The organism is Afifella sp. YEN Y35 (assembly GCF_047553465.1).
GTDB classification, from domain to species: domain Bacteria; phylum Pseudomonadota; class Alphaproteobacteria; order Rhizobiales; family Afifellaceae; genus Afifella; species Afifella aestuarii.
Genome location: NZ_CP180203.1, coordinates 3500966 through 3555728, shown reverse-complemented (window position 1 = coordinate 3555728; position 54763 = coordinate 3500966). Strand labels below are relative to the sequence as shown.

Sequence of the window (54763 nt, the reverse complement as noted above, 5' to 3'; positions counted from 1 at the left end):
CGGATTGAGATGCACATGCTCGAACGGGCGGTGGCCGATCCAATTGGCGATGACGCTGAGCGACAGGACGGCCTGTGCCGCGGCCCCCGCGATCCACACCGGCCTTGCGACCTCAGGCCAGACCGGCGCGGCGGCCGTCGCCATCAAGAGGAGCGAGATCGAGATCGTCGGAAAGAAGGCGATGCGCACCGGATGCGCCCATTCCTCCACCACGTCACGCGGATAAAAGCTGAGTTTCAGCGCGTATTGCAGCGCGATCACGGCAAACACCGCGACCGTCCCATAAAGCGCCCAGGAGGAAATCCGCCCGTCGAGGGCAAGCGCATGCTCGCAGGCACGCAACGTCAGTGTGAGGCCCGAAAGCCCCATCACGATGGCAAAGAAACTGATCGGAAACTGGCCGAGCCTCGAATGCTCAGGCAAAGAGATATCGCTCATCGAATGCCACCCCCCGCGGCATTGGAAGTGATGACCTCAGTCCCGACCCCGGCAAAAGTCGCCGCAGAGCTCTGCTGGATCAATCGCTTCTAAGCTGCTGTGACAATTTGCACCGCCGTCCCGGAGCCGTTGCCGACCTCGCCGCAACGCCCGCTCAGCGCAGCTTCACGACGATATATTTGAGATATTCGCGAAACAGGATGACGAAGATCTCCTTGCGCTGCGCCCAGTCGCCAAGATCGAGGCCCGGCCGGCGCACCGGATAGGGAATGAGCCGCACATCCGGGATTTCGCGCCGCAATTCCGCGATCGAACGCGGCATATGGTAGGCGCTGGTGACGACGATCAGCGAATGATAGCCGTGATGGCGCACCCATTCGCGCGTCTCCTCCGCATTGCCGCGCGTGTCGCGGGCCGCCTTGCCGAGATCGACGCAGCAGCGAAAGAGATCGGAGCTTTCCGACGCCACGGCATTGGCGATCGATTGCTTGCTGTTGTCCGCATAGACGCCTGAAATCAGAAGCCGCTGGCCGGCGCCCGCACGCAGAAGCTCCACGCCCCCCTCCACGCGCGCCGAACCGCCGGTGAGCGCCACGATCGCGTCGGCCTGGGGCGCGGCCGGCGGGCGCGCGGAGGCGACCTGCTGCGCGAAGATGAGGAAGCCGCCGACGAAGAACAGGCCGATCAGGAACACCGCAAAGACGACGACGCGCACCAGCCGCCGCCCGATCGAGGGGCGCGGGCGGGGAGATTTCGCCTCGACTTTCTCAGCCAGCGTCTCGCGGGACATCAACGACCTTTGCTGCCGGAACGTGATCGGGGCTTCCTGATCTGCTTCGCGCGCATTGGCAACGTCTATCCGATCTGTGACAGCGTTCGCCGCACGGTCGAGCGTGCGGTGGCTGCGATGATCACGGCGATCGCCACCACCGTGATCACGGAGCCGATATAGGCCGGCGGCCCGATCGTGAGCCCGCCGAGAAGGCTTCTGAGCTGCGCCTCTTCCGGCGTCGGCCCTTCGACGCCGCCGATCAGCGACAGCAGCGCAAAGAGCGCGATGGCGGCGATACCGCCGAGGCCGGCCCCTTTCAGTCCGAGCACCAGAAAATGCCGCTGGAACTCACCCGCCACATAGGAATCCTCGGCGCCGACGAAATGCAGCACCTCGATCACATCTTTGTTGCCGGCCATGGCGCCGCGCGTCGCGAAGACGACGCAGAGCGCCGTCGCGGTCATCACCAGCGCGACGATGCCGAGCCCGGCGAAGGTGATCGCCTGCGCCATGCGCGCCAGACGTTTGAGCCAGACGCCGTGATCGTCGAGGCTCGCCCCCGGCACTTCGTCGCGCAATTGCCGCGCCAGGCTCGAAAGATCGACATTGCCGTCGAGCCGCACCGCAATGAGCCGCGGCACCGGCAGTTCGACCGGATCGAAATCGCTGCCGAGCCACGGCTCCAGAAGCGCCTTCGAATCGTTTTCGCTGACCGGCTCGGCCGAGAGGACGCCCGGCGTCGCCTCGGCGATCTCCTCCGCGCGCGCCATCGATTGCGCCACGTCGTGACCGCCCGTGACGCTCACCTGGATGGTGACTTCGGCGGCGATCTGGCGCTGCCAGCCGCGCGCCCGGTCGGAGACGACGGAGACGGAGGCGACCGACAGGCACGACAGAAAGCTCATGATCGCCACGAGTACCAGAAGCGCACGCCCGGCGACGGAGCGCGGCGGCACGATCGGGTTTTCTTCGCGCGGCTGCTCGATCGGGCCGGAGCTGACCGAAACGCCCGGACGACGAAGATTCGCATCGATATCGTCGACAGGCGCCGCCGCCTGCGGCGCCCGGCGGCGGGAAAGTCGTGGCCGCTTCAAGCGGCGTTTCTGCCGGCCGGGCTCAGACGACATCGTGAATTTCCATCAAGCCTGAATTGAGGATGAGCCGGCGCGCATCGTACTGGTCCATCAAAGCGAGATCGTGGGTGGCGATCACGATCGAGGTGCCGAGCCGGTTGAGCTCGATGAAGAGCCGCAACAGGCGCCGCGCCAGCGGCGGATCGACATTGCCGGTCGGCTCGTCGGCGAGAAGGATTTCGGGGCGTGTGATGACGGCGCGGGCAATCGCGGCGCGCTGCTTCTCACCGCCCGAAAGAACCGGCGGATGCACCCACATCTTGTCGCCGAGTCCCACCCATTCGAGAAGCTCGGTGACGTCGTGGCGGTAGCTCGAATCCGGATGTCCGAGCACGCGCAAGGGCAGAGCGACGTTCTCATAGGTGGTGAGATGTTCCAGAAGCCGGAAATCCTGGAAGACGATCCCGATCCGCCGCCGCAGCACCGGCACGGTCGTCCGGCTCGCCGTCGCCGCGTCCTGGCCAAAGATCTCCACCATCCCGCGCGTCGGCTTCAAGGACAGGAAGAGAAGCCGCAGAAGCGAGCTCTTGCCGGCACCCGACGGCCCGGTGACATATTGGAAAGAGCCGGGCTCGATCGCAAAGGTCACGTCGCGCAGGATCTCCGGCCCGAGCCCGTAGCGCAGCCCGACATTGTCGAAGCGAATCAGGGGCTGATACCCGTGCGCCGATCGTTCTTCCATGCGTCCTTTCACAAGCCAGGCTGTGGCCGCCGAAGCACACCACCCTCGTCGTCCCATCTGCCTCGCCGCCCGTTAAGCCGACGTTAACGATGTTCGGCAACAACTCGTCGGGCATGGTAAACGGAGTCCTGCATGCCCGAATGCCACGCGGGCGACAAGCGACCCGCCAGGGAACTCGAAATGGAATGCCCTGGCTGCGGCGCACGCGAGCACCTGCAGACGGCATCGCTCGATGCCGAAACGAAGCTCATCGTCTGCGGCCATTGCGGCGAGACTTGGAAGGCGCACACCGACCTGCATCGGGCCCTCCTTCCCGCCTTCCCGGCCGCCTTCCCGGCCTTCGCCGGACAACCGATCGCGGCCTCCCCGCTGCCGTCGGCCGGAACCGCGAAGATCTGGGAAGAAGAGCCGCAGCCGACACCGGGCCGTTCGCGCTTCGTCGACGATGAGACGCCGGTGCAGAAGTCCGAATGGAAAGGCATGGCCCTTCCCGTTCTCAGCGCCCTGTCGCTCGCCTTCCTCGTCCTCTTCGTCCTTGCACGACCTGCAATCGTCAAGGCGGCACCCGATCTCGCCAGCCTCTACGGCCTCGCCGGGCTACAGGTGAGCGCCGATCCCGTCGCCTTTGAGGCGGTCAACGTCTATCGCGCAGAAATGGCGGGACAAAACGCCCTTCTCGTCACCGGCCGGCTCGTCAGTCTTGACCACCGCCCGCAGCCGTTGCAACCGGTCTCCATGGAGATCTACAGCGCCTCAGGCGAGAAACTGGCAAATCGCGCCATGGAAGCCCCCGCCCCGGAAATCGCACCGCGCGAGCGGCTGTCCTTCGCCTACACCCTGACCGATACCCCGCCCAATGCCGCGAGGATCGAGCTTCGCTTCGCCGACCCCTTCATCCAGACCGCCGTTGCCGGTTCATGACGAAAGTGACGACGGCGCATATCCGCCCGCTCTTTTCCGCCGAAGAGATCGACCGCCGCATCAACGAGCTGGCCGAAGCGATCTGCACGACGAAGCCGGAAGAGCTTCTCGCCATCGTCGTCCTGAAAGGCGGCTTCGTCTTCGGCGCCGATCTCGTCCGCGCCATGTCGCGCCGCGGCGTGACGATGGAGATCGAGTTCATTTCGCTCTCTTCCTATGGCGCCAGCCTGAAGACGAGCGGCGAAGTGCGCATCCTACGCGACATCGGCTGCCCGGTTGCCGGACGCGACGTCCTCATCATCGACGACGTCCTCGATTCCGGCCTCACCGTCCGTTTTGCGCGCGAATTGATGGCGACACGCGGCGCCCGCCGCGTCCAGGTCGCGGTCATGATCGACAAACCCGAAGGCCGGAAGGCAGAAATCGAAGCTGATTACGTTGGGTTTACCTGTCCCGACTATTTTGTAGTCGGTTACGGCATGGATGCAGGCCATGCCCATCGCGAACTCCCTTTTGTCGGCGTGGTCGAAAGCGACGAGGAGGGAGCCAATTAGCGGGGAAGGGTAATGCGTATTCTCCTGACGGAAGACGATGATTCCGTCCGAGCTTTCGTCAGCCGCGCGCTGGAACTGGATGGCCACAGCGTCGAGACGGCGTGTGATGGCCTGGAAGCCATGGACCGACTTCTCGCCAGCGATGGCGAATTCGATCTGCTCGTCAGCGACGTGAAGATGCCGCTCATGGACGGCATCGATCTCGCCCACAGCGCCGCGCGCAAATGGCCGGGCCTCCCGATCCTTCTGATGACCGGCTTCGCCGATCAGCGCGAGCGCGCCGATGACCTTCAGAAGGTCATTCGCGACGTCCTCACCAAGCCCTTCACGCTTCAGGAAATCCGCACCGCGGTCAGCGTCGCGGGTGCAGAAAAGCAGCAGGTCGCCTGATCTGCCACGGCGAAGACCGCCGACCTTCCTTCATTCTCCGACGACGCGCGGCTTTTCCGGTTCGCTCCCGGCTTCGATTCATGAGGCCGCGCGTTCTCAGCTGGGCTTTCTCAGCCGGCGCGCTCAATCGCGCTGCAGGAGCCGCTCCAGGTAATCGAGCTCGTAGCTCGGCCGAAAGCGCTCGCCGAGGCGTTCGCGGATGGCGTTGAGAATGCGCCTCGCGCGCTCCACGTCGAATTCGTCGGGAATGCGCACATCCTCGCCGAGCTGCGGCCCTTGCGCCCGCTGCGGCCGGCCGAGCGGATCCGTCTGGCCCTGCGGGTTGCCGCCGCGGCCGACCCGCTGCTGCCCGCCCTGGCCCTGCTGGCCCATCATCTCGCTCATCATCTGCTGCATGCCCTCGCGCATCGCCTGCAGCGCCTCGCCCTGCGGACCGATGGCCTGACCGGGTTCGCCGTCTCCGAGTGAGCCGGTGGCTTCGCCCATCGCCCGTCCGGCGCGGTCGAGGGCGCGCTCGCCCTGCCCCATCTGGCCTTCGCCGCCCTGCCCCGGCTCGTCCCCGGGTTGCTGGCCCTGGCCCTGCTGCTGGCGCAGCTTGTCGAGGAGCGCCTGCAGCTGCTCCTGCAGATTGCCCTGGTTCTGTTGCAGCTGGCGCATCATTTCCGCCATTTCCGAAGGCGACATCTCGCCGTCGCCGGGTCTCTGCCCCGGCCGCTGCCCTTGATCGAGACTGAACGTATCGTCCATCAACCGCTGCTGCTCGCGCATCAGCCGGCCGAGTTCCTCCATCTGCTGCATCATCTGGCCCATTTCGCCGCTCTGCATCTGCTGCTGCATGCGCTGGGCCATCTGCATGTTGTCGAGCATCTCCTGGAGCTGGCTCAAGAGCTCCTGCGCCGCCTCCTTGTCGCCGAGCCGCGCCAGATCTTCGATACGGTCGAGCATGCGTTCGAGATCCTGCTGCGAGAGAACCTGCGCGTTCGGATCGATCGGCATCAATTTCTGCGGATCGGAGCGCGCCATCTGTTCGGCCATGCTGCGCATGACGTCGTTCATGGCCTGCCGCAGCTCCTCGGTGAGACGCGAAATCTCTTCCTCCGAGGCGCCCTCGGCGAGCGCCTGTTCGAGCGCCTCGCGCGCCTCCGCGAGCCGCTCCTGCGCCTCCGACAATTCTCCGTCCTCGATGAGAACCGCCATCTCCCAGAGATAATCGAGCATCGCGCGCAGCTCGTCGTCGCTCTCGGCCGCCCGCATTCTCTGATAGGCGACGGTGAGGCCGAGATAGATGCCGGAATCCTTGACGAAATCGCCCGGCCGGATGGTCATCGCATCGAGCACCTGCACGACGCGGTCCTTGCTGCGGGCATCGAGAGCGAGCTCACGCCTCTGCTCGATGAGCGCCTTGGCGATCGGGTTGCGGAACGGCCGCGCCGGAAGCGTCATGGCGCCGTCATCGGCCGGCCGGCCTTCCTGGCCGGCGGCATCGCGCACCACGGCGTCGGCGACGACCGGCATGCCGGCATAAGGATGCTCTTCCAGGCGCCCCGACGCCTTGGCACCGTTCTCCTCCTTGCGCCCGCGACCCGTGCGGATCGCGATCGACGGCGCCTCGACCAGAGGATGCGCACCTTTTTCGGGCGGCGTCTGCGGCCGGAACGTGACGTTGCCGTCGGTCACCCCGTAATCGTCCTCCACCGTGAAGGCCATGGTGAAGGAGCCGGACCGATTGACCGTCACCTCGCCGCGCCGGATCGTCGGCGGCCGGTCTGGAATGATGCGGAAGGCGTAATGTTCGCTGGCCCGCCCAGCCTCGACCGAGACGGAGCCGTCGCTTTCGAGCGTCGTCGTGTAACTGCGGATCGTCTGGTCGTCGCGCGAGCCCGCTTTGTTTGCGCCGGGTGCCTTGTTTGCAGCCGGTGCCGGAGCCGCCGTCTTCGCCGCATCATCGGCCGCTTGCGGCTCCGCACCGGATTTCGAAGTCGCGCCGTCCTCGTCGGCCGCGAGCGCCGTCGGGCCGCCGGGTCCGTCGAGCGTGACGACGGCCGGTTCGCTCGAGGCGACGCGCACGGTGAGGCGGCTTCCCTGCGGCACCCGCACCTCCGTCACCTCCCCGGCGTTCTCGCCCTGTCTTTCACCACGGCGCGACAGATAGACGGGCGCCGCGCCGGTATAGGTCGGCGGATCGACCCAGGCGTCGATGCGGGCCGGCACGCCGGTCGAAAGATGCGCCGAGACGGGCCGGAAGGCATCGGCAAGCCGCGGCCAGTGCTCGCCCCAGCCGACCAGAAACGCCACGAAAACGAGAACGGGGACGACAAAGCGCAGCGCATTCGGATCGCGCCGCACCATGTCGGGACGCGGCGGCCCGGCGCGCATCGCGGCCAGAGACGCCATCAATCGCCGGCGATGCGCCGCCCACAGAGCTTCCGCCGCCGGCCCTTCGGAAACGGTGGAGAGCGTGTCCCGCAAGCCGCTCGCCGGGCGATGGGAGACCGGCGAATTCCGCTCCACCCGCTTCAGGGCGGCGGCCTGGCTCGGAAAGGGCGTGCGCAGGATCCAGACGGCCGCGACGATCGCGGCAAGGCCCAGGCCGAGGAGAATGCCGCCGCGCACCCAATCGCCGACAAAGCTCCAGATCCCGAGCCACGAGAGCGCGAAGAACAGGGCGACGATCGACAGAAGCGGAACGAGCCGCGGCCAGGCCGCCTCCCAGAAGAGCGCGAGCCGGGCGCGGCGTGTGAGGCGGGCAAGGCGCTCTTCGGCGACTTGCGCCCGCGCCTCGTCGGGCGTCCTCTCGCGGGCGCTCAGGTCGTCGCCAGGGACATCCTCGCCTGGCCCCGTGAAATCTCTGCCTGGCATCGTCTTCGGCGCATCGCTCACGGCCAGTTCCTTATCTTGCCGGCCCCGCCATTCTGCCGGCCTCGGCAGCGACCTCGCCCGCCGCGCATCCGACCGGGTTCAGAGGCCGCCTCGCAAGGACAGATTGCGTCCGATCGTCACAAGTATAGCGGACAACGAATGAGCGGAAAGGACAAGGGCGAAGCATGGCCACATCAAGGCCTTGCGCGAGATTTGACGTCTTCGTGATCTCGCTCAGGCGTCGTCCGGCATGAGCCACGACGGCACACGGTCGAGACCGATGAGCTCCTCGTAGCTGTGCCGCGCCCGCACCAGCGCATATTCATGTCCGTGCACCAGCACTTCCGGCACCAGCCGGCGCGTATTGTAGGTGCCGGCCTGCACCGCGCCATAGGCGCCGGCGGAGAAGACGGCGACGAGATCGCCCGCTTCCGGCCGCGGCATGCGCACATTCTTACCGAGGAAATCGCCGGTCTCGCAGACCGGACCGACGACGTCGCAGACGATCGTCTCGGCATCGCTTTCTTGCACCGGCGCGATCCGATGATAGGCCTCGTAGAGGGTCGGGCGGATGAGATCGTTCATCGCCGCATCGACGATGACGAAATTCTTCCCCTCTCCCTCCTTCACGTAAATGACTTCGCTCACCAGAATTCCAGCATTGCCGGCGATGAGGCGGCCGGGCTCGAAGATGACGGTGGCACCGAGCGCATTCATATGGCGGCGCACGATCTCGGCATAGTTCGACGGCAGCGGCGGAGCCGCCTTGTCCTCGTCATAGGGAATGCCGAGCCCGCCACCGAGATCGACATGCTCGATCTCGTGACCGTCCTCGCGGAGCATCACGACGAGTTCGGCGAGCCGCCGGAAGGCCGCGTCGAAAGGCTGAAGCTCGGTGATCTGGCTGCCGATATGCATGTCGATGCCGATGACCTTGAGCCCCGGCATCTTGGCCGCTTCCGCATAGACGGCCCGCGCCCGGTCCGCCGGAATGCCGAACTTGTTCTCCTTGCGCCCGGTCGCGATCTTGTCGTGCGTGCCGGCATCGACGTCGGGATTGATGCGCAGGCTGACCGGCGCCACCTGCCCGGCTTCGACGGCAAGCCGGGAGAGGAGGGCAAGCTCCGGCTCCGATTCCACGTTGAAGCAATGGATGCCCGCCTGAAGCGCGAAACGCAGCTCGTGGGCGGTCTTGCCGACGCCGGAGAACATGATCTTTTCAGCCGGCACGCCGGCCGCAAGCGCCCGCCGCAATTCGCCTTCCGAGACCACGTCGGCCCCGGCGCCGAGCCGCGCCAACGTTGCGATCACCGCCTGATTGGAATTGGCCTTGAGGGCGTAACAGACGCGGTGCGGCAGGTCCGCAAACGCTTCCTCGAAGACCTGATAATGCCGGGTCAGGGTCGCCGTCGAATAGCAATAGAACGGCGTGCCGACCGCCGCGGCGATTTCCGGGATCGGCACGTCTTCGGCGTGGAGCACGCCGCCGCGATAGGAAAAATGATGCAAAGCTTCGCCCTTCCCTGGCGCCCTGCTTAGATCAGCGGATCGAGGATGAAGCGGCGCCCGCCATGGGTCTTCTCCGCTTCCTTGGCACGACGCGTGGCGATATCGCCATCCTTGTCGTTCGCCGCCGGCTCGTCCAGCCTGGTGAGATCGTCGAAATTGCGGTCGGTCGAGCCCGGATTGCCGATGTCGCCGCGCGGCGTCACCGCTTCGGGCGCACCGGGAGGCGGCTGCAGCGCGCCGCGGCGCCCGCAACCGGCAACCACCGTCGCCGTCATCATCAAAACCACAGCTAAGCGCAGCCAGGCCATCGCGAACCTCTTCCTTGGGCGGACTATAGCGAGGCCTTAGGCGAAAGCGGAGTGGCTTTTGCAAGAGCCTCCTCCTCGGCGAGCCGGGCCTGCCATTCTTTGGCGCGCTGGCGCACATTGTCGGGGGCGGTGCCGCCTTCGCTCACGCGGCTCGCGACCGAGGCATCGACGGACAAGACGTCGAACACGCTCGCATCGAGCTTCGGATAGACCTTGCGCAGGGCCTCGATCGGCATCTCGCCGAGATCGACCTCGAGCGCTTCCGCCTCGGCGACGATCCGGCCGGTGATGTGATGCGCCTCGCGGAACGGCAGCCCCGCCTCGCGCACCAGCCAATCGGCGAGATCGGTCGCCGTCGAAAAGCCGATGCCGGCGGCCTCGCGCAAGCGGGCTTCGTTCGGCTGAAGATCGGCGACCATGCCGGCCATCGCCGCAAGCGACAGGGACAGCGACGGCAGGGCGTCAAAGACCTGCTCTTTGTCTTCCTGCATGTCCTTGGAATAGGCGAGCGGCAGACCCTTCATCACCACCATCAGCGCATTGAGCGCCCCGATGATGCGCCCGGCCTTGGCCCGCACCAGCTCCGCCGCGTCCGGATTGCGCTTCTGCGGCATGATCGAGGAGCCGGTGGTGAACTTGTCGGAGAGCTTGACGAAGCGGAACTGCGCCGACGACCAGATGACGATCTCTTCGGCAAAGCGCGACAGATGCACCGCGCAGATCGAGGCGGCCGCAAGCGCCTCCATGGCGAAATCGCGATCGGAGACGGCATCGAGCGAATTGGCGGCGGGCCGGTCGAAGCCGAGCGCGGCCGCCGTCATCTTCCGGTCGATCGGAAAGGCGGTGCCGGCAAGGGCTGCGGCACCGAGCGGACATTCGTTGAGGCGCGCCCGGCAATCGCGGAAGCGGCTCCGGTCGCGCGCGAACATCTCCACATAGGCGAGCATGTGATGGCCGAAGGTGACCGGCTGCGCGCTTTGCAGATGCGTGAAGCCCGGCATCACGGTGCCGGCATGCTTTGCGGCCTTCGTCACCAGTGCGTTCATCAAGGCGAGGATCTGGCGATCGAGATCGTCGAGCGCATCGCGCACCCAAAGCCGGAAATCGGTCGCCACCTGATCGTTGCGCGAGCGCGCCGTATGCAGGCGCCCTGCCGCATCGCCGATCAATTCCGCGAGACGTGCCTCGACATTCATATGAATGTCTTCCAGGTTCCGCGAGAAGGTGAAGCGGCCTTCCTCGATCTCGGCCGCGATCTGGTCGAGACCGTCTATGATCTTGCGGGCATCCTCCGTCGAAATAATGCCGGCTTTCGCCAGCATCTCGGCATGGGCTTTGGAGCCGGCAATATCCTGGCTCGCCAGAGCCCGGTCGAAATCGATGGAAGCGTTGATCTCTTCCATGATGGCGTCCGGGCTTTCGGAAAAGCGGCCGCCCCACATGCGGTTGGACATCAGCTGATCGCAGTCTTTGAAGATGAAGATTCGGAGCAGATTACGGTGAAACGCACTTATCTGGCCTTCGGTACGTTCGCAGTGATCGTCCTCGGCTTTGGACTCGCCCTATACGGGATTCCCGGCGATGGCAATGATGCGGCCGGCGAACTGGGCGCCAATTGCCAGGCGGCCGTTGAGGCAGGCGCACGCCTCGACCCGGTGATCGGCGGCGAAGTGGCGGCTTTCATCCCGGCAAGCCAGCCGCAGGATCTGAGCGCCCTCACCTTCACCGGCGCGGACGGAAGGGAGCAGAGCCTCGCCGATCTCTCCGGCCGTTTGAAGCTCGTCAATCTCTGGGCCACCTGGTGCGCCCCCTGCCGCGAGGAAATGCCGGCACTCGACGCCCTCGAGGGCGATCTCGGCAGCGACGACTTCTCCGTCGTGCCGATCAACATCGACACCTCCGGGCCGGAGCGACCGCGCCAGTTCCTCGATGAGATCGGCGTCGAGCATCTGCCGCTTCTCACCGACAAATCCATGGACATCTTCAACAAGATGAAGGCGATGGGGCTCGCCGTCGGCCTGCCGGTGACGGCGCTCGTCGACGGCAATGGCTGCCTCGTCGGCCATATGAACGGCCCGGCGGAATGGAATTCGGCCGATGGCACGAAGCTGATCAAGGCGGCGCTCGACGGCACAGCCCAAACGACCCGTGAAGCGCCTTCGGCGGCAGCTCCCGCAGGTTCCTGAGCCCACCTGAGCCCCTCGCGGGCTCCCTGACCGTTTCCTCAGCGCCAGGCGGTGAAAACCCTACGCCGCCTTGCCGAGGCTCATGCCGGTGGCGGGAACGCTCGCCGGTGCGAAACTCTCCGCCACATGGTCGGACAGCGCCATGACGAGAGGATCGCTTTCGTCGCGCGCGATGAAGGAGATCGCATAGGTGCCGAGATCCGGCAGCCCCGTATCGGCACCGAGAAGCACGAGATCGCCGCGCGCCAGCGACGCCGGCAGCGGTGCAATGGCGAGGTCGCCGGCAACGGCTGCGATCTGACCGGCGGCCGAGGCGCTTTGATAGGCGACGCGATGCCGGAAGCCCGCCTTGTTCAAGGCCGCCACGGAGCGTTTGCGCCAGCAACAATCGGGATTGGCGACGGCGACCGGCAGGGGCTCGCGCCGATAGGCGGTGCCTCCGCGCGCCCCGAGCCAGACGAGCTGTTCCTCATGCACCTGCCGGCGGAGGAACTGCGCATCCGAAATGTCCGCATTGGTGACGAGCCCGCTGTCGATGTCGCCGCGTTCCAGATAGACGCGCACCTTCGCCGAGATGTCGCAGATGACGTTGACTTGCACGCGTGGATGCGTGCGGGCGAAACTTCTGAGAACGCGCGGCAGGAAGGCGCTCGCATATTCGTCCGGCGTGCCGACGGTGATCGAGCCTTCGAGATCGGGCTGCTTCAGACGGCCCCAGAGCTCGGCATGCATCTGCAGGATCCGGCGCGCATCCGGCAGCATCGATTCCCCGAAGGCGGTGAGCGCGACGCGCCGGGAATCGCGGTCGAAAAGCCGCCGTCCGACGAGGTCTTCGAGCTTCTTCACCTGCATGGAGACGGCCGAGGGCGTACGCCCGGCCCGTTCGGCGGCGACGGAGAAACTTCCGGTGTCGGCGATCGCGACAAATGTACGCAGGAGATCGGCATCGAGGATCGGCTGCATGACGCGCCTCATGATTCAATGAAACTGAACCGAAATGTAAAACCTTTTCGTTTGATTGATCAATAGGGAAAGACGAAATGAGGCTCATGGACGGTACGACACGGTGTCCCGCCGCCATTCCCTGAACCGGGTTTCGGAAGACCCGATTTTTCGTTTGGAGGCAGCAATGCTCGACAATCTTTCCCACAATCCAGCGGTCCGAACCGCCGGATCAGGCGATCTCGCCGCCCGCGCCGGCGCCTTCCTGCAGCCGGTCGCCAACACGCTCCTGCGCCTCGCGCGTGCCATCAAGGGACGCCGCGCCGCCTACCGGCTTGCCACCCTCGACGATCAGATGCTGCAGGATATCGGCCTGACGCGTTTCGAGGTCGAGAGCGCGCTCGCCATGCCGCTGACTTCTGATCCGAACGCGGAATTGGTTCGCCGTCGCGCCGATCGGATTGCAAGCCAGCGTCGCCGCGGTGTTCGTACGCGCTGACCTGAGGCGATCGCCTCAACCGCAAAAAGCCCCGTTTGATCTCTAGGAGCCCGTCGCATTGCGGCGGGCTTCTTGCTCTTCTGGGCCGCCTTGGTTCAGATGGCCCTGATTCTCCCTGCCTCATTTTGAAGGAATGCAATGGCTTCCTCCGGCCGGATTATTTTGATTTCCAGCCATGTCGCTGCCGGCGCCGTCGGCAACCGCATCATGGGTTTCACGTTGGAGCGGCTCGGCATGGAGACGGTCGACATCCCGACCGTGCTTCTGCCGCATCATCCGGGCTTCGGCCTCGGCCGTCCGATCCTGGCGAGCGCCGCCGATTTCGCAGCTCTTCTCGCCGGCGTCGCCACGCGCTTTTCCGAGCGCCCGCCGCTCGCCGTCGCCACCGGCTATTTCGGCCGCGCCGAACACGTGGCCGAGACGGCCCGCTTCATCGCCGGCTTGAAGGATCGGTTTCCGGGGCTCGTCTATCTCTGCGATCCGGTGATGGGCGATTCCGACCGCCTCTACGTACCGGAGCCCGTGGCGGAGGCGATCCGCGACCATCTCCTGCCGCTCGCCGACATCGCCACTCCGAACGTCTTCGAATTCGGCTGGCTGACGGGCACGAAGCCCGAGCCCGACCCGACCGCCCTCGTCGCCGACGCACGCCGCCTAGGCCCGGCCGAAGTCATCGTCACCTCGGCCCCGGCCCTGATGCGCGGCCGCATGGCGGCCGTGCTCGTCAAACCGAACGAGACGATCCTCGCCGAACATCCCGTCGTCGAAAATCCGGCGAAGGGCGCGGGCGATCTTTTTTCGGCACTTTATCTCGGTCGCAAGATCCTCGGCGCGTCCTCTGAAGAAGCGCTCGCCTTCGCGGCGGCCGGCACGGCCGACCTCTTCGTCGTCACCGAACAGCTCGGCCGCGATGAACTTGCCTTTGCCGAAGGACAGGACGTGATGCTCCGGCCAAATCTCGGCCGCATCGCGTTGCGGCGCATCGCCGAAGCGAAAGGCCCAATAAGCCTGACGTAAAACCTGTTCATAACTGCGAAGACTTCCGCAACGGCAGCTCTGCCGGACGCGAAAATCGCGGTTTTCTTTGTCTCAACTCCTCCCCATAGTGGCAAAAAACTTGGGAGGAGACCTCATGAACACCAAAACCATCGCACTCATCGCGGCCCTTGTCGCATGGCCGGCCCTCGCCGCAGCCGATCCTCTGGAAGGCAATTGGGTCGCCGCCACCGGCAACACGGTGCGCATCAGCTCCTGCGGCAACGCCTTTTGCATGAAGGTGACGAGCGGCCCCAACAAGGGCAAGGAGATCGGCCGCATGCAGGGCTCGGACGGCAAATACAAGGGAACGGTCGTCAATCCGGAAGACGACAAGACCTATTCCGGCTCCGCCACCCTCACCTCGGCGAACAGCCTGAAACTCAAGGGCTGCGCGCTCGGCATCTTCTGCAAGACGCAGAACTGGCAGCGGCGCTAGTCGCGATCGAAGCTTGTGCCGGCGCGCTCTCGCCACGCCGCAATGGCGCTGAGAAGAACGAGGCGCGCGCCGCCGAGCATCACCTCGTCGGCAAGGCAGGCTGGACCAGCCTCGCCGTCGCCTTCGAAGCCGCCAGGCAGCGCCGAAGCCGGCGCCGAGGTGCAGAACGGCAGATGGATGAAACCCGCCATGACGAGGCGGCCGGCTTCGGCTGCATAGCGGCCGGAGCGATAGAAGATGGCATTGCAGAGATAATCGCCCGCATCGTCGGAGAAATCCGCGGGAATGCCGGCGCCCGACAGCGCCGCATGGGTGCGGCGCAACGGCAGCGAGCCGCGCCACGAGGCCGGCCCCGCCTCTTCCAGCTCCGCCGATGGCGGCAGGGCGCCCTGCACGTCGGGACGCGCGAGCCGCCTGTTGCGGGCGACACGTTCGAGCCGAAAGCCCCGCGCCGCCGACGCCACACCGAAATGCACGGCGACATCCGGACGATGCGCCTGCCAGAGGAGGTCGAGTGTGTTCGGCCCCTCCTGCCAGTCGGTCGCGAGAATGGCGGTCCGCACATCGGCGTGAGAAGCGAACCCGCCCGCCTCTTCGGCGAGCCGCTCCACCACCCAGGCGCTCGGATTGACCGCAACGCCCGGAAACGGGCCGAAGCCCGTCACCAGAAGACGCGGCCGGCCGGCTTTGTCGCCGCCGCTCGCCTCTCGCCCCGTCGCGCCCGACATCAGGCGGCCTTGCGGTTCTCCAGGAGCTTGCGGTTCACCAGAAGCTCGGCGATCTGCACCGTGTTGAGCGCCGCGCCTTTGCGAAGATTGTCGGCCACGACCCACATGGAAAGACCGGAATCGACCGTCGGATCCTCGCGGATGCGGGAGATGTAGGTGGCGTCCTCGCCGGCGCTCTCATAGGGCGTGATGTAGCCGCCCGGCTCGTGCTTATCGATGACGAGGCAGCCCGGCGCCTCGCGCAGGATCTCGCGCGCCTCGTCGGCGGACAACTCTTCCTCGAACTCGATGTTGACGGCTTCAGAATGGCTGACGAAGACCGGCACGCGCACGCAGGTGGCCGAAAGCTTGATCTTCGGATCGAGGATCTTCTTCGTCTCCGCCACCATCTTCCATTCCTCCTTGGTCGTGCCGTCTTCCATGAAGACGTCGATATGGGGAATGCAGTTGAAGGCGATGCGCTTCGGGAATTTCTTCGCCTCGATCGGATCGGCGACGAAGACGGCGCGCGTCTGGTCGAAGAGCTCGTCCATCGCGTCCTTGCCGGCGCCCGACACCGATTGATAGGTGGCAACGACGACGCGCTTGATCTTGGCGCGCTCATGCAACGGCTTCAGCGCCACGACGAGCTGGATGGTGGAACAGTTCGGATTGGCGATGATGTTCTTCTTGGCGAAGCCGGCAACGGCATCGGCATTCACTTCCGGCACGATCAGCGGCACGTCCGGATCGGTGCGCCAGGCCGAGGAATTGTCGATGACGACGCAGCCCTTCGCGGCGATCTTGGGCGCCCATTCCAGGGACACCGAGCCGCCCGCCGACATCAGCGCGATATCGGCATTGGCGAAATCGAAATGTTCGAGCGCCTGCACCTTCAGCGTCTTGTCGCCGAAGGAGACTTCCGTGCCCTGGCTGCGCCGGGAGGCGAGCGCTACGACTTCGTCTGCGGGGAAACCGCGTTCATCGAGAATGTCGAGCATTTCCCGCCCGACATTGCCGGTCGCACCTACGACAGCGATCCTGTAACCCATGTCTAGCTCCTCTCTCCCCGAAAACAAAGCATCTCTCCCCCGCCCCGGGGAGAGATCGGGGCGGAGCGATTAGCCGGTCGTCTTCGTCTTGGCTGTGCTCATCATGGTGGCGGAGGTTTTATCGCAGGTGCACACAATGTCAATTGTGTGTCGCAGCCAGCCGGTCCCGCCGCGCCTGGGCCGGCAGGCGTTTCAGCCGCACATAAAGCCTGCGCAGATCGCGCCGCCTGGCCCGATACGTCTTCTCCAGCCACACCGCACTCTTCAGCCATTTGCGCGCGGGGCCGGCGGCGACGACGATGTCGCTCATCACCCGCTCTTGCGGCCAAAGACCCGGAACGAGCGTCGCGGCATCGATGCTGCACGTGTCGACAAAGGCGAGTTCGCCCTGTGCCTGAAGGGCTGCGACGCTCTCGGCCTCCAGAACGAAACCGGGAGAACAGCGCGCGAGATCGCCGGCATAGGCTTTCTTGAAGCCCCAGGCGACGTCGCCGGCCCGCAGATAAAGCGTCATCGAAATGCGCCGCCCGTCGAGCTCCAGGGCGTGGACGATCAGGTTGCCGTTGGCGCTTCCCGCTTTCACCATCTTGTCGAAGAAGGCGCGCTCCTGCGGACGGCAGGCGATCGCCGTTCCCATCTGGCCTTTCCAGCCGCTCGCTTCGAGCCTCAGAAAATCGTCCGCCCAGACTGAGACCGGCTGCGCGCTCAAATCGACGAAGGCAAGCTCTCCGAGTTCCTCGAGCCGGCGTCTGCGCCGCTGCATGCTGCGCCGCTTCTTGCCCGATTGCTGAGCCTCCAGCCCGTCTCCGAGATCGCGAGCCGCGCGCACCAGCCGGGCGACGACGGCAGCCCGAAGCGTCCCATCCTCTCCGTGGAGAAGTCCGTCGATGGCGGGGCTCGCCTCCTCCACGTCGCGGAAACGCAGGAAGGCGATCCCTTCGCGCGTCAGCCAGGCGCCGAGTTTCGCGCGAAACAGAGCCTCGCTGCCGCGGCGCACCAGCGGCGTGCCGTCGAAATCGTGAATGTGCATAAAGCGATTGGCCACACGGCCGATGCCCGGGATCGGCGGCGAAACGGTCAGGGGCAGAAGACCGATGAGCCCATGATCGTCGGCAAACGCGACGAGCTTGACCCTGCCCGGTCGGAAGAGGCGCTGAAGTGCCGCTTCGACGAAGAAAGGCTCCGCGAAGGCGTTGGGCGTCCCGGCCTCGGCGGCGAGTTTCCGCCAGTCGCGGCGGAATTCCGCCGTCACCGCCTGGCGGACGTCGCCCACAACCTCGACGGCCGCGGAAGCACTTTCGGCAGTAAACATCTGCAATGTGTCCGGCCCGGCCAGTTCCGCGGTCGGCCCGCGGGAAGACATTTCGGCGCTGCTCATGCCGCGCGACCCCACGGGCAATCACCTTTGCGTCGGATTATCTGACCGATCGGCATCTTATCCCCCAGCTTAGCCAGACTTACAGTGTCGGACGGGAAAAGCCGATGCAATTTCCCCGTCCGATTGCAGTTAACTGAGGGGTAACCCAAAAAGACTTCTAGCGAAGGTCTATCGCTCAGGCGCCGTGCATCAGCTTCAGGAAACGCTCGCGGATCGCCTGGCCCATACCCTTGGTGCCGACCTCGGTCAGCCCGTTGCCGCCGCCGCGCGGCAGGATATCCCGCGTCCTCAAGCCTTCGTCGAGCACGTCGGCGATCGCCTGATCGAGCTTGTCGGCCTCGCTGATCATGCCGAAGGAATACCGAAGTGCCATGCCGAAAGATGCGAACATGGCGATCGGATTGGCGACCTCGCCGCCGGCGATGTCCGGGGCGGAGCCGTGCACCGGCTCGTACATGGCCTTGCGGCGTCCGGTCTCCTGATCGGGCGCGCCGAGCGAAGCCGACGGCAGCATCCCGAGCGAGCCGGTCAGCATGGCGGCGACATCCGACAGCATGTCGCCGAAGAGATTGTCGGTGACGATCACGTCGAACTGCTTCGGCCAGCGCACGAGCTGCATGCCGCCGGCATCGGCGAGCACATGATCCAGAGTGATATCCGGATATTCGCCGGCGATCCGGGTCGCGACCTCGTTCCACAACAGGCCGGACTTCATGACGTTGCGCTTTTCCATCGAGGTGACGCGCTTCTGCCGCGTGCGGGCGAGGTCGCAGGCGACGCGCACGATGCGCTCGATCTCGTAGGTGTCGTAGATCTGCGTATCGATCGCCCGCTTCTGGCCGTTGCCGAGATCCTTGATCTCTTTCGGCTCGCCGAAATAGACGCCGCCGGTGAGCTCGCGCACGATGAGGACGTCGAGGCCCTCCACCACCTCGCGCTTCAGCGAGGAAGCGTCGGCGAGTGCCGGATAGCAGATGGCCGGGCGCAGATTGGCGAAGAGGCCGAGATCCTTGCGCAGGCGCAGAAGCCCCGCTTCCGGCCGCACCTCATAGGGCACCCCGTCCCATTTCGGCCCGCCGACCGCGCCGAAGAGAACCGCGTCGCTGGCGAGCGCCTTCTCCATGGTGGCGTCGCTGACCGCCACGCCTTCGGCGTCGTAGGCTGCACCGCCCACCAGGCCATCCTCGCATTCGAAAGAGCCGATGCCTTCGGCGTTCATCCAATCGATGAGAGCTTTCACCTCGGCCATGATTTCCGGGCCGATGCCGTCACCGGCGAGAAGCAGGAGCTTGTGCGTCATTTGAAGATCCGTCGTGATGAGGTCTGTCAGCTAGCCGCTCACCGGCCGCGGCGCAAGCCATGCCGGCTCACGCAACGTCATCTGCCGGCTCGTCGGCGGGAAGGACCATGTTGAGCGTCACCACCACACCTTCGGTGCGCCAGTCGATGTGATAGGTCGCATGATACTGGGCGATGATCTGTTCCACCATCTTGGTGCCGAAGCCGCGCTTGTCCTCCGCCGGCTTCTGCGGCACCGGCCCGCCGGTTTCCCGCCAGACGAGATGCAGCACTTTTGGCCCCTCCTCGTCGAGCGTCCAGCTCAGCTCGACGCGCCCGGCCTCCGCGCTGAGCGCGCCGTATTTGGCGGCATTGGTGGCGAGTTCGTGGAGGATGAGACCGAGCGCGGTGGCGACTTCGCCGCCCAACCGCACCCGGACGCCCGAGACGTCGATCCGGCCCGCACCGTCGCCCGCATAAGGCGCCAGGACCAGTTCGGCGAGGCGCGTGAGATCGGCGATGCTGCCGGCCCGGCCAGGATGCCCCTGCGTCGCCGAATGCGCCTTCGACAGGGCGTCGATGCGGCGGCGCGTCGTGCTCGCGAGATCCTCCACCGACCGCGCCGAGCGGGCACCGAGCGACAGGACGGCGGAAACGACGGCGAAGACGTTCTTGACCCGGTGATTGAGCTCCCGCGTCAAAAGCTCCGCCTGCTGGTTCGCGCGTTCAAGCTTCTCCGCCTGCTGGGCCCTGAGCTCCGCCTCCTCGCGCAATTGCGCATTGGCATGGTTGAGCTCCCGGGTGCGTTCGTCCACCCGCACCTCGAGCTCGCGCGAGGCCGCGCGCAGTTCATCGGTCAGCGCCAGGTTTTCCGCATTGCGCCGGTTCAGCCATTCCGTCATGCGCCCGAAGGCGAAACCGGTTCGCTGCAGCTCGCGATAATGCGTACGCAACGGCGGCATCGGCGAAATGTCGCCGCCGCTGATCAGATCCGCCTGCCGCGCCAGCGCACCGACGGGCCGCGTGATGGAGCGGGCGATGACAAGACCGATCATCGCCGTCACCGCGGCGACGAGCGCCGCAAGCAGGACGCCGTTGCGGCGGCTGTCCTTGATCGCCCCGAGAAAGTCGTTCTCCGGCACATAGGTGATCACCGTCCAGGGCCAGCGCGTGCCCGGCAGAGACGATGCGACGGTATGATAGGTCTCCCCGCCGAAGGTGAAGCTCGCCGCGCGTTCCTTCAGGCCGTCTCTTCCCGCCTGCGCCGTATTGAACGAGGCGGCGGCCGCCTTCGCCAGCGGGTCGTCGAGTTCGTCGATGCGGGTGAAGCGCAACGTGTCGCCGGACGTGCCGCGCGTCTTGATCTTTGCAGGCTCCGGATGGGCGATCACGTCGCCACTGTCGCTGAGGATGAAGGCGCTGCCATGCTGGCCGATCTGAAGATCGGCGAGAAAGGTCGACAGGGCCGAAATCTCGATGTCGATGCCGACGACGCCCTGGAGTTCGCCCGCCGCCCCGATCACCGGCGTCGCCACCGTGATGCCGGGCTCCTGCGAGGAAAAGAAGATATAGGGGTCGGTCCAGGTGACCCCACCGGCCTCGACCGCGCGGCCGTACCAGGGCCGCGTGCGCGGATCATACCCGTCGGCCGGATCGCTGCGATGGGCGGCGACGGCATAATCCCCGTCGCGCCAATAGAGCTCCACGTCGCGGCGCTGCGGCCGGTTGGCGATGGTCTTGACGCGAAAGGGCGCGCCCGCAACGCTCGCGTCGCGGTTCACATAGACGAAATCGCCGTTGGTGTTGCCGTAGAAGATGCCGGCGAACTGGCTGTGCGATCGCAGCTGCTCGAAAAAATAGCGCTCCATGGCGCCTTCGTTTTCGCTGCTGACGACCTCCTGGCGCGCCAGGCGCTGCGACAGGTCGGCGGCCGCCTCCGCCGGAGCGAGAAAGGCGACCGTGTGATTGATGGTGCTGCGCGCGACATCGCCCATGAGATCGCGCGCATGCTGCAGCAGCACCCTCTCCGAGGTGACGTAGGAAAGGAGGAGAACGGCGACGACTGCAATGAATTGCAGGCCCGCAAGCGACAGCGCCAGAACACTGCGGATGGAAAACATGGCCTCTCCCCTTGGCCGGGCTATCCGCCTAGCATCGAAGAGGCGCAGTGACAATTCCGGAGGTCACCCGACGGTAACCGCCCGACCTCATCGGGGAGAAGGCGCGTGGGCCTGAGAGCGTAAAACGCCCTCAGCGCCCCCCGAGCTTGCGGTAGATCTTGCCGCCCGGCCGCCCGGTCGGCTCCATGCCGAAACGCTGCTCCGCCTTCTTGATGGCATCGCGCGTCATCGGCCCGACCTTCCCGTCGACTTCGCCGACATCGTAACCCTGCGCGAGCAGCATCCGCTGCAACTCGAAGCGTTCGGCACGCGACAGGGGCGGATCGTCCGTCGGCCAGGCCGTGCGCAGCCCCGGATAGCCGGCCATGCGGTCGGCGAGATGGGAGATGGCGAGCGCGTAGGATTCCGCCTGGTTGTAGGAATAGATCGCATCGAAGTTGCGGAAGACGAGAAAGCCCGGCCCGCGCGGCCCCGACGGCAGAAGCAGGCCCGCCTGGCTGCCGCCCGAAAGATGCGCGCCATCGGCCCGCACCACGCCGCGTTTCGCCCAGGTCGACAGGGGCGCCTTGCGGCTGCGGCCCGTCGGCCCCTTATAGCTCGCCGGCACCTTCACCTCGATCATATAGGCCTCGCCCGGCCGCCAGCCGGCCCGGCGCAGGTAATTCGCCGTCGAGCCCAGAGCGTCGGGCACCGATTTCACGAGGTCGCGCCGCCCGTCGCCGTCGAAATCGACGGCGAGCCGCTCATAGGTCGAAGGAATGAACTGCGTCTGCCCGAAGGCGCCGGCCCAGGACCCATAAAGCTCGTCGAGGTCGAGATCGCCCCGCTGCACGAGCTTCAAGGCGGCGATGAGCTCACCGCGGAAGAATTTCGTCCGGCTGCCGTGGCAGGCGACGTTGGCGAGCGCATGCGGCAGGAAGTCTTTGCCCGCATCCTGGCCGAAATTGCTCTCCACGCCCCAGATCGCGGCAATGACATAGCGGTTGACGCCGTAGCGTTCCTCGGCCGCGCGCAGCACGCGATCGTAGCGCCGCATCATCGTCTTGCCGTCGGCGATGCGCTCCTCGTCGACAAGGAAGCCGAGATAATCCCAGATCGGCGTCTTGAATTCCGGTTGCGCCCGCGATTTGCGCAAGACTTCGTCGTCGACGCGAGCCCCGTCGAGCGCCCGTGCGGCAAGCCGCGGGCTGACGCCGGCGGCAACCGCCGCCTGCTTCAGGCTCTGAACGCAGGAAGAAAAGCTCGCGGCCGATGCGGGCATCGGGGCGAAGGAAAGACCGAAAGCGAGCGTCGCTCCGACAAGAGCGCGCGCAGCCAGGCCGGGGATTGCGGTCCGCATCTGCACTCCTCAGTGGTCGCAGAAAAATTGTACGCGGTCTCAGCGCGGATGAGAATCCGCGTGCACGTCCCGGGAGCCTCGCTCACCGCAGTTTGAAAATGGTTAACGAAATCAAAATTGCCGGTGAAATCGTCGTTATCACGGCAACTTGAGAGAAACGGACGACCTCGCGGCGGCGCAGAAGCGCCGCCCCGCCAGAGGTGTCTCAGGGGCATCCCGCGGACGCCCCCAAACACATCATCAGCACATCAGTGGCGCCTCAGACCCAGGGACGGTCTTCCGTCATCTGGCCTTCGAAACCGGAGATCTTTTCCGATTTCTCCAGCGTCAGGCCGATATCGTCGAGGCCGTTGAGCAGGCAGTGCTTGCGGAAGGCATCGATTTCGAACTCGATCTTGCCGCCATCCGGGCCGCGCACTTCCTGCTTCTCCAGATCCACGGTCAAGGTCGCATTGGCGCCGCGCGAGGCGTCGTCGAGAAGCTTGTCGAGATCGTCCGGCGAGACGATGATCGGCAGAATGCCGTTCTTGAAGCAATTGTTGTAGAAAATATCGGCGAACGAGGTGGAGATCACGCAGGTGATGCCGAAATCCTTGAGCGCCCAGGGCGCATGCTCGCGCGACGAGCCGCAGCCGAAATTGTCGCCCGCGACCAGAATCTTGGCGTTGCGATAGGCCGGCTTGTTGAGGACGAAATCCTCGTTTTCCGAGCCGTCGTCGTTGAAGCGCATCTCATAGAAGAGCGACGCGCCGAGCCCGGTCCGCTTGATCGTCTTCAGAAACTGCTTCGGAATGATCATGTCGGTGTCGATATTGATGATCGGCAGCGGCGCGGCGACGCCAGTGAGGGTCGTGAACTTTTCCATTCGCAGGTTCCTTTCGAAGTCCCCTTCAATGCTTCGCCGGCGCGTTCCGGTCAAGATCTTACGGGTCCGATCTTGGCCGCGCCCTTGCGCGCCGTCCTCAATCGGTCGCCTCGATCTCTTCCATATCGTCGTCGGACAGGCCGAAATGATGGCCGATCTCGTGCACGAGGACATGGGCGATGATGTCGTCGAGCCGCTCGTCATGGTCCTGCCAATAGGCGAGGATCGCCTGGCGGTAGAGCCACACCCGGTTCGGCATCAGCCCGGAATAGGGCGTGGCCGGCGCATGCGCGAGGCCGATGCCTTCGAAGAGCCCGAGCAGTTCCAGGGGATGCGTGAGCCCGACGGCTGAGAGCGATTCCCGGTCGGCGCGCTCGGCGACCCGGATCTGGATGTCGCCCGTCAGCGCCCGGAACTCCTCCGGCAATCCGTCATAGGCGGCAAGCGCGATGCGCTCAAACTCTTCAAGGTCGGGGATCGATGAAAAGGCGGACATGGCGCGGCACCGGCGAAATGGAGGTCAGCGCGTCAGATAGGTGCTGACGAGATACCATAAAAGCCACATCACGAAGACGATCGAGAGCCCGCGCCCGACCCTGCGGCCCCACACTTCGACGCGGTCGTGCGCCGGCGCGTCGGCGCCCGCCAGATGGTCCTTCGCGCGGCCGGCGGCACGGGCGAACGACGACGTGCCGACAGCCTCGCTGTCGCGGTGCACGCGTTCGAGCGCCTCGCGCGCCTCGCGGCTTCTCTTCGCCTCGCGATCCTCACTCACCGATCACCTCCAAATGCCTGGCAGAATTCCGGCGCCATCCCCGCACGGGAGAAACCCGAATAGCCCCGCCCCCTGCAAGCCCCGCGCTTCTTCCTCGCGCCCGCTCGAGGCGCGCCCGAACTTGCGTTTAGCTCTTAAGTTCCAAACACTTAGCCGACTCACCGATCACAATTATTTCAGCGAACCGTCGCCCGAGCTCGACGTTGTTTCGCCGAGGCAACGCCAACATCGCCTCTCCCGCGCCGTCTGATCCTTCATGCGATCGAGCGGCGGGGAACTCCCACGAGAGGCAAATCAAGGAGATATCCTATGACCTTTGCGAAACTCACCGCTGTTTCCATGACCGCCATGATGGTGGGCGTGAGCGCCGCCAACGCCGAGATGATCCTGCGCAAGGACGCTCAGGACAACAAGGTGATCGTCAACACCGACACCGAGCAGGAAGCCCGCATCTATGGCCCGGGCGAGACCTCCGGCGAACGTCCGGAGACCTGCGAGACCGGCAATTACTACACGATGATGGACAACGACCGCGAGGTCTACGTGTCCTGCGACGACGACAAGACGATGTATTCCTCTGCCATGCATTCGACCTCTTCGGACGGCAACATGGCCAGCAAGGAAAGCCAGGACGAGCCGCTGGAGCCGTATGCTCCGGGCACCGAAGGCACCAACAACTAAGCTCTCGTCGGCAGAGCTTTAAGAGTCTTCCCGCAATTTGCGGGTGACGGCAGGCGGGGCTGCGGCCCCGCCTGTTTTTTGCGTGAGCGCTTGCGAAAAGCGGCTCACCCGAAGAGGACCGCCCACCCGTCTGCTTCCGCGGGACGCCCCCCAATTCCCGGGGAACCGGAGCCAATCGCACCTGTTTTCTCAAGAACCCAGAGGAGACAGAGATGAGCGAAGCGCACAAATTGACGCGCCACGAAGACATCAAGAAGTGGGTCGAAGAGCGCGGCGGCAAACCTGCGATGGTGTCGGCGACGGCCACGGAGGGCGACGGCGTCGGCGTGCTCCGGATCGATTTCGGCGAACCTGAGGAGGGCCTGGAGCCGATCACCTGGGAGACCTGGTTCGAAACCTTCGAGGGCGGCAATCTGGCGCTTCTCGTCCAGAACGAGACGGCCGGCGGCCGCACCAGCCGCTTCAACAAGATCGTGCATCGCTGAGCCCTCGGCGCACCATCCGAAAATCTCAACGAAACGAAAAATTCCCAACGAAAAAGGGCCGCCCGAGGGACGGCCCTTTCAGTATTCAGATCCCTGAGAGTTCAGGGTGAGCAGTTCTCAATAGCCCGAGATTCAGTGGCCCCAATCGCGCACGTCGACGAAGCGCCCGGCGATCGCCGCCGCGGCCGCCATCGCCGGCGACACGAGATGCGTGCGGCCCTTGAAACCCTGCCGTCCCTCGAAATTGCGGTTCGAGGTGGAGGCGCAGCGCTCTTCCGGGGCGAGCTTGTCGGCATTCATGGCAAGGCACATGGAACAGCCCGGCTCGCGCCATTCGAAGCCCGCGGCGAGGAAGATCTTGTCGAGGCCTTCCGCTTCCGCCTGCGCCTTCACGAGGCCCGATCCCGGCACCACCATGGCGTTGACGCTCTCGGCGACCTTGCGGCCTTCCGCGACCTTGGCGGCCGCCCTGAGATCCTCGATGCGGCCATTGGTGCACGAGCCGATGAAGACGCGGTCGAGCGCGATGTCGGTCATCGTCGTGCCCGGCGTCAGCCCCATATATTTGAGCGCCCGCCACTTCGAGGCGCGCTTGTTCTCATCGGCGATGTCGTCCGGGTTCGGCACCGCGCCGAGAACCGAGATGACATCTTCGGGCGATGACCCCCAGGTCACGATCGGCGGCAGATTGGCCGCGTCGAGCCGGACTTCCCGATCGAAATGCGCCCCCTCGTCGGAAGGCAGGCTCTCCCAATAGGCCTTCGCCATGTCCCAGGCCGAACCCTTCGGGGCCCGCGGCCGGTCGGCGATATAGGCATAGGTGATCTCGTCGGGGGCGATCATGCCGGCGCGGGCACCACCCTCGATCGACATGTTGCACACCGTCATGCGGCCTTCCATCGACAGCGAGCGGATCGCCTCGCCGGCATATTCGATGACATGGCCGGTGCCGCCGGCCGTGCCGATCTCGCCGATGATCGCGAGGATGATGTCCTTCGCCGTCACGCCGTCCGGCAGCTTGCCGTCGACGGTGACGCGCATGTTCTTCGCCTTCGACTGGATGAGCGTCTGGGTGGCGAGCACATGCTCCACTTCGGACGTGCCGATGCCGTGCGCGAGCGCCCCGAAGGCGCCATGCGTCGAGGTATGGCTGTCGCCGCATACGATCGTCATGCCGGGCAGCGTAAAACCCTGCTCCGGCCCGATGATGTGGACGATGCCCTGCCGCATATCGAGTTCGTTGTAATATTCGATGCCGAAATCGGCGGCGTTCGTGGCGAGCGTGTCGACCTGCAGCGCCGATTCCGGATCGTCGATGCCTTTCGAGCGGTCGGTCGTCGGCACGTTGTGATCGACGACGGCGAGCGTCTTGTCCGGCGCATGCACCTTGCGCCCGGCGATCCTGAGGCCCTCGAAGGCCTGGGGGCTCGTCACTTCGTGCACGAGATGACGGTCGATATAGAGGAGGCAGGTGCCGTCGGGTTGGCGGTCGACCAGATGGTCGCCCCAGATTTTGTCGTAAAGCGTTCTCGGTTTCATGGGTCTACTCGGTTGTGATCGCAAAAAGGGGAAAGGGCGCCGTCAGGCGCTCGTAAGCGATCCGTCGGAGGCGAAGAGACGCGCAAAAAACCGCCAGGGCAGACGCGCATGGTCGTCGATCGCCGCAAAAGCGTGCGTGGAATGGAAGATGGCCCCGACCGCTCCGCGCGACCCGGCCTTGGGCGTTTCGTTCGACGACATGGCGCTGCATATAGCAACTTGGCCCGCTCCTCTCAATTCTTTCATCCCGCACAATTGCGTAAGTTTGCTCATCGCCTTGCGCGTGAGGGGCAGACCGCCCTTCGCCTCGTGCCGCCCCTTCGCATCGTCTGGGCTCTTCGCGCCGTGCCGGCCCGTCTTCGCAACGTGTCGGGATGACTTCGCCGCCCGTCCGGGCTAACCGGAGGCATGCGCAGATTTATGTCCCTGCTTCTTGCGGGCCTCACCATTCCCTCCGCCCTTCTCGGCCCGGCCTTTGCCGCCGGCCAGAATTGCGAGGTGACGCGCGACGGCGAACGCTCCTATGCCGTCTGCCGCTTCGATCCCGCAACCGACGACGTCCGGCTTTATCTCAACGACGCGGCGGGCAAGCCCTATGGCTCGTTCCGGGCGCTGAAATCGGCGCTCGAGAGCGAGGGAAAGCGTCTCGTCTTCGCCATGAACGGCGGCATGTATCACGAGGATTTCTCGCCGGTCGGCCTTTATGTCGAAGACGGCCGTACGGTGAAGAGCGCCAACACCAACAAGGGCCCCGGCAATTTCCACATGCTACCGAACGGCATCTTCTGGATCGGCGGCGGCAAGGCGGGGGTTCTGGAGACGGAGGCCTATCTGCGCCGCAAGCCGCCGGCGGATTTCGCCACCCAGTCCGGCCCGATGCTCCTCATCGACGGCAAGCGCCATCCGCGTTTCCTGAAGGACAGCGACAGCGCCAAGAAACGCAACGGCGTCTGCGTCACCAAAAAGGGCGAGATCGTTTTCGCGGTCTCCGAAGGCCCGGTGACGTTCTGGGAGTTTTCAGGCTTCTTCAAGGACCGAATCGGCTGCGACAACGCTCTCTTCCTCGACGGCTCGATTTCGAGCCTCTACGCCCCCGAGCTGCGCCGCGCCGACGGTTTCTTCCCCCTCGGCCCGATCATCGCCGTGACGGCAGAGAGGTAGACGGCCGAAAAGCGGACGGCCGAAAAATAGCGGAAAAAACAGGCGGCCGCCGGTGACAACCCGCGGCCGCCCGGATCGCCGGGCCGGTCACACCGCCAGATATTCGTGCCTGAGATCCTCGTTTTCGAGGACCTCCTTCGCCGTCCCCTCATAGACCACCTCGCCCATGTCGAGGATCATCGCCCGGTCGGCGAGCTGCAGGGCGGCGACGGCGTTCTGTTCCACGATCACCGTGGTGATGCCGATCTCCTTGATCTCGGCGACGATCTTTTCGATCTCGCGCACGATCACCGGCGCGAGCCCCTCATAGGGCTCGTCGAGGAGCAGAAGCTTCAGATCGCGCACCAGCGCGCGGGCGACCGCCAGCATCTGCTGTTCGCCGCCCGACATCGTCGTGGCTTCCTGGTTGCGCCGCTCGGCAAGCCGCGGAAAACGCTCGTAGACCTCTTCGATTTCCCAGCCGCGCGGCTCTTCGATGCGGGCGAGGACGAGGTTTTCTTCCACCGTCAGCCCCGGAATGATGCGCCGGTCCTCCGGCACCAGCACGACGCCGGCCCGCGCCGCCTGATAGTCGACCATCTTGTGCAGCGCCTGATCCTTGAGCCAGATCTCGCCCTGCCTGAGTTCCGGATTGCCGGCACGCGCGATGGTGCGCAAGGTCGAGGTCTTGCCGGCGCCGTTGCGCCCGAGAAGGGCGAGCACTTCCCTCTCCTGGATGGAGAAGCTGACGCCCTGCACGATATAGCTCTCGCCGTAATAGGCATGCAGATCGCGGCAGGAGAAGAAGGCGCCTTCTTCGTAGCCGGTCCTGTCGATCATCTTCGTCTGGGCGGTGCCCGGCGCCTGCGGGTTCGCAGCCGTCGACGCCTGCGGATCGATCGGGGTCGCCTCGCTTGTCCCGGTCATCATGGCGTTCATCAATGCGCTCCTCCCAGATAGGCTTCCTGCACGCGCGGGCTGCCGCGCACTTCGTCGGGCGTTCCCTCGGCGATGATCTTGCCCTGCGCCAGAACCGAGATGCGGTCGGCGAGCGAGAACACGACATGCATGTCGTGCTCGATGATCACCTTGGTCATGCCGCGCTCCTTGATCTGCTTGAGAAGATCGATGGTGCGGTTGGTGTCGTGCCGCGACATGCCCGCCGTCGGCTCGTCGAGAAGCAGAAGCTTCGGATGCTGGATGAGGCACATGGCGAGTTCCAGCCGGCGTTTGTCGCCGCGCGACAGGCTGGAGGCGAGCTTGGCGTAGAACTGCAGAAGCCCGACATCCTCCAGAAGTTTTTCCGCCTCGTCGCGCAGATCCGTCTCCTTTTCGAGCGAGGAGAGCGCGCTCATGCGGAACGTGCCGTCGCGCTTGGCGAAGGCCGGCACCATGACGTTCTGCAGAAGCGAGAGATCGGGAAAGATCTCCGGCGTCTGGAACACGCGCGCCACGCCGAGCTGGTTGATCTCGTAGGGCGGCCGCCCGGTGATGAGATGCCCATCGAAGGTGACGGTGCCGGAATCGGGCGGCAGCCGCCCGATGCACACATTGAGAAGCGTCGATTTGCCGGCACCGTTCGGCCCGATGATGGCGTGGGTTTTGCCCTTCTCCACCTGGAGCTCGATGTCGGTGAGGGCGCGGAGGCCCCCAAAGCTCTTTTGTACTTCCGACACATGCAGGACTGCGTTGTTCATCTGTCAGCCTTTCACTCTGCAGCCTGCAGATCGGTCTGCGTCTTCGATCCGCGACCATGCCCGCGCAGGAAGCGGTAGGTCCGCCGGATACCTTCCATGATGCCGCCGGGCAGGAAGATGACGATCACCATGAAGAGGAGGCCGAGCGTCAGATGCCATCCCTCGCCGACGAAGGGGCTCAGAATAGTGACGACGAATTCCTGGACGCTGTGCGGCAGGAAGGAGAAGGCCGAGGCGAGCGCGCTGTCGTTCAGGGCCGAGAAGATGTTCTCGAAATATTTGATGATGGCCGCCCCGAGGATCGGTCCGGAAATGGTGCCGGCCCCGCCGAGAATGGTCATCAGCACGACCTCGCCCGAGGCCGTCCACTGCATGCGCTCCGCCCCGGCCAGCGGATCGGTGATGGCGAGAAGCGCGCCGGCAAGCCCCGCATACATGCCGGAGATGATGAAGATCGTCAGCATGTAGGGACGCGGGTTGAAGCCCGTATAGATCATGCGGTTCTGGTTCGATTTGATGGCCCGCAGCATCATGCCGTAGGGCGAGCGCATGATCCGAAGCGCGATGTAGAAGGCGATGATGAGAAGCACCGCGCACAGATAGAAGCCCGGATAGCCGACCATCCGCTCGCCGAAGAGCGTGCCGAGAAGCACGCCCTGGTGCTCGGCCCCGAAGGCGGCATCGAGATAGCGCGGATCGTCGCGCAAGACGCGCAGGCCGGTCTCGCCATTGGTGATCGGCGTCAGGACCGAATAGGCGAGATTGTAGCACATCTGGGCGAGCGCCAGCGTCAGGATCGAGAAGTAGATGCCCGACCGTCTGAGGCTGATGAAGCCGATGACGACGGCGAGCACACCGGCGATCAGCATCGCGAAGAGGACCGCCGGAATGATGTTCATGGTGAAGAGCTTGAACGACCACACCGCCGCATAGGAGCCGACGCCGAGAAAGGCGGCATGCCCGAAGGAGAGGTAGCCCGTCAGGCCGAAGAGCAGATTGAAGCCGAGCGCGAAGATGCCGTAGATCGCGAACTTCTGCATGAGGTCCGGATAGGCGGCGCCGAGCGGCTGCAGCCACCAGGGCATGGTGAGAACGACGAGCGTGAAGGCGACGATGGCGATCCAGTCCTTGTCGACCGGCGTCATCGGCTTCGTTTCCGGCCCCCGCGGCGGCAATTGCCGGGTGGAGACTTCGAAATCCGGATCGGAAATCGCGGCCTTGCGGATTTTTTGGATGACTTTCTTGACCATGCTTAGGTCTCCAAGATCCCGGAGCGGCCCATCAAACCGCGCGGGCGCACCAAGAGGATCACGACGGCGACGAGATAGATGATGATCTGATCGATGCCCGGCAGGATCGATTTCACCTCCGTCATGGAGGCAAAGGATTGCAGGATGCCGAGAAGGAAGCCTGCCGCGACCGCGCCGCCGAGCGATCCCATGCCGCCGACCACGACGACGACGAAGGAGATCACCAGAAAGTCCATGCCGAGATGGTAGTTGGGCGCGAGAATCGGCGCGTACATCGCACCGGCGAGGCCTGCGACGATCGCCGCCAGCGCGAAGACGATGATGAAGCGCTTTTCGATGTCGATGCCGAGAAGTCCGACCGTCTCGCGGTCGCGCATGCCCGCCCGGACCGTCATGCCGAAGGTGGTGAGCTGCAGGAAGGCGAAGACGGCGGCAAGAATGACGAGAGAGAAGCCGAGATAGACGAGGCGCCACCAGGGATAGGAGATCGCCGGGCCGAGGCCGAACCATTCGCCGATGGAGGCGGAGCCGGCCACGGCGGGCGGCGCCGGCACAGGCACAGGGTTGGCGCCGAAGATCGCCTTGATGATCTCCTGCAGCACGATCGCGAGGCCGAAAGTGACGAGGATCTGCTCGGCATGGCTGCGCTTGTAGAAATGCCGGATGAGGCCGCGCTCCATGACGACGCCGACGAGAAGCATCAGCGGGATCGTCAGGAGGATCGAAAGCGGCACCGAATAATCGATGATGATCCGCCCCGTATCGCCGAGCCAGCTCTCCAGATACGGGACTTCCTTATAGGCTTCGAAGAAGGTGATGCTCTCGTCGCGAACCCGCGTCGACAGGGTCAGAAGCTTCTGCATGGTCACGGCGCAAAAAGCGCCGAGCATGAAAAGCGCCCCATGGGCGAAGTTGACGACACCGAGCGTCCCGAAGACGAGCGTCAGGCCGAGCGCGATGAGCGCATAGGCGGCGCCTTTGTCGAGACCGTTCAAAATTTGAAGAATAAGCGCGTCCATATCCCCTCCAACCCGCTCGCAAAGCGGGTCGATCAGGCATCAACGGGGGGAGGAAGCCGACCGCACGACGGCGGTCGGCACCGGTTGCTTGGGCCTTAGCAGCCCTGGACCTCGTAGGGGCCGAGCTCGCCGCCGAAGATCGACGGGTCGTAGGTCACCTGTTCGGTCGGCACCACTTCGACGACTTCCAGGATGTCGAACTGGTTGGAGGGGTTTTCCTTGCCCTTCACGACGAGCACCGGCTTGAAGCACTGGTGGTCTTCGGCGCGATAGAGCGTCTTGCCGTTGCCGAGGCCCTCGAATTCGAAGCCTTCCAGCGCCTTGATCACCGCCGGCGGCGTGAACTCGCCCGCCGTCTCGCAGGCATTGGCGTAGAGGATCGTCTGGGCGTAGCAGGTCTGCGCCGCCTGCGACGGCGGCTGGCCGTATTCCTGGCCGAACGACTTGGCAAAGGCCTTGGTGCCCTCGTTGTCGAGCTGCCAGTTCCAGTTGGCGGTGCCGAGGATGCCCTTCACCGCCTCGCCGGCGCCCATCGCCATCAACTCGGAATAGAGCGGCACGACGATCTGGAAGTCTTTGCCGTTCACCTGCTTCTCGCGCATGCCGAACTGCACCGCCTGGCGCAGCGAGTTCACCATGTCGGAACCGTAATGGTTGAGGATCAACACGTCGGCGCCGGAATTCAGGACCGGCGTCAGATACTGCGAGAAATCGCCGGCACCGAGCGGCGTGCGCACGGTCTGCACCGTCTCCCAGCCGAGCTTCTCGGTGGCGTCCTTGATCGATTCTTCCTGCGTCCAGCCCCAGGTGTAATCGGCGGTCAGGTGATAGGCCTTGCGGTCCTTGCCGTATTCCTGGGCGAGGATCGGGCCGAGCGCCTGGCCGGACATGTAGGCGTTGAAGAAGTGGCGGAAGCCGTAGCGGCGCTTGTCCTTGCCGGTCGTGTCGTTGGAATGCGTGAGGCCGGCCATGAAGATGACGCCGGTTTCCTGGCACAGCGACTGCACCGCGACCGCGACGCCCGACGAGGAACCGCCGGAGATCATCAGGGCGCCGTCCTTCTCGATCATGCGCTTGGCCGACGCACGGGCGGCATCCGATTTCGTCTGCGTGTCGCCCGATACATAGGCGACCTTCTTGCCGAGAATGCCGTTGCCCTTGAGGTTCGACGGCTTGAAAGTGTTGAGGGCGCCACCGTCGCCTTCACCGTTCAAATGCTTGACGGCGAGCTGGAAGGCCTTGAGTTCATCGAGGCCTTCATCGGCATAAGGGCCGGTCTGCGGCACGTTGAAACCGAGCGTGACTGTGTCGCCCGTCGGCATGTTGCAGTATTCGGCCGCATACGCACCCTTGATGAAGAAATGCGGGGCGGCGAGTACGGTCGCGCCTGCAGCGGAGGCCTTGAGGAGGCTGCGGCGAGACAGACTCGTCCTATCGTTGGTGCTCATGAGCGTTCATTCCTCCAGTATATTTTTCAATTCGTTGGCGGCGGACCGCATTCGGGCGACGCTGGTTCGCCATGCGTTTCGGTATAGGTCCCATGCACCCATCGCAATACTACTTTCGATGGTCCGCGCCGCTCCAACAAGGCTCGGTTGCACTGCCGCAAAATTTTCTGAAGGACAAACGTTCGATCGCGCAAATAAAAAGGCGCCCCGCAGGGCGCCTTTAAAACGTTTCGGCCCGCCCGAACGGGCGGGAATAAAGCTCAGAGTCAGCCTTCGGCGTTTTCTGCCTTGGCGGCTTCCTTCGCTTCCTTGACGGCTGCGCGCTCGGCGGCTGCGATTTCTCGCGCCTCGTCGTTCAAGCGCTTGGCGCGCACGCGCGCATCTTCGGCGATACGTGCCGACTTGCCGCGACGGCCGCGCAGATAATAGAGCTTCGCGCGCCGGACCTTGCCGCGCCGCACAACTTCGAGCTTTTCGATCAGCGGAGAATAGACCGGAAAGACGCGCTCCACGCCCTCGCCGTACGAGATCTTCCGCACCGTGAAGCTCTCGTGAAGACCGCCGCCGGAGCGCGCGATAACGACGCCCTCATAGGCCTGCAGACGGGTGCGGTTGCCGTCCGTCACACGCACATGTACGCGGACCGTGTCGCCCGCCTCGAACTCCGGAATGACACGCCGATCGACGATCGTCGCCATCTCCGCCTGCTCGATCTCTTGGATCGCGTTCATTTCTCAAACCTCTTCGTCGCGCGCTGGTTTGTCTCGACGTGTCGTTTCACGACGAAACGACCGTTGCGCGGCTTTGTTTCGCACATCGGATCGGAAGTTGGCGGCCATATACACGCTCTCGCGCCTCATGTCGACGCCCCCGGCATGCAAAAACGACGCTGCGGCGAGACTCTGCGGCGCCGGCACGCCCTGCTGACACGTTTCATCTCTCGTCACAATGGCGGACTTGCCTTTTGCGCTCCGGCGCAGACAGGTTTAGGACGTCCGCCGCCGACAAACGGCCATCCATCGCCCCGAAACGCCTTCGAACCGTCACGACGAAACCTGCGCCATGTCCCTTCTCGACATTCTTCTGCTCGTCCTCGCCGGTTTCGTCTCCGGTGCCATCAATGCGGTTGCCGGTGGCGGCACCTTCATCGCCTTCGGCGCGCTCACCCTCGTCGGCGTCCCGCCGATCACGGCCAACGCCACGACCTCCATCACCCAGTTCCCGGGCTATGTGACGTCGACGCTCGCCTATCGGCGCGAACTGCGAAAAATCGGCCGCGCCTCCTTTCCCTACCTCATCGTCTCCGTCTTCGGCGGGCTCATCGGCGCGCTGGTGCTTCTGGCGCTCGACAATCCGCAATTTCGCGCCATGGTGCCCTGGCTTTTGATCGCCGCCACCTCGCTCTTTGCCGCCGGGCCGCGCGTCACACGCGCCTTGCGGGCGCGCGATCTGCATTCCCCTCCCTGGCTCGCCTGGCTGATCCAGTTCGTCGTGGCGATCTATGGCGGCTTCTTCGGCGCCGGCATGGGCATCATGATGCTCGCCTCGCTCGGCCTCACCGAGGGCGACGATTTTCACCGCATCAATGCCATCAAGACGCTTTTGTCGGTGGTGATCGCCGTCATCGCCATCGCCGTCTTCGTCCAAGGGGGCATCGTCGATTGGAGCGCCGGGTCGGTGATGCTCGTCGCCGTCGCGCTCGGCGGCTATCTCGGCGTCGCCGCGGCACGCAAATTCCCGCAGACCTATGTCCGCGGCTTCGTCATCGCGGTCGGCCTCGTCCTCACCGTCTATTATTTCGTGACGGGCTGAGCGGGTCTCTCCAAGAGATCCGGCCGTCTCTCGCGCGTCAGCCTGAGCGCCTCCGCACGCCGCCATTCGGCGACCTTGCCGTGATGGCCCGAGGTCAGAACCTCCGGGATCTCGCGCCCCTCGAATTCCTGCGGCCGCGTATATTGCGGATATTCCAGAAGCCCGTTTTCAAAACTCTCTTCAGAGGCCGATTCCGCCTTGCCCATGACGCCGGGCAGAAGCCGTACGACGGCGTCGAGAAGGGCAAGTGCTGCAATCTCGCCGCCCGAGAGAACGAAATCGCCGATCGACACCTCTTCGAGGCCCCGCGCCTCGATCACGCGTTCGTCGATCCCCTCGAACCGCCCGCAGACGATGACGAGGCCGGGGCCTTGGGCCCAATCCTTCACCATCTGCTGCGTCAGGGGGCGTCCGCGCGGGCTCATCAGAAGGCGCGGGCGCGGGTCGCCGTCCGGTGCGGCGGCATCGATCGCCGCCGCCATCACGTCGGCGCGCATCACCATGCCCGGCCCGCCGCCGGCCGGCGTGTCGTCGACCATGCGGTGCGTGCCGATGCCGTGCTCGCGGATCTGCCGCGCCTCCAGCTCAAAGCGCCCGGCCTCGAGCGCCCGCCCGGCCAGCGAGATGCCGAGCGGCCCCGGAAACATTTCGGGAAAGAGCGTCAGAACGCTCGCCTTGAAGCTCATTCCGGACCGGTCCTAGACCGGCTCGCCGTCATCGGCGGCATAGGCTTTGACGCTTCGCCCTGAGACACCGATCGCCGACAGCGCCTGGCGCCACTCGGCCATATGCGCGGTCTTGAAATGCGCCGCGAGCGCCTCGCGGCTTTCCCATTTCTCGAAGACGCGCACGAGCCCCGCCACGTCGAGATCGAAGGCGAAGGTGTAGAGGAGGCAGCCCGCCTCCTGCCGCGTCGCGGCCATCACCTTCTGCGCCGCCGGCAGAAAGGCGTCGCGCTGGTCCTCGGGAATGCGAAATTCGCCGGCAACGATGATCATGCTCTGTCCTCTTCCGCCGGGCTTTCGCCTGCGTTCTCTGTCTGCGGGGCTTCGTCCTGCGCGTCGTCTTCTCGCACATCTTCGCGCGCCGCGTCGTCTTCCCGCACTTCGATCTCGGCAGGCAGGTCGACGACGATGCGCCCGCCGGCAAGATCCATGGAGGGAACCACCTCGCGCGTGAAGGAGACGAGCAGGCTCTCGCCCCGCTCGGGCTTCACCTCGAGGATATCGCCGCCGCCGAAATCGTGCACGGCGACGACCCGCCCGAGCGGCGAACCGTCGGGCGCCTCGGCCGCAAGGCCGATGAGATCGGCGTAATAGAACTCGTCTTCGTCAGGCGCGGGCAGCGCCGCGCGCGCGACGAAGAGCATCGTGCCGTTGAGCGCCTCGGCCGCATTGCGGTCCGACACGCCCTTGAACCGGGCGACGACCATGTCGCCCTTGTCGGCACGCAGCTCCTTGACGGAAAAGCTCCGCCCGTCCGACGCAAAAAGCGGCGAATAATCGGCGAGCGCCAGGGGATCCGCGGTGAAGGTTTTCACCCGCACCTCGCCTCTGACGCCATGCGCCCGGCCGATCTTTGCGACGATGAGGCGGTCTCCCGCCGCACGATCTTGCGAAACCGCCATCGGCCCGTCCTGCCGCACCGGCAAAGCGGCGGATTACTCCGCCGCTTCCTCGGCCGGCGCCTCGGCGGCAGCCTTCGCCTCTTCTTCGGCCTGGCGGCGCAGCTCGAGGCGCTCCTTGGCTTTGGCGCCGAGCTCGGCCTTCTTCGGGTTGTTGCGCGCCGGACGCTTGGCAAGGCCGGCCGCGTCGAGGAAGCGCAGCACGCGGTCGGTCGGCTGGGCGCCCTGCGACAGCCAGTATTCGACGCGCTCGGTGTTGAGCACGACGCGCTCGGCATGATCCTTCGGCAGAAGCGGATTGTAGGTGCCGACACGCTCGATGTAGCGGCCGTCGCGCGGGGAGCGCTCGTCAGCGGCCACGACCCGGTAGAACGGGCGCTTCTTGCTGCCGCCGCGGGACAATCTCAGTTTCACAGTCATTTCAGTCTTCCTTGCGTTTGAACCTTATTTCTTCTTGCCGCGGCCAAGACCGGGAAGCCCCGGCAGACCGCCTATCCCGCCTCCCATTCCTGGAAGGCCCGGCAATCCTTTGGGCAGGCCGCCCGGCATGCCGCCGAGACCGCCCGGAAGCCCGCCAGGCATGCCGCCCGGCAAACCGCCCTTCTGCATCTCTTCCAGCATCGCCGGATCGGGCTGCGCGCCCCCGAAGAGACCGGCCATCTTCTTGTTGCGGCCGAGCTTCTTCATCATGTCCGACATCTGCCGGTGCATCTTGAGGAGCTTGTTGACGTCCTGCACCTCGACGCCGGAGCCCGCCGCCACGCGCTTCTTGCGGCTCGCATTCATCACCGCCGGCTTCTGCCGCTCCTGGCGCGTCATCGACGAGATGATGGCGAGCTGGCGTTTCACGACGCTGTCGTCGATACCGGCCGCAGCCACCTGCTTCTTCATTTTGCCGATGCCCGGCATCATGCTCATGATGCCCGACATGCCGCCGATCTTTTCCATCTGACGAAGCTGTTCGGCGAAATCCTCGAGGTCGAACTCGCCCTTCTTCATCTTCTGGGCGGTCTTGAGGGCCTTCTCCTGGTCGATCTGCTCCGACGCCCGCTCGACGAGCGAGACGATGTCGCCCATGCCGAGAATGCGGTCGGCGATGCGCGAGGGATGGAAGGCCTCGATCGCGTCGATCTTTTCGCCGGTCCCGATGAGCTTGATCGGCTTGCCGGTGACGGCGCGCATGGAAAGCGCCGCACCGCCGCGTCCGTCGCCGTCGATACGGGTGAGGACGATGCCCGTCACCGCGCAGCGCTCGTTGAAGGAGCGCGCCACATTGACGGCGTCCTGGCCGGTGAGCGCGTCGGCGACGAGGAGGATTTCATGCGGATTGGAAGCCCGCTTCACCTCCTCCATCTCGATCATCAGGGGCTCGTCGATATGCGTGCGGCCCGCCGTATCGAGCATGAGCACGTCGTAGCCGCCGAGGCGAGCCGCATTCTGCGCCCGCTTGGCGATGTCGACCGGCCCCTGCCCTTCGATGATCGGCAAGGTCGCGACGCCGATCTGTTCGCCCAGCACCTTGAGCTGCTCCTGCGCCGCCGGCCGGCGGGTGTCGAGCGAGGCCATCAAGACCTTCTTCTTCTCCCGCTCCGACAGGCGCTTGGCGATCTTCGCCGTCGAGGTCGTCTTACCCGAGCCCTGCAGGCCGACCATCATGATGGCGACGGGCGGCGCGGCGTGAAGATTGATCTCCGAGGCTTCCTCGCCCAGCATCTCGACGAGCTGGTCGTGGACGATCTTGACGACCATCTGCCCCGGCTTGACGGAGCGCACGACTTCGGCGCCGACGGCACGCTCGCGCACCTTCTCGGTGAAGGCGCGCACCACTTCGAGCGCGACGTCCGCTTCCAGAAGGGCACGCCGCACCTCTCGCAGCGCTTCCGAGACGTCCTTCTCGGAAAGTGCTCCGCGGCCGGTGATCTTGTCGAAGATGCCTGAAAGGCGATCTGATAGGGTATCGAACATGGCGCGTCTCGAGCGTTCAATGCAAATTGCATCCGCGGGCGAACCTTCGCTGGCGGATGGTGACCTCCGGAATCCCGTTCCGGTCGGCGGGTCGTAAATCTGGCTCTTTTATAGAGTGTCGCTCACCTAAGCGGCAGCGCGCCACAAGTCAAGGATGCGCCGCGCCCGCAAACCGCGAATCGGCGCCCCGGTCGCGGCCGAGCGTGCCGTGCAGTTCCGCCTCCAGCTCCTCCACCGCGCTCCGGATCTCGTCCATCAGCTCGAGCGCCAGCTGCGACAGCTCCTGATAGGTGGAAGTCAAAAGCCAGGTCGTCATGGCGATCGGCTCGGTGAGCGGGCGGAACACGACCTCCGGAAAGCTCGCCTCGAAAGACACGAGCGAGGGCACGATCGCCACCCCGCATCCGGCCGCGACCATGCTGCAGGCCGCATCCGCCATCTGCACTTCCGCCGCCGGCCGCATCGCCAGCCCCGCACGCTGAAACGCCTCGTCGATGAGCGGATAGGAAAGATCGTCCCGCCCGAGCGCCACGAGACGCTCCCCGGCGATGCTTTCAAGCGAGATCGCCGCCTTGCGCGCCAGAGGATGCTCGCGGCGCAGGGCGCAGATCATCGAGATGTTGGTGAACGGCTCGCAATGCAGCGCCGGATTGCTCGTCGGCACGAGCGAGATGCCGAAATCCGCCGCACGCGTGATCATCGAATTCTCGACGCTGCGCGACGTGCGCGTGAAGAGGGAGAGAAGCACGTCGGGGCGGTCGCACAAGAGCTCGCCCACCTTGCGCGGAATGAGCCGCATGCTCATCGCCGGAAAGGCGACGATGGAGATCTCGCCGCGCTGCAATTCGCGGATGGCGCGCGCCGCCTCGTGCACACGCGTCAGCCCCTGCTCGAGCTTGGAGGTCTCGACGAACAATTGCCGGGCCTCCGGCGTCGGCACGACGCGGCCCTTGGTGCGGGTGAAGAGCGGCAGATCGCAGGCCACTTCGAAGGCGTGCAGCAACTTGCTCACGGCCGGCTGGCTGACGAACAATCCTTCCGCCGCTTTGGTCACGGACCCGGCCTTCATGACGGCGTTGAAGGCTTCGACCTGCCGGATATTGGGCTTCGCCAAGGCGCACCTCATAACCTTTGGGAATGAGGTGTACATATAATCTCATTTGAAACACCCGGAAAACGCCCATTCAATGATCATGTCTCAAAAGAATACAGAGGGGTTCTCAATGAAACCGGTCATCATGGCGCTTGCGGCCGCAAGCTCCCTCCTAGCCGTTCAGACCGCCCAGGCGAAGGATACCCTCGTCGTCGGCGGCTATGGCGGCTCTTTCGAAACCTTGATGAAGGAAGTCGTCTTCCCCGAATTTGAGAAGACGCATGACGTGACGATCCAGTTCGTCGCCGGCAATTCCACCGAAAACCTCGCACGCCTGCAGGCGCAGAAGGGCAATCAGGAGCTCGACGTCGTCATTCTCGACGACGGCCCGATGTATCAGGCGGACGCCCTCGGCTTCTGCGCCCCGATGAGCAAGGCGGCGGTCTTCGACGACGTCTACGATCTCGCCAAGCTCGGCCCCAATTCCATCGGCGTCGGCTTCGTCGCCACCGGCTTCACCTACAACACCGAATGGTTCGAGCGCGAAGGCTGGGATCCCCCCGCAAGCTGGGAAGACCTGAAGGATCCGAAATACGAAGGCATCCTGTCGATCCCGCCGATCACCAACACCTATGGCCTGCACACCCTCATCATGATGGCGCGGCTCAACGGCGGCGGCGAGAAGGACATCGATCCGGGCTTTGAGGCGATGGCCGACGACGTCGCGCCGAACGTGCTCGTCTTCGAGCCGTCCTCCGGCAAGATGTCGGAGCTCTTCCAGTCGCAGGAAATCGCCCTGTCGATCTGGGGTTCGGGCCGCACCAAGTCGCTCGCCGATACGGGCTTCCCGGCGAAATTCGCCTACCCGAAGGAAGGCGCAGTCGCCCTCATGCTCGCCGCCTGCCCGGTCGTCGACAGCAATGTCTCCGAGGTCGCCAACGAGTTCATCCAATATCTCCTGACGCCGGAGATCCAGGTGAAGCTCGCCGACGTCATGGGCTCCGGCCCGGTCAACCGCAAAGCGGAGCTGACCGAAGAGCAGGCCTCCTTCCTGCCTTATGGTCCTGAGCAGATCGAAAGCCTGGTCGCCGTCGACTGGGATACGATCAACCCGAACCGCGAAGAGTGGACCAAGCGCTGGGCGCGCGAGGTCGAGCGCTGAGTTGAACGGCATTGCGGGAGTGCTCGGCACTCCCGCCTTCGCCCCCACCTGCCGGCTTTGCGAGTTCACAGATGCCTTTCCTTCAGCTTAGCGGCCTGACCAAGCGCTTCGGCGATGTCGTGGCCGTCGAAGATTTTTCGCTCGCCGTCGAGAAAGGCGAGTTCGTCTCCCTCCTCGGTCCCTCCGGCTGCGGCAAGACCACGACGCTGCAGATGATCGCCGGCTTCGAGCAGCCGACCTCCGGACACATCATGCTCAACGGCCGCCATCTGGAAGAGGTGCCGGCGCGCAACCGCGGTCTCGGCATCGTCTTCCAGACCTATGCGCTCTTCCCGCATATGACGGTGGAAGAGAACGTCGCCTTCGGCCTGGAGATGCGCGGCATCGACAAGAAGGAGCGTGCGCGCAAGGTCGCCGGAGCGCTGGAGCTCGTGCAGCTTGCCCATCTCGCCAAACGCTATCCCCGGGCGATGTCCGGCGGCCAGCGCCAGCGTGTGGCGCTCGCCCGTGCCCTCGTCATCGAGCCGGAACTCCTTCTCCTCGACGAACCGCTCTCCAATCTCGACGCCAAGCTGCGCGAGGAAATGCAGCTCGAACTCCGCCGCATCCAGCAGGAAGCGGGCGTGACGACGCTTCTCGTCACCCACGACCAGAACGAGGCAATGGCGCTCTCCGACCGTGTCGCGGTCATGCATCACGGCCGCCTGATGCAGGAAGAGACGCCCTTCCACGTCTACGAAAACCCGAAATCCTCCTTCATCTCGACCTTCCTCGGCAAGACCAACAGCCTTGCCGCCACGCTGAAGACGACGAATGACGAAGGCTCCGCTCTCGACTGCAACGGCATGGAGCTTGCCGGTCCGCCCGCCCATCTGAGGCCCGGCCCGATCACCGTCTCCCTGCGCCCGGAACGCATCGAGATCGTCGCAGAGGGCGAAGCCGTCGTCTCAGGCCCGGTGATCGAGCGCATTTTCCTCGGCGACCAGTGGCTCTTCCGCATCGAGACGCCGCTCGGACCTCTCCTCGTCGTGCGCCGCAACCGCGGCCAGCGCGAGCCGGAACACGGCGAGACCGTGCATCTCGCCTGGACGCCCCATCATCTGCGCCTCCTGCCGAAGGAGGATGGCGCGGCATGACACGTCAAGCGAAATCCAGACCCTGGATCTTGAGCGCCCCGGCGCTCCTGCTCTTTCTCGTTTTGCTGCTGGTGCCGCTGGTGATGACCTTCATCCTCAGCTTTCACAGCTTCTCCTTTTATGGCGGCATCACCCCGACCTTCTCGCTGGAGAATTACGTCGAGGTCCTGAGCGACGGCTATTTCTACGAGATTTTCGGGCGCACCTTCGCGATCGCGCTCGCCACCACGCTCATCTGTGCCGCGATCGGTCTGCCGCAGGCCTATTTCCTGTCGCGCATGCACCCGTTCTGGCGCTCCGTGATGCTCCTCGTCGTGCTTGGCCCGCTCCTCATTTCCGTCGTGGTGAGGACGCTGGGCTGGGCGATCCTTCTCGGCAACAAGGGCGTCATCAACGACGCCTTGCGCGATCTCGGCCTCATCACCTCGCCGATCCGCATGATGTACACCTCGGGCGGCATCGTCCTCGCCCTCGTCCATGTCATGGTGCCGTTCATGATCCTCGCCATCTGGGCCGCCCTCCAGCGCACCGATCCGGCGACGGAAAGTGCCGCGGAATCGCTCGGCGCCCGGCCCTGGACCATCTTCCGCAGGATCGTCCTGCCGCAGGCGATGCCTGGCATCCTGTCGGGCTCCCTCATCGTCTTTTCGCTGTCGGCGAGCGCCTTCGCCACGCCGGCCATCCTCGGCGGCCGCCGCGTCAAGGTCGTTTCCACCACCGTCTATGACGAGTTCCTGAACACCTTGAACTGGCCGCTCGGCGCGGCGATCGCGATCCTTCTTCTGGTCTCGGTGCTCGCCATCATGGTCGGCTGGAACCGGCTCGTCGAACGCCGTTTTGCGGGGGTCTTCGAATGAGACACAACGGCCTCTTCGCCAAAGGTTTCAGCGTTCTTTTCGCGACCTTCATGCTGGCGCCGCTCGTCGTCGTCATCGGCGTCTCCTTCACGCCGGAAGGCTTTCTGGAGTTTCCGCCGAGCGGCCTGTCGCTGCGCTGGTTCCGGGCGATCCTCGACAATCCCGACTTCATCGAAGCGGCCTGGATCAGCCTCCAGCTCGGCGTCGCCTCCGCGACCGTCTCCTCCGTCTTCGCCGTCCCGGCGGCGCTCGCCATCGGCCGCGGCCGCTTTCCGGGCCGCGACGTGCTTCAGGCCTTCTTCCTGTCGCCTTTGACGGTGCCGACCGTGGTTCTCGGCATCGCCTTCCTGCGCTTTCTCAGCTTCCTCAACGCCAACGGCACCTTCGTCGGGCTGATGCTCTGCCATGCGATCATCATCATGCCCTTCATTCTGCGTCTCGTTCTCGCCTCGGTGACCGGCCTCGACCGGTCGCAGGAACAGGCGGCGGTGTCGCTCGGTGCCTCCGACTGGACCGTCTTTCGCCGCGTCACCCTGCCGGCCATCATGCCGGGCGTGATCGGCGGCTGGGTCCTTGCCTTCATCACCAGCTTCGACGAACTCACCGTGACGGTGTTCATCGTCAGCCCCACCACAACGACATTGCCAGTGCGTCTCTTCTCCCACATCACGCAGACGACGGATCCTCTCGTCGCCTCAATCTCCACGGTCGCCATCCTGTTTACCGTGGGTCTCATGTTCCTCGTCGACCGCATCTACGGCCTCGATCGCCTCCTCATCGGCGAGGGCGCAAGATGAAGGCGGACACCATCGTCATCGGCGGCGGCCTCGTCGGCGCCGCCATCGCCTATGGCCTCGCCCGCGAGGGCGAAAAGGTCGATCTCCTCGACGAGGGCGACGTCGCCTTTCGCGCCTCGCGCGGCAATTTCGGCCTCGTCTGGGTGCAGACGAAGGGTCTCAAAATGCCCGAATATGCGCGCTGGACACGCCGTTCGGCGGATGTGTGGCCAGAATTTTCCGGCAACCTCCTGGAGGAGACGGGCGTCTCCACCGCCTATCACAAGCCGGGCGGCGTGCATGTCTGCGTCGATGAGGAAGAGCTTGAGGAACAGGTTAAGATCCTCAACCGCATGAACCAGGAGCATGGCGCGGAATATTACGGCGGCCGGGTTTTGAGCCGCGCCGAACTCGACTACATGCTGCCGGGCCTCGGCCCCGATGTCGTCGGCGGCACCTATTCGCCGCATGACGGCCACGCGAGCCCGCTCTATCTGATGCGCGCTCTGCATGCAGGCCTCCTGAAAAACGGCGGCCGCTATCATCCGAACGCCCGCGGCATCGAGATCGAGCGCGACGGCGGCCACTTTGCCGTGCGCACGCCGGCCGGCACCTTCACCGGCGCCAAGGTCGTCCTCGCCGCCGGCCTCGGCAATCGCGATCTGGGCGAAATGGTCGGCCTCGACATTCCCGTCGAACCGCTCAAGGGCCAGATCCTGGTGACGGAGCGCACTGCGCCTCTCTTCACCATGCCGACGCATGTCGTGCGCCAGACCGACGAAGGCTCCATCATGATCGGCGACAGCCATGAAGATGAAGGCTTCGACACCACTTCGAAGCCGCGCATCATGGCGGACATCGCCGCCCGCGCCCTGCGCGCCTTCCCGTTTCTGAAAGATCTGCGCGTCGTGCGCTCATGGGCGGCGCTGCGGGTGATGAGCCCCGACGGCCATCCGATCTATCAGCAATCCGAAACCCATCCCGGCGCCTTCAGCGTCAATTGCCATTCCGGCGTCACACTCGCCGGCGCCCATGCGATGGCGCTCGCGCCGATGATCGCCCGCGGCCGGCTCGACGACGAGATGGCCGCCTTTTCAGCAAGGAGATTCAATGTTCAAGCGCGCTGAGGAGACGGGCGCTCCCTCCCTCTCCTTCACTTTCGAAGGCAAGGCCCTGAAGGCCCGCAACGGCGACACGATCGCGGCGGCTCTTCTCGCGGCCGACGAACGCATTTTCCGCACCACGCCGGTCACCGAGACGCCCCGCGGCCCCTTCTGCCTGATGGGTGTGTGCTTCGACTGCCTCGTCGAGATCGACGGCGTGCCGAACCGCCAGGCCTGCATGGTGCAGGTCGAAGAGGGCATGCAGGTGCGCCGCCAGTCGGGCAGCGCGGAGGTGATCTCCTGATGAGCGCGACGACGAAAAACCGCTACGACGTCGCCATCATCGGCGCCGGTCCCGCCGGCATGGCCGCCGCGGTCGAAGTCACCAAGGCCGGGCTTTCCGCGATCGTTCTCGACGAACAGCCGGCACCCGGCGGCCAGATCTATCGCGGCATCGAGACGAGCGACGAGAAGCGCACAAAGGTCCTCGGCGCCGATTATGCCGCCGGCCGCGACATCGCCAAAGCCTTCCGCGCGTGCAGCGCCGAATATCTCCCCGGCGCCACCGTCTGGAACATCGACAGCGCCCTCGGCATCGACGTGTCGCTCGGCCAAGGCTCCAAGCACATCCAGGCCGGCGCCATCGTGGTGGCGACGGGTGCCATCGAGCGGCCGACGCCGATGCCGGGCTGGACGCTCCCGGGCGTCACCACGGCCGGCGCTCTGCAGATCCTCTTGAAGGCGAACGGCGTCGTCTCCGACGATGTCGTCTTCGTCGGCTCCGGTCCGCTCCTGTCGCTGATTGCCGCGCAGATGCTGAAGGCCGGCGTCAAGCCGCGCGCCATCGTGGAGACCGTGCCGCAGAGCCGCTACGTGGCCGCGCTCAAGCATCTTCCGGCAGCCCTCGGAGCCGCATCCTATCTCGTGAAGGGCATGGCGATGATGCTGTCGCTGCGCCGCGCCGGCGTGCCGATCTACCGCGATGCGACCGGAATACGCATCGAGGGCAATGGCAAGGCGGAGGCCGTGACCTTCACGAGCGGCGGCAAATCCCACCGTCTCGAAACCACCTCCGTCGCGCTCCACCAGGGCATCGTGCCGAACCAGCAGGTCACGCGCCTTCTGCGCTGCGATCACGAATGGAACAAGAGCCAGCATTGCTTCGTGCCGAAGGTCGACGAGTATTTCGAGACGACCATGGCCGACGTCTATGTGGCAGGCGACGGTGCGGGCATCGGCGGCGCGGTTGCCGCCAGGCTGCGCGGGCGCCTCGCGGGCCTCAGGATCGCGGAAAAGGCCGGTCGCGGCAACGCCCAGGAGCGCCGCTCCGTCACCGATGCGCTCATGCGCGAGGCGAAGATCCGGCCGCTTCTGGAAACCCTTTATGCGCCCTCGCCGGAAATCCTCGCCCCCGCCGACGAGACGCTCGTCTGCCGCTGCGAGGAGGTGACGGCCGGCGACATCCGAAAGGCCGTCGATCTCGGCGCGCCGGGTCCCAACCAGGTGAAATCCTTCCTGCGCAGTGGCATGGGCCCCTGTCAGGGCCGCATGTGCGGCCTCGCTGTCAGCGAGATCATCGCCAGCCGGCGCGGCGAACCGATCTCGGAGATCGGCTATTACCGCATCCGACCGCCGCTGAAGCCGCTCCTCCTGTCGGAGCTCGCAGCGCTCGAAAGCGAGGAAGCCGTTCCGGCCGATCTCGCTGATGAATCCGCAGCCGTACACTGAGGACACGACCGTGACCGGCACGCCTATGGCGGATCTCATCGTCGTCGGCGGCGGCCTGCACGGCTGCTCGGCCGCACTGCATGCCGCCAAACGCGGCCTCTCGGTGATCGTCATCGAAAAGGACAATGCCGGCCGCCATGCCTCCGGCGTCAATGCCGGCGGCGTGCGCCGTCTCGGCCGGAATTATGCCGAGGTGCCGATCTCGGTGCGCTCGATGGAAATCTGGCACCGGATCGGGGATCTCGTCGACGACGATTGCGGCTTTCAGCGCTGTCCGCAGATCAAGGTGGCGGAGACCGAAGCGGAGCTCGAAACGCTCGAAAAGCGGGCTGCCGATCTCCGCGAACTCGGCTTCACCCACGAGGTCATCGTCGATCAGCAGGAATTGCGGCGTCTCCTCCCCGCCGTCGCCCCGCATTGCGTCGGCGGGCTCGCAAGCCTCGATGACGGCTTCGCCATCCCCTACAACACGACCTTCGCCTTTCAGCGCAAGGCGCGCGCGCTCGGCGTCCAGTTCTTCGAGAAGACGCGCGTCGAGAAAGTGCGCCGCGACGGGAAGGACTGGCACGTCGAGACTTCGGCCGGCACCTTTAAGGGGCGCAATCTCCTCAATTGCGCCGGCGCCTGGGCGGGCGAAATCGCCAGACAGCTCGGCGAGCATGCCCCCATCGAGGCGATTGCGCCGATGATGATCGTGACGGCGCGCATGAAGCGCTTCTGCGATGCCGTCGTCGGCGGCTGTGGCCGCCCGCTGTCGTTCAAGCAGGCGGAAAACGGCACCGTCATCATCGGCGGCGGACGCCGCGGCTATCCCGATCCGAAGACCAACAAATCCGAGATGCGCTTCTCGCAGCTGCGCTATTCGGCGGAGACCGCGATCGGCATCTTTCCGATCATGAAGAGCGCCACCATCGTCCGCTCCTGGGCCGGCATCGAAGGCCGCATGCCCGACGACATTCCGGTCATCGGCCCCTCATCGACCCACGAAAACGCCTTCCACGCTTTCGGCTTTTCCGCCCACGGCTTCCAGCTGGGCCCGGCCGTCGGCGAGCTCATGGCGGAATTGATCGCGACCGGTCATACCAACGCCCCGATCGCACCGTTTTCCATCACCCGCTTCGCCCATTCCTGAAGCGGGCCTCACCCCCTCCAAAACCAAGCAAGGACAAACAATGATCCAGCGTCACATCCAGACGAAGATCAACCATCGCGTCGTGGAGCATAACGGCGTTCTCTATTTCGGCGGCCTCGTCGCCGACGATATGAGCAAGGACATGAAGGGGCAGACGGAAGAGATCTGCAAGAAGATCGACGATCTTCTGGCCAAGGTCGGCTCCTCCAAGGAGAAGCTCCTGACGGCGATGATCTACATTTCCGACTTTTCCCAGAAGGACGGCATGAACGAGGCCTGGCTCGCCTGGCTGCCGGCCGAGCATCTGCCGACCCGCGCCACGATCGGCGTCGCCGAACTCGGCAAGGACACCCTCATCGAGGTCGTCGTCTCCGCGGCGAAGTAAGTCCAAATCTGACGACGCGTGTCGCCGGCGACCGGCATCAGCCATCGCCTGGCGGCACGTTTGCGACGGGTTCTCGCCTTCCCCCGGCGGGAACCCCGAGCGGCTCAGCCGGCCGCTCTCTTCCTCCGAGAAATCCGTCTTCGCTCAGCGCTTGGCGGCCTGCGCCGCAGCCAGACGCAGAACCGACGCGAGAACGCTCCCGGACGCCGATCGCCGCCCGTCCTTGGCGCTCTTGCCGGCCTTTTTCTCGCTCCGGCTCCGCTTCTCCATCCCGCTTGTCTCGCGCGCATCGCGCTTTGCTGACCGTCGCTTCGCCGCCCGCCGTTTTGGCGGGGTGAGAAGGATGGCGATCAAAACGAACGGGATCCCGAGCGTGATCAATTCGCCGAAGCTGAACGGCCGGTCGCGTCCGAGCGGCTGACGCGTGCCGAAGAGGTCGATACCCGCACCGCCGCCCGACCCGTCGAGCCCCTTGCCGACCGTATCGGCCATATGCGCGCCGCGGAGCCCGATCGGCTTTTCCGGCGACAAGGTCGTGTCGCGGGCGGTCTGATGCTCCATCTCGGCGTTGAGCTCGGCGCCTGCGAGAAGCACGAACACCGACACCCAGATCCACATCATGATGCCGATCACCGCCCCGAGCGATCCGTAGGTGGCGTTGTAATCGGCGAAATTCGCGATGTACCAGGAGAACAGGATCGAGGCGGCGATCCACACCACCGCGGTGATCGTCCCGCCCCAGGTCACCCAGCGCCAGCGCGACGGCCGGCGGCTCGGCCCGTAGCGATAGAGGATGCCGATCGAAAAGGCCGCGACCAGAAGCAGGATCGGCCACCGGATCGAGGCGACCAGCCATCCCTGATGGAGGCCGAGATAGGCGAGCACGGCCGGCACCACGATCGTGGCACTCAAGAACAGGATGATGAGGATCAGAAAGCCCAGCGTGAAGGCGAGCGACACGACGTTGAGGACGAAGAAATTCCTCTTTTCCTTCTCCTCATAGGCGACGTTGAGCGCCTGAAACAGCGACTTCACGCCCTTGTTGGCACTCCACAGCGACAAAGCGAGCGTGGTCAGAAACGCGAAGCTGAGCGAGGAGGATTTCGCCGTGACGAGCCGTTCGAGCTCCTGCTGCAGGATATCCATGCCCGCCTGCGGCATCACCGCCTGCAGCGACTGCAGCTGCGAGGCGAGATTGGCGGGGTCGTTGTAGAGCCCGTAGATGGAAACGAGCGCACCGAGCGCCGGAAAGGCGGCGAGAAGCAGATAGAAGGTGACGCCGCCCGCCACGAGCGAAACGCGGTCCTCGCCGATCTCCTGGCTCACGCGCCAGAAAATGTCTTTCCAGCCCAGAAACGGGATCTGCGTCGGCTGGCGGGCATCGCGGCCGCGCGGATCGCGGGCATGCTGGCTGTGTGGTCTGTCGTTGTTCATGAATCCCTTGGCCGAATAATCGGCGGCCGGGGCGTTGGTTCCGCCCAATGGGCCGCAGGATGCGCCGCGGGCGCCATCTCGGCGCCGCAAATCGGCGCCGCAAATCGGCGGACGGGCCGGCATCCCGAAAAAGACCCAAGACAAAATGGCGCTTTGCCAGTTTTCGCCTCATCTGGCGTTCTGTCCTGGTTTCGCCCATATAGGCGCCCATGAACACGCCCTTTTTGAAAATGAACGGTCTCGCCAACGACTTCGTGGTCGTCGACACGCGTGCGGGAGGCGTGCGTCCGGCGCCTGAAATCATCAGGAAGCTCGCCGACCGAAAAACGGGCGTCGGCTTCGACCAGTTCATCACTCTGGAGCGTTCGCCTTCAGGTGCCGACATCTTCATGCGCATCGACAATGCCGATGGCGGCGAGGTTGCGGCCTGCGGCAACGCCACGCGCTGCATCGCCTCCCTCGTCATGGCGGAGACGGGCAAGCCCCATGCCTCGATCGAGACGCGCGCCGGCCTTCTCCTCGGCCAGATCTCCGGCGAGGCGATTTCCGTCGATATGGGCGTGCCGAAATTCGACTGGCAATCGATCCCGCTCGCCGAGGAATTCCACGACACCCGTGCGATCGAACTGCAGATCGGCCCGGTCGATGCGCCGGTTCTGCACTCGCCCGCCGTCGTCAATGTCGGCAACCCGCACGCCGTCTTCTTCGTCGATGACGTCGACGCGCATCAGATCGAGCGTTTCGGCCCGCTTCTCGAAAACCATCCGATCTTCCCGGAGCGCGCCAACATCACCGTCGCCTATGTGGAGACGCCGAACCGCATCCGCATCCGCACCTGGGAGCGCGGCGCCGGCCTGACGCGCGCCTGCGGCACCGGCGCCTGCGCCACGCTCGTCACCGCCGCCCGCACCGGCCGTTCGGCCCGCGAGGCGGTGATCGCCATGCCGGGCGGCGAACTCACGATCCGCTGGGACGAGCGCGACCACATCTGGATGACCGGCCCGGCCGAGACGGAATTTGCGGGCACGTTCGATCCTGAGACGGGCGCCTGGCAGCGCGCCGAGGAGGCCGCCGAATGAGCCTCGACATCCTCACCTTCGGCTGCCGGCTCAACACCTATGAATCGGAAGTCATGCGCCGCGAGGCGGGCGAAGAGCTTTCCGACGCCATCATCGTCAACACCTGCGCCGTGACGGCGGAGGCCGTGCGTCAGGCGCGCCAGGCGATCCGCAAGGCACGGCGCGAGAACCCCGGCCGCCGCATCGTCGTCACCGGCTGCGCCGCGCAGACCGATCCGGAAATGTTCGCCGAGATGGCCGAGGTCGATCTCGTTCTCGGCAATGCCGAAAAGACCGAGCGCTCCGCCTGGGCCCGCGTCGCCCGCTCGCCCATGGATCTGCCGCCGCCGGAAAAGATCGTCGTCTCCGACATCATGGCGATCCGCGAAACCGCGCCGCAATTCGTCGACGCCTTCGAGGGCCGCACCCGCGCCTTCGTGCAGGTCCAGAACGGCTGCGACCATCGCTGCACCTTCTGCATCATCCCCTATGGCCGCGGCAATTCCCGCTCTGTCGCCATGGGCCCGGTCGTGGAGGAAGTCCGCCGCCTCGTCGCCGCGGGCTATCCCGAAATCGTTCTGACCGGTGTCGACCTCACCTCCTGGGGCGCCGATCTGCCGGGCGCGCCGCGCCTCGGCCGTCTCGTGCGCACCATCCTGCGCCATGTGCCGGAGCTCGCCCGCCTGCGCCTCTCCTCCATCGATTCCATCGAGGCCGATCCCGACCTCATGCGCGCGATCGCCGAGGAAGAGCGGCTGATGCCGCATCTGCATCTGTCGCTGCAGGCCGGCGACGACATGATCCTGAAGCGCATGAAGCGCCGGCATCTGCGCGACGATGCGATCCGCTTCTGCGAGGAAGCGCGCCGGCTGCGTCCCGACATCGTCTTCGGCGCCGATCTCATCGCCGGCTTCCCGACCGAGACGGAGGAGATGTTTCAGAATTCGCTCCGCCTCATCGAGGATTGCGGCCTCACCTTCCTGCACGTCTTCCCCTTCTCGCCGCGCAAGGGCACGCCGGCCGCACGCATGCCGATGCTCGAGCGCCAGGAGATCAAGGAGCGCGCACGCCGCCTCCGGGAAGCGGGCGAAGTCGCCGAGCGGCGGTTCCTCGAAAGCGAGCTCGGCCATGAGCGCCGCGTGCTGGTGGAGAAGGAGGGCTCCGCCCGAACCGAACAATTCGCGCCGGTGCGCCTCGGGTCCGCAGGCACGGCCGGAGACATTTTGAACGTGCGCATCGCCGGCATCGAGGCCGGCATGTTGCAGGGCCAGCAGCTGGCGGAGGCCGCATAATGGCAAAAGAGAAGCGTGGCTTCTTCAAGCGCATCCTTTTCGGCGAAGGCAACGATGTCGCCGAGAAAGAGGCGCCGCTCGACGAGACGCAGGCGGAAGAAGACAAGGCCGCGGAAGAAAGCGAAGCCGCCTCGGAAGAGAAGGCCGCCGCAGAAAGCACCTCCGAAGAGGCCGCGTCCGAAGACACCCCTCCCGAAGAAACAGACGACGAGGAGCGCCTCGCCAGCCATCAGCTCGAGACGGAGGATCGCGGCGCCCAGACGACCGAGACCGATATCGGCGTCGTCGAAGAGGCGGAGGCGCCGGACGCCGATCTCCACCGCCCCGCGGCCGCACCCGCCGATGCCGACGCGGAAGCGGCCTCGTTCGCCGAGCATCCCGTCAAGGAGCCAGAGCCGCAGCCTGAAGAAGAAGAGGCTGACGAAGATCTCGCGGCCCGCGCACCCGCCCCCGAACCCGAAGCGCCCCCGCGCCCGGAGGAGCCGGCAGAGGAAGCCGCGATCGAAGAGGCCCCGGCCGCTTCGGAGCCGTCAGAAGACGCGCCCGAGCCGGACGAAGAGCGCGCCGCGGACATTCTCGTGCCCCCGGAAAGCCCGGCAGCAACCGAGACGACCGCAGAGGCCGCCCCAGAACCCGCCCAAGAGGCGTCCCCAGAGACGGCCCCCGAGACGGCAAAACCTGCGACCGACCTTGCGCCGAACGACGCGGCCGCCGAGCCGCAAGCTGCCGAGATCGAACCGGCCGAAGAATCCGCCGAAACCTTACCGGCCGAAACCCTCCCCGTCGCCACCGAGCTGCCGCGCCAGAACTGGCTGCAGCGCCTGCGCGCCGGCCTGTCGAAATCCTCGAGCACCATCACCTCGCGGATCACCGGCACCTTCACCAAGCGCCGGCTGGACGACGAGACGCTGGAGGATCTGGAAGACATCCTGATCCAGGCCGATCTCGGCGTGGCGACCGCGACCGCGATCACCGAGCGCCTCGCCCGCGAGCGCTACGACAAGACGGTCGGCGAAGACGAGATCCGCAACATCCTCGCCGAGGAAGTGGCGAAAGTCCTGGGCCCGGTCACAGAGCCGCTTGCCATCGACGCCGCCAAAAAGCCCTTCGTCATCCTCGTCGTCGGCGTCAACGGCTCCGGCAAGACGACGACGATCGGCAAGCTCGCGGCGAAGCTCCGCGCCGAGGGGCGGAGCGTCATGCTCGCCGCCGGCGACACGTTTCGCGCCGCCGCCATCGAGCAGCTGAAAATCTGGGGCGAGCGCACCAAGAGCACGGTCGTGGCCCGCGATCAGGGCGCCGATGCGGCCGGCCTCGTCTTCGATGCCATGCAGGCGGCGAAGAAAGAGGGAAGCGACGTCCTCATCATCGACACGGCCGGGCGTCTGCAGAACCGCGCCGAATTGATGGACGAGCTCGAAAAGGTCGTGCGCGTCATCAAGAAACACGATCCGAGCGCACCGCATACGACGCTTCTGACGCTCGATGCGACGACCGGGCAGAACGCCCTCTCGCAGGTGGAGATTTTCGGCCAGCGCGCCGGCGTCACCGGCCTCGTCATGACCAAGCTCGACGGCACCGCCCGCGGCGGCATTCTCGTCGCGATCGCCGCAAAACACGCACTGCCGGTGCATTTCATCGGCGTCGGCGAAGGCATCGACGATCTGCAGCCCTTCAAGGCGGAAGATTTCGCCCGTGCCATTGCCGGCATGTAGACGCCGCAAGGAGGGCGCGATTGACACAAAGCGGCGCCCTCCGCACATAGAAGCGCAACGCTGACGAAGGACCGCCATGTCGATCTTCGAGCGCGAACCGGGCGATCCCGGCCGCGATCATCTGCCGCCGCTCGTCAAGCTCCTGTTGGAGCTCGGCCCGCTGGTCGTCTTCTTTTTCGCCAATGCCCGCTTCGACATTTTCGTCGCCACCGCCTCCTTTATGGTGGCGATCGCGATCTCGCTCGGCGTCTCCTATTGGCTGACGAAGAAGCTCGCCATCATGCCGCTCGTCACCGGCATCGTCGTCCTCGTCTTCGGCACCTTGACGCTCATTCTGCATGACGAGGTCTTCATCAAAATGAAGCCGACGATCGTCAACGCCCTCTTCGGCGCCATCCTTCTGGGCGGCCTCGCCTTCGGCCGCTCCTTCCTGGGCTATGTCTTCGACAGCGTCTTTCGGCTCGATGCCGAGGGCTGGCGCAAATTGACCTTCCGCTGGGGCCTCTTCTTCTTCGCGCTCGCCATCCTGAACGAGGTGGTGTGGCGCAATTTCTCCACCGACTTCTGGGTGAGCTTCAAGGTCTTTGGCATCATGCCGCTCACCATCGTCTTCACGCTGACGCAGATGCCGCTCATCACCCGGCACTCGCTGGAGCCGCTCGGCGGCGACAAGTAGGGCGCTCCCTCGCGCGGCTGCGGCAACCGCCAAGATCACGCATACGTCATCGCCGTTGCGACGCGGAAAGGCGATGCCGATATCGGTCCCGGTCGGCCTTCGCCGACGACCAGAACGAAAGGGACCGTTGATGATCGACGCGCAGAAGCTTCTCGACCAGTTTCTCGGCACGGGCGGGGGCGCACAGCAGGGCGCCGGCACGCCGGCGAACCCGCGGCAGACGTCCGGCGGTTCGATCCAGGATCAGATCGGCGGGTTTCTCGGCGGCCAGGGCAATTCGGCCCTCAAGGGTGCGCTCGCCGGCGGTCTCGCCACCTATCTTCTCGGCTCCAAGCGCGGCCGGAAACTCGGCGGCAAGGCCGTGAAATATGGCGG

At 65.2% G+C, this 54763-nt stretch carries 58 protein-coding genes (2 of these 58 cut by a window edge); 25 read left to right on the top strand and 33 right to left on the bottom strand.

From position 1 onward, the window contains the following. From ACK8CP_RS16900 to ftsE, 4 genes are all read right to left on the bottom strand, one after another. Positions 1-438 carry the 5' portion of an SLAC1 anion channel family protein gene (locus ACK8CP_RS16900; RefSeq protein WP_414832579.1) on the bottom strand. The gene continues 534 nt to the left of window position 1, outside the view, so 438 of the gene's 972 nt are visible here — the first part of the coding sequence; the start codon lies at positions 436-438; the stop codon falls past the left edge of the window. Positions 439-592: 154 nt separating this feature from the next. Beyond that, positions 593-1228 (bottom strand): YdcF family protein, encoded by a 636-nt coding sequence (locus tag ACK8CP_RS16895; RefSeq protein WP_261215458.1) that lies wholly within the window; start codon positions 1226-1228, stop codon positions 593-595. A 65-nt stretch (positions 1229-1293) separates the two neighbouring features. Beyond that, positions 1294-2337: a cell division protein FtsX gene (locus ACK8CP_RS16890; RefSeq protein ID WP_234630297.1), complete on the bottom strand. Its 1044-nt coding sequence runs from the start codon at positions 2335-2337 to the stop codon at positions 1294-1296. Next, complete coding sequence (gene ftsE, locus ACK8CP_RS16885) at positions 2327-2992, bottom strand: cell division ATP-binding protein FtsE (protein WP_092813800.1); 666 nt, start codon at positions 2990-2992, stop codon at positions 2327-2329. The genes ACK8CP_RS16890 and ftsE overlap by 11 nt, the downstream gene beginning before the upstream one ends. A 165-nt stretch (positions 2993-3157) precedes the next feature. Here ftsE and ACK8CP_RS16880 point away from each other — a divergent pair, with 165 nt between their 5' ends. From ACK8CP_RS16880 to ACK8CP_RS16870, 3 genes are read left to right on the top strand one after another with little or no spacing between them, the layout of a single operon-like run. Further along, the gene (locus ACK8CP_RS16880) at positions 3158-3946 is read left to right on the top strand and encodes a hypothetical protein (protein WP_414832578.1); all 789 of its coding nucleotides are present in this window, start codon (positions 3158-3160) and stop codon (positions 3944-3946) included. Beyond that, positions 3943-4500: a hypoxanthine phosphoribosyltransferase gene (gene hpt / locus ACK8CP_RS16875; RefSeq protein ID WP_128290713.1), complete on the top strand. Its 558-nt coding sequence runs from the start codon at positions 3943-3945 to the stop codon at positions 4498-4500. Before ACK8CP_RS16880 ends, hpt begins: the two co-directional genes overlap by 4 nt. Positions 4501-4512: 12 nt before the next feature. Beyond that, entirely contained in the window at positions 4513-4890 is a 378-nt protein-coding gene (locus tag ACK8CP_RS16870; RefSeq protein WP_092813577.1) for a response regulator, read from the top strand. Between the two features lie 123 nt (positions 4891-5013). On the opposite strand, the gene ACK8CP_RS16865 is transcribed toward ACK8CP_RS16870, so the two are convergent. The 4 genes from ACK8CP_RS16865 to argH form a co-directional block, all read right to left on the bottom strand. Further along, entirely contained in the window at positions 5014-7770 is a 2757-nt protein-coding gene (locus ACK8CP_RS16865) for a TIGR02302 family protein (protein ID WP_414832577.1), read from the bottom strand. A 213-nt stretch (positions 7771-7983) separates the two neighbouring features. After that, positions 7984-9258, bottom strand: coding sequence for a diaminopimelate decarboxylase (lysA, locus tag ACK8CP_RS16860; protein WP_414832576.1), 1275 nt, complete (start codon positions 9256-9258; stop codon positions 7984-7986). A 26-nt stretch (positions 9259-9284) separates the two neighbouring features. Further along, on the bottom strand, positions 9285-9566 hold the full coding sequence (gene lptM / locus ACK8CP_RS16855) for an LPS translocon maturation chaperone LptM (RefSeq protein ID WP_414832575.1): 282 nt from the start codon (positions 9564-9566) through the stop codon (positions 9285-9287). 23 nt (positions 9567-9589) lie between these two features. Then, positions 9590-11020 carry an argininosuccinate lyase gene (gene argH, locus ACK8CP_RS16850; RefSeq protein ID WP_414832574.1) on the bottom strand — a complete coding sequence of 477 codons (1431 nt, stop codon included), beginning with the start codon at positions 11018-11020 and terminating at the stop codon, positions 9590-9592. A 45-nt stretch (positions 11021-11065) separates the two neighbouring features. On the opposite strand from argH, the gene tlpA reads away from it, so the two are divergent. Further along, on the top strand, positions 11066-11752 hold the full coding sequence (gene tlpA / locus ACK8CP_RS16845; RefSeq protein WP_414832573.1) for a thiol:disulfide interchange protein TlpA: 687 nt from the start codon (positions 11066-11068) through the stop codon (positions 11750-11752). Positions 11753-11812: 60 nt separating this feature from the next. Here tlpA and ACK8CP_RS16840 read toward each other — a convergent pair whose 3' ends face one another. Beyond that, positions 11813-12715, bottom strand: coding sequence for a LysR family transcriptional regulator (locus tag ACK8CP_RS16840; protein WP_234630290.1), 903 nt, complete (start codon positions 12713-12715; stop codon positions 11813-11815). Between the two features lie 166 nt (positions 12716-12881). Between ACK8CP_RS16840 and ACK8CP_RS16835 the strand changes: the two genes are divergently transcribed. From ACK8CP_RS16835 to ACK8CP_RS16825, 3 genes are all read left to right on the top strand, one after another. Beyond that, the gene (locus tag ACK8CP_RS16835) at positions 12882-13193 is read left to right on the top strand and encodes a DUF1127 domain-containing protein (protein ID WP_128290707.1); all 312 of its coding nucleotides are present in this window, start codon (positions 12882-12884) and stop codon (positions 13191-13193) included. Between the two features lie 138 nt (positions 13194-13331). Then, entirely contained in the window at positions 13332-14210 is an 879-nt protein-coding gene (locus tag ACK8CP_RS16830) for a PfkB family carbohydrate kinase (protein WP_128290706.1), read from the top strand. A 115-nt stretch (positions 14211-14325) separates the two neighbouring features. Then, positions 14326-14667 (top strand): DUF2147 domain-containing protein, encoded by a 342-nt coding sequence (locus tag ACK8CP_RS16825; RefSeq protein WP_234630288.1) that lies wholly within the window; start codon positions 14326-14328, stop codon positions 14665-14667. Here ACK8CP_RS16825 and ACK8CP_RS16820 read toward each other — a convergent pair. The 9 genes from ACK8CP_RS16820 to ACK8CP_RS16780 form a co-directional block, all read right to left on the bottom strand. Beyond that, entirely contained in the window at positions 14664-15395 is a 732-nt protein-coding gene (locus ACK8CP_RS16820; RefSeq protein ID WP_414832572.1) for a hypothetical protein, read from the bottom strand. The two genes, ACK8CP_RS16825 and ACK8CP_RS16820, sit on opposite strands and share 4 nt — an antisense overlap. Continuing rightward, positions 15395-16426 carry an aspartate-semialdehyde dehydrogenase gene (locus tag ACK8CP_RS16815; RefSeq protein WP_234630286.1) on the bottom strand — a complete coding sequence of 344 codons (1032 nt, stop codon included), beginning with the start codon at positions 16424-16426 and terminating at the stop codon, positions 15395-15397. The genes ACK8CP_RS16820 and ACK8CP_RS16815 overlap by 1 nt, the downstream gene beginning before the upstream one ends. Positions 16427-16565: 139 nt before the next feature. Next, complete coding sequence (locus ACK8CP_RS16810; RefSeq protein ID WP_414832571.1) at positions 16566-17789, bottom strand: GNAT family N-acetyltransferase; 1224 nt, start codon at positions 17787-17789, stop codon at positions 16566-16568. 190 nt (positions 17790-17979) lie between these two features. Continuing rightward, positions 17980-19104, bottom strand: a complete 1125-nt coding sequence (gene leuB, locus ACK8CP_RS16805; protein WP_234630284.1) for a 3-isopropylmalate dehydrogenase — start codon at positions 19102-19104, stop codon at positions 17980-17982. A 67-nt stretch (positions 19105-19171) separates the two neighbouring features. Then, positions 19172-21202 carry a sensor histidine kinase gene (locus ACK8CP_RS16800; RefSeq protein ID WP_414832570.1) on the bottom strand — a complete coding sequence of 677 codons (2031 nt, stop codon included), beginning with the start codon at positions 21200-21202 and terminating at the stop codon, positions 19172-19174. 130 nt (positions 21203-21332) lie between these two features. Further along, a complete protein-coding gene (locus ACK8CP_RS16795; protein WP_234630282.1) occupies positions 21333-22541 on the bottom strand; it encodes a lytic murein transglycosylase in 1209 nt (402 codons plus the stop codon). A 259-nt stretch (positions 22542-22800) separates the two neighbouring features. After that, positions 22801-23406 (bottom strand): 3-isopropylmalate dehydratase small subunit, encoded by a 606-nt coding sequence (gene leuD, locus ACK8CP_RS16790; protein WP_414832569.1) that lies wholly within the window; start codon positions 23404-23406, stop codon positions 22801-22803. A gap of 97 nt (positions 23407-23503) precedes the next feature. Beyond that, positions 23504-23902, bottom strand: coding sequence for a metallopeptidase family protein (locus ACK8CP_RS16785; protein WP_414832568.1), 399 nt, complete (start codon positions 23900-23902; stop codon positions 23504-23506). 24 nt (positions 23903-23926) lie between these two features. After that, entirely contained in the window at positions 23927-24181 is a 255-nt protein-coding gene (locus ACK8CP_RS16780) for a hypothetical protein (protein WP_234630279.1), read from the bottom strand. A 309-nt stretch (positions 24182-24490) separates the two neighbouring features. On the opposite strand from ACK8CP_RS16780, the gene ACK8CP_RS16775 reads away from it, so the two are divergent. Then, positions 24491-24862, top strand: coding sequence for a hypothetical protein (locus tag ACK8CP_RS16775; protein ID WP_234630278.1), 372 nt, complete (start codon positions 24491-24493; stop codon positions 24860-24862). A 212-nt stretch (positions 24863-25074) separates the two neighbouring features. Then, positions 25075-25347, top strand: a complete 273-nt coding sequence (locus ACK8CP_RS16770) for a hypothetical protein (protein WP_234630277.1) — start codon at positions 25075-25077, stop codon at positions 25345-25347. A gap of 132 nt (positions 25348-25479) precedes the next feature. Here ACK8CP_RS16770 and leuC read toward each other — a convergent pair whose 3' ends face one another. Further along, entirely contained in the window at positions 25480-26886 is a 1407-nt protein-coding gene (gene leuC, locus ACK8CP_RS16765; RefSeq protein ID WP_414832567.1) for a 3-isopropylmalate dehydratase large subunit, read from the bottom strand. Between the two features lie 42 nt (positions 26887-26928). After that, positions 26929-27087, bottom strand: coding sequence for a hypothetical protein (locus ACK8CP_RS16760; RefSeq protein WP_234630275.1), 159 nt, complete (start codon positions 27085-27087; stop codon positions 26929-26931). A gap of 207 nt (positions 27088-27294) precedes the next feature. Here ACK8CP_RS16760 and ACK8CP_RS16755 point away from each other — a divergent pair, with 207 nt between their 5' ends. Next, positions 27295-28047 (top strand): phosphodiester glycosidase family protein, encoded by a 753-nt coding sequence (locus tag ACK8CP_RS16755; protein WP_414832566.1) that lies wholly within the window; start codon positions 27295-27297, stop codon positions 28045-28047. A gap of 87 nt (positions 28048-28134) precedes the next feature. Here ACK8CP_RS16755 and ACK8CP_RS16750 read toward each other — a convergent pair whose 3' ends face one another. The 6 genes from ACK8CP_RS16750 to rplS all read right to left on the bottom strand — a co-directional run bounded on the left by ACK8CP_RS16750 (position 28135) and on the right by rplS (position 34171). Then, positions 28135-28866 (bottom strand): ABC transporter ATP-binding protein, encoded by a 732-nt coding sequence (locus tag ACK8CP_RS16750; RefSeq protein ID WP_234630394.1) that lies wholly within the window; start codon positions 28864-28866, stop codon positions 28135-28137. 98 nt (positions 28867-28964) lie between these two features. Then, on the bottom strand, positions 28965-29723 hold the full coding sequence (locus ACK8CP_RS16745) for an ABC transporter ATP-binding protein (RefSeq protein ID WP_092813511.1): 759 nt from the start codon (positions 29721-29723) through the stop codon (positions 28965-28967). A gap of 11 nt (positions 29724-29734) precedes the next feature. Next, entirely contained in the window at positions 29735-30868 is a 1134-nt protein-coding gene (locus tag ACK8CP_RS16740) for a branched-chain amino acid ABC transporter permease (RefSeq protein ID WP_370642440.1), read from the bottom strand. Between the two features lie 107 nt (positions 30869-30975). Then, positions 30976-31992, bottom strand: coding sequence for a branched-chain amino acid ABC transporter permease (locus tag ACK8CP_RS16735; RefSeq protein ID WP_414832565.1), 1017 nt, complete (start codon positions 31990-31992; stop codon positions 30976-30978). Positions 31993-32087: 95 nt separating this feature from the next. After that, complete coding sequence (locus tag ACK8CP_RS16730; protein WP_234630272.1) at positions 32088-33440, bottom strand: substrate-binding protein; 1353 nt, start codon at positions 33438-33440, stop codon at positions 32088-32090. Positions 33441-33706: 266 nt separating this feature from the next. Then, the gene (gene rplS, locus ACK8CP_RS16725; RefSeq protein WP_234630271.1) at positions 33707-34171 is read right to left on the bottom strand and encodes a 50S ribosomal protein L19; all 465 of its coding nucleotides are present in this window, start codon (positions 34169-34171) and stop codon (positions 33707-33709) included. 331 nt (positions 34172-34502) lie between these two features. Here rplS and ACK8CP_RS16720 point away from each other — a divergent pair, with 331 nt between their 5' ends. After that, a complete protein-coding gene (locus tag ACK8CP_RS16720) occupies positions 34503-35252 on the top strand; it encodes a sulfite exporter TauE/SafE family protein (RefSeq protein ID WP_414832564.1) in 750 nt (249 codons plus the stop codon). On the opposite strand, the gene trmD is transcribed toward ACK8CP_RS16720, so the two are convergent. The 6 genes from trmD to ACK8CP_RS16690 all read right to left on the bottom strand — a co-directional run bounded on the left by trmD (position 35234) and on the right by ACK8CP_RS16690 (position 39955). Beyond that, a complete protein-coding gene (trmD, locus tag ACK8CP_RS16715; RefSeq protein WP_414832563.1) occupies positions 35234-35938 on the bottom strand; it encodes a tRNA (guanosine(37)-N1)-methyltransferase TrmD in 705 nt (234 codons plus the stop codon). The two genes, ACK8CP_RS16720 and trmD, sit on opposite strands and share 19 nt — an antisense overlap. 12 nt (positions 35939-35950) lie before the next feature. Further along, complete coding sequence (locus tag ACK8CP_RS16710) at positions 35951-36250, bottom strand: putative quinol monooxygenase (protein WP_234630268.1); 300 nt, start codon at positions 36248-36250, stop codon at positions 35951-35953. After that, on the bottom strand, positions 36247-36879 hold the full coding sequence (rimM, locus tag ACK8CP_RS16705) for a ribosome maturation factor RimM (protein ID WP_414832562.1): 633 nt from the start codon (positions 36877-36879) through the stop codon (positions 36247-36249). Before rimM ends, ACK8CP_RS16710 begins: the two co-directional genes overlap by 4 nt. Positions 36880-36912: 33 nt before the next feature. Then, positions 36913-37296 (bottom strand): 30S ribosomal protein S16, encoded by a 384-nt coding sequence (gene rpsP / locus ACK8CP_RS16700; RefSeq protein WP_128290684.1) that lies wholly within the window; start codon positions 37294-37296, stop codon positions 36913-36915. Positions 37297-37320: 24 nt separating this feature from the next. Then, entirely contained in the window at positions 37321-38841 is a 1521-nt protein-coding gene (ffh, locus tag ACK8CP_RS16695) for a signal recognition particle protein (RefSeq protein ID WP_414832561.1), read from the bottom strand. 148 nt (positions 38842-38989) lie between these two features. Continuing rightward, the gene (locus tag ACK8CP_RS16690; protein WP_234630265.1) at positions 38990-39955 is read right to left on the bottom strand and encodes a LysR substrate-binding domain-containing protein; all 966 of its coding nucleotides are present in this window, start codon (positions 39953-39955) and stop codon (positions 38990-38992) included. Between the two features lie 109 nt (positions 39956-40064). Here ACK8CP_RS16690 and ACK8CP_RS16685 point away from each other — a divergent pair, with 109 nt between their 5' ends. From ACK8CP_RS16685 to ACK8CP_RS16645, 9 genes are all read left to right on the top strand, one after another. Further along, on the top strand, positions 40065-41096 hold the full coding sequence (locus ACK8CP_RS16685) for an ABC transporter substrate-binding protein (protein WP_234630264.1): 1032 nt from the start codon (positions 40065-40067) through the stop codon (positions 41094-41096). A gap of 71 nt (positions 41097-41167) precedes the next feature. Next, positions 41168-42232: an ABC transporter ATP-binding protein gene (locus tag ACK8CP_RS16680; protein WP_234630263.1), complete on the top strand. Its 1065-nt coding sequence runs from the start codon at positions 41168-41170 to the stop codon at positions 42230-42232. Further along, positions 42229-43089: an ABC transporter permease gene (locus tag ACK8CP_RS16675; RefSeq protein ID WP_234630262.1), complete on the top strand. Its 861-nt coding sequence runs from the start codon at positions 42229-42231 to the stop codon at positions 43087-43089. The genes ACK8CP_RS16680 and ACK8CP_RS16675 overlap by 4 nt, the downstream gene beginning before the upstream one ends. Further along, positions 43086-43886, top strand: a complete 801-nt coding sequence (locus ACK8CP_RS16670) for an ABC transporter permease (protein WP_414832560.1) — start codon at positions 43086-43088, stop codon at positions 43884-43886. The genes ACK8CP_RS16675 and ACK8CP_RS16670 overlap by 4 nt, the downstream gene beginning before the upstream one ends. Beyond that, entirely contained in the window at positions 43883-44992 is a 1110-nt protein-coding gene (locus ACK8CP_RS16665; protein WP_414832559.1) for an NAD(P)/FAD-dependent oxidoreductase, read from the top strand. Before ACK8CP_RS16670 ends, ACK8CP_RS16665 begins: the two co-directional genes overlap by 4 nt. Then, positions 44976-45272 carry a (2Fe-2S)-binding protein gene (locus ACK8CP_RS16660; protein ID WP_414832558.1) on the top strand — a complete coding sequence of 99 codons (297 nt, stop codon included), beginning with the start codon at positions 44976-44978 and terminating at the stop codon, positions 45270-45272. The genes ACK8CP_RS16665 and ACK8CP_RS16660 overlap by 17 nt, the downstream gene beginning before the upstream one ends. Further along, on the top strand, positions 45272-46696 hold the full coding sequence (locus ACK8CP_RS16655; protein ID WP_414832557.1) for an NAD(P)/FAD-dependent oxidoreductase: 1425 nt from the start codon (positions 45272-45274) through the stop codon (positions 46694-46696). The genes ACK8CP_RS16660 and ACK8CP_RS16655 overlap by 1 nt, the downstream gene beginning before the upstream one ends. Then, entirely contained in the window at positions 46674-47828 is a 1155-nt protein-coding gene (locus ACK8CP_RS16650; protein WP_414832556.1) for an NAD(P)/FAD-dependent oxidoreductase, read from the top strand. The genes ACK8CP_RS16655 and ACK8CP_RS16650 overlap by 23 nt, the downstream gene beginning before the upstream one ends. Positions 47829-47868: 40 nt before the next feature. Further along, positions 47869-48213 carry a RidA family protein gene (locus ACK8CP_RS16645; protein ID WP_414832555.1) on the top strand — a complete coding sequence of 115 codons (345 nt, stop codon included), beginning with the start codon at positions 47869-47871 and terminating at the stop codon, positions 48211-48213. A 144-nt stretch (positions 48214-48357) separates the two neighbouring features. Here ACK8CP_RS16645 and ACK8CP_RS16640 read toward each other — a convergent pair whose 3' ends face one another. Then, positions 48358-49647: a YihY/virulence factor BrkB family protein gene (locus ACK8CP_RS16640; RefSeq protein ID WP_414832554.1), complete on the bottom strand. Its 1290-nt coding sequence runs from the start codon at positions 49645-49647 to the stop codon at positions 48358-48360. A gap of 209 nt (positions 49648-49856) precedes the next feature. Here ACK8CP_RS16640 and dapF point away from each other — a divergent pair, with 209 nt between their 5' ends. The 5 genes from dapF to ACK8CP_RS16615 form a co-directional block, all read left to right on the top strand. Continuing rightward, complete coding sequence (gene dapF / locus ACK8CP_RS16635) at positions 49857-50726, top strand: diaminopimelate epimerase (protein WP_414832553.1); 870 nt, start codon at positions 49857-49859, stop codon at positions 50724-50726. Then, the gene (gene mtaB, locus ACK8CP_RS16630) at positions 50723-51997 is read left to right on the top strand and encodes a tRNA (N(6)-L-threonylcarbamoyladenosine(37)-C(2))-methylthiotransferase MtaB (protein ID WP_234630257.1); all 1275 of its coding nucleotides are present in this window, start codon (positions 50723-50725) and stop codon (positions 51995-51997) included. The genes dapF and mtaB overlap by 4 nt, the downstream gene beginning before the upstream one ends. Further along, the gene (ftsY, locus tag ACK8CP_RS16625; RefSeq protein ID WP_414832552.1) at positions 51997-53712 is read left to right on the top strand and encodes a signal recognition particle-docking protein FtsY; all 1716 of its coding nucleotides are present in this window, start codon (positions 51997-51999) and stop codon (positions 53710-53712) included. The genes mtaB and ftsY overlap by 1 nt, the downstream gene beginning before the upstream one ends. Before the next feature lie 76 nt (positions 53713-53788). Further along, complete coding sequence (locus tag ACK8CP_RS16620; RefSeq protein WP_234630255.1) at positions 53789-54388, top strand: septation protein A; 600 nt, start codon at positions 53789-53791, stop codon at positions 54386-54388. 130 nt (positions 54389-54518) lie between these two features. Continuing rightward, positions 54519-54763: the beginning of a tellurite resistance TerB family protein gene (locus ACK8CP_RS16615; RefSeq protein ID WP_414832551.1), read on the top strand. The gene runs 544 nt beyond the window's last position; 245 of the gene's 789 nt are visible here — the first part of the coding sequence; the start codon lies at positions 54519-54521; its stop codon lies beyond the right edge, outside the window.

What these genes read in the sequence shown, in the direction of transcription:
- ACK8CP_RS16755 (WP_414832566.1), top strand. Translation starts at nt 27,295, where the DNA reads ATGCGCAGATTTATGTCCCTGCTTCTTGCGGGCCTCACCATTCCCTCC.
- leuD (WP_414832569.1), bottom strand. Translation starts at nt 23,406, where the DNA reads ATGGAAAAGTTCACGACCCTCACTGGCGTCGCCGCGCCGCTGCCGATC.
- ACK8CP_RS16770 (WP_234630277.1), top strand. Translation starts at nt 25,075, where the DNA reads ATGAGCGAAGCGCACAAATTGACGCGCCACGAAGACATCAAGAAGTGG.
- ACK8CP_RS16685 (WP_234630264.1), top strand. Translation starts at nt 40,065, where the DNA reads ATGAAACCGGTCATCATGGCGCTTGCGGCCGCAAGCTCCCTCCTAGCC.
- ACK8CP_RS16775 (WP_234630278.1), top strand. Translation starts at nt 24,491, where the DNA reads ATGACCTTTGCGAAACTCACCGCTGTTTCCATGACCGCCATGATGGTG.
- leuB (WP_234630284.1), bottom strand. Translation starts at nt 19,104, where the DNA reads ATGACGCACAAGCTCCTGCTTCTCGCCGGTGACGGCATCGGCCCGGAA.
- ACK8CP_RS16655 (WP_414832557.1), top strand. Translation starts at nt 45,272, where the DNA reads ATGAGCGCGACGACGAAAAACCGCTACGACGTCGCCATCATCGGCGCC.
- ACK8CP_RS16840 (WP_234630290.1), bottom strand. Translation starts at nt 12,715, where the DNA reads ATGCAGCCGATCCTCGATGCCGATCTCCTGCGTACATTTGTCGCGATC.
- ACK8CP_RS16870 (WP_092813577.1), top strand. Translation starts at nt 4,513, where the DNA reads ATGCGTATTCTCCTGACGGAAGACGATGATTCCGTCCGAGCTTTCGTC.
- ACK8CP_RS16815 (WP_234630286.1), bottom strand. Translation starts at nt 16,426, where the DNA reads ATGGGTTACAGGATCGCTGTCGTAGGTGCGACCGGCAATGTCGGGCGG.
- ACK8CP_RS16835 (WP_128290707.1), top strand. Translation starts at nt 12,882, where the DNA reads ATGCTCGACAATCTTTCCCACAATCCAGCGGTCCGAACCGCCGGATCA.
- rplS (WP_234630271.1), bottom strand. Translation starts at nt 34,171, where the DNA reads ATGAACGCGATCCAAGAGATCGAGCAGGCGGAGATGGCGACGATCGTC.
- ACK8CP_RS16645 (WP_414832555.1), top strand. Translation starts at nt 47,869, where the DNA reads ATGATCCAGCGTCACATCCAGACGAAGATCAACCATCGCGTCGTGGAG.
- ACK8CP_RS16830 (WP_128290706.1), top strand. Translation starts at nt 13,332, where the DNA reads ATGGCTTCCTCCGGCCGGATTATTTTGATTTCCAGCCATGTCGCTGCC.
- ACK8CP_RS16745 (WP_092813511.1), bottom strand. Translation starts at nt 29,723, where the DNA reads ATGAACAACGCAGTCCTGCATGTGTCGGAAGTACAAAAGAGCTTTGGG.
- ACK8CP_RS16810 (WP_414832571.1), bottom strand. Translation starts at nt 17,789, where the DNA reads ATGTCTTCCCGCGGGCCGACCGCGGAACTGGCCGGGCCGGACACATTG.
- ACK8CP_RS16730 (WP_234630272.1), bottom strand. Translation starts at nt 33,440, where the DNA reads ATGAGCACCAACGATAGGACGAGTCTGTCTCGCCGCAGCCTCCTCAAG.
- argH (WP_414832574.1), bottom strand. Translation starts at nt 11,020, where the DNA reads ATGTCCAACCGCATGTGGGGCGGCCGCTTTTCCGAAAGCCCGGACGCC.
- ACK8CP_RS16720 (WP_414832564.1), top strand. Translation starts at nt 34,503, where the DNA reads ATGTCCCTTCTCGACATTCTTCTGCTCGTCCTCGCCGGTTTCGTCTCC.
- ACK8CP_RS16640 (WP_414832554.1), bottom strand. Translation starts at nt 49,647, where the DNA reads ATGAACAACGACAGACCACACAGCCAGCATGCCCGCGATCCGCGCGGC.
- ACK8CP_RS16670 (WP_414832560.1), top strand. Translation starts at nt 43,086, where the DNA reads ATGAGACACAACGGCCTCTTCGCCAAAGGTTTCAGCGTTCTTTTCGCG.
- ACK8CP_RS16735 (WP_414832565.1), bottom strand. Translation starts at nt 31,992, where the DNA reads ATGGACGCGCTTATTCTTCAAATTTTGAACGGTCTCGACAAAGGCGCC.
- ACK8CP_RS16710 (WP_234630268.1), bottom strand. Translation starts at nt 36,250, where the DNA reads ATGATCATCGTTGCCGGCGAATTTCGCATTCCCGAGGACCAGCGCGAC.
- ACK8CP_RS16675 (WP_234630262.1), top strand. Translation starts at nt 42,229, where the DNA reads ATGACACGTCAAGCGAAATCCAGACCCTGGATCTTGAGCGCCCCGGCG.
- ACK8CP_RS16740 (WP_370642440.1), bottom strand. Translation starts at nt 30,868, where the DNA reads ATGACGCCGGTCGACAAGGACTGGATCGCCATCGTCGCCTTCACGCTC.
- leuC (WP_414832567.1), bottom strand. Translation starts at nt 26,886, where the DNA reads ATGAAACCGAGAACGCTTTACGACAAAATCTGGGGCGACCATCTGGTC.
- ACK8CP_RS16895 (WP_261215458.1), bottom strand. Translation starts at nt 1,228, where the DNA reads ATGTCCCGCGAGACGCTGGCTGAGAAAGTCGAGGCGAAATCTCCCCGC.
- ACK8CP_RS16800 (WP_414832570.1), bottom strand. Translation starts at nt 21,202, where the DNA reads ATGTTTTCCATCCGCAGTGTTCTGGCGCTGTCGCTTGCGGGCCTGCAA.
- trmD (WP_414832563.1), bottom strand. Translation starts at nt 35,938, where the DNA reads ATGAGCTTCAAGGCGAGCGTTCTGACGCTCTTTCCCGAAATGTTTCCG.
- ACK8CP_RS16820 (WP_414832572.1), bottom strand. Translation starts at nt 15,395, where the DNA reads ATGTCGGGCGCGACGGGGCGAGAGGCGAGCGGCGGCGACAAAGCCGGC.
- ACK8CP_RS16890 (WP_234630297.1), bottom strand. Translation starts at nt 2,337, where the DNA reads ATGTCGTCTGAGCCCGGCCGGCAGAAACGCCGCTTGAAGCGGCCACGA.
- mtaB (WP_234630257.1), top strand. Translation starts at nt 50,723, where the DNA reads ATGAGCCTCGACATCCTCACCTTCGGCTGCCGGCTCAACACCTATGAA.
- ACK8CP_RS16760 (WP_234630275.1), bottom strand. Translation starts at nt 27,087, where the DNA reads ATGTCGTCGAACGAAACGCCCAAGGCCGGGTCGCGCGGAGCGGTCGGG.
- ffh (WP_414832561.1), bottom strand. Translation starts at nt 38,841, where the DNA reads ATGTTCGATACCCTATCAGATCGCCTTTCAGGCATCTTCGACAAGATC.
- ACK8CP_RS16660 (WP_414832558.1), top strand. Translation starts at nt 44,976, where the DNA reads ATGTTCAAGCGCGCTGAGGAGACGGGCGCTCCCTCCCTCTCCTTCACT.
- ACK8CP_RS16795 (WP_234630282.1), bottom strand. Translation starts at nt 22,541, where the DNA reads ATGCGGACCGCAATCCCCGGCCTGGCTGCGCGCGCTCTTGTCGGAGCG.
- lptM (WP_414832575.1), bottom strand. Translation starts at nt 9,566, where the DNA reads ATGGCCTGGCTGCGCTTAGCTGTGGTTTTGATGATGACGGCGACGGTG.
- hpt (WP_128290713.1), top strand. Translation starts at nt 3,943, where the DNA reads ATGACGAAAGTGACGACGGCGCATATCCGCCCGCTCTTTTCCGCCGAA.
- ACK8CP_RS16650 (WP_414832556.1), top strand. Translation starts at nt 46,674, where the DNA reads ATGAATCCGCAGCCGTACACTGAGGACACGACCGTGACCGGCACGCCT.
- ACK8CP_RS16785 (WP_414832568.1), bottom strand. Translation starts at nt 23,902, where the DNA reads ATGTCCGCCTTTTCATCGATCCCCGACCTTGAAGAGTTTGAGCGCATC.
- ACK8CP_RS16665 (WP_414832559.1), top strand. Translation starts at nt 43,883, where the DNA reads ATGAAGGCGGACACCATCGTCATCGGCGGCGGCCTCGTCGGCGCCGCC.
- ftsY (WP_414832552.1), top strand. Translation starts at nt 51,997, where the DNA reads ATGGCAAAAGAGAAGCGTGGCTTCTTCAAGCGCATCCTTTTCGGCGAA.
- dapF (WP_414832553.1), top strand. Translation starts at nt 49,857, where the DNA reads ATGAACACGCCCTTTTTGAAAATGAACGGTCTCGCCAACGACTTCGTG.
- rimM (WP_414832562.1), bottom strand. Translation starts at nt 36,879, where the DNA reads ATGGCGGTTTCGCAAGATCGTGCGGCGGGAGACCGCCTCATCGTCGCA.
- rpsP (WP_128290684.1), bottom strand. Translation starts at nt 37,296, where the DNA reads ATGACTGTGAAACTGAGATTGTCCCGCGGCGGCAGCAAGAAGCGCCCG.
- ACK8CP_RS16880 (WP_414832578.1), top strand. Translation starts at nt 3,158, where the DNA reads ATGCCCGAATGCCACGCGGGCGACAAGCGACCCGCCAGGGAACTCGAA.
- ACK8CP_RS16825 (WP_234630288.1), top strand. Translation starts at nt 14,326, where the DNA reads ATGAACACCAAAACCATCGCACTCATCGCGGCCCTTGTCGCATGGCCG.
- ACK8CP_RS16750 (WP_234630394.1), bottom strand. Translation starts at nt 28,866, where the DNA reads ATGATCGACAGGACCGGCTACGAAGAAGGCGCCTTCTTCTCCTGCCGC.
- ACK8CP_RS16620 (WP_234630255.1), top strand. Translation starts at nt 53,789, where the DNA reads ATGTCGATCTTCGAGCGCGAACCGGGCGATCCCGGCCGCGATCATCTG.
- ACK8CP_RS16680 (WP_234630263.1), top strand. Translation starts at nt 41,168, where the DNA reads ATGCCTTTCCTTCAGCTTAGCGGCCTGACCAAGCGCTTCGGCGATGTC.